Raw genomic sequence first — 57109 nt, forward strand, 5'->3', positions numbered from 1 at the left:
GCGTCCGAGCACGGACACGGGCCGGCTCGTCGGCTCGAATAGCGCAGAATGATCGAAGTGACCACCGCCGATAACCGGATTCTGTCCTACCTCACCGATATGGACGGGGTGCTGGTGCACGAGGACCAACTGGTGCCCGGTGCCGACGAATTCCTCGCCGAACTGCGCGAGAAGGAAATCCCGTTCCTGGTACTGACCAACAATTCGATCCGCACTCCGCGCGACCTGCAGGCCCGCCTGCGGCATACCGGTCTCGACATCCCCGAATCCGCCATCTGGACCTCCGCCCTGGCCACCGCCGCCTTCCTGAACGACCAGCGCCCGAACGGCACCGCCTACGTGGTCGGCGAATCGGGCCTGACCACCGCGCTGCACGAGATCGGATACGTACTCACCGACAGCGACCCCGACTATGTCGTCCTCGGCGAGACCCGCACATATTCGTTCGAAGCGATCACCACCGCGATCCGGCTGGTCGAGCGGGGCGCGCGTTTCATCGCCACCAACCCGGACGCCACCGGACCCTCCCGTGAGGGCGTACTACCCGCCACCGGCTCCGTGGCGGCCCTCATCACCCGCGCCACCGGCCGCGACCCCTACTACATCGGCAAACCCAATCCGCTGATGATGCGTTCGGCGCTGCGGCGTATCGGCGCGCATTCGCAGACCAGCGTGATGATCGGCGACCGGATGGACACCGACGTCATCTCCGGCATGGAGGCGGGTATGCGCACCATCCTGGTCACCTCGGGCATCTCCACCAGGGCTTCGGTCGAGCACTACCCGTATCGCCCGACCATGGTCGTCGACTCCGTCGCGGACCTGGTCGGGCGTACTTCGAGACCGTTCGACGTGTGATCTCTATCAGCCGAGCGCCTGGTCGAGGTCCGCGAGCAGGTCTTCCACGTCCTCCAGGCCCACCGAGATCCGCACGACACCGTCGGACAATCCGATTCCGGCCCGCCCTTCCGGTCCCATGGCCCGGTGCGTGGTGGTCGCCGGGTGGGTTACAAGGGTTTTGGCGTCGCCCAGATTGTTGGAGATATCGACGATCCGCAGCCGGTTGAGCACCTCGAACGCGCGTTTCTTCGCCTCGTGCTCGGGCGCGGCCACCTCGAAGGTCACCACCGTCCCGCCGCCGCTCATCTGCGCGGTCGCCAGATCGTATTGCGGATGCGTCTCCAGGAAGGGATAACGCACCCAGCTCACCCGGGGATGCCCCTCCAGGTACCGCGCGATCCGCAGGGCCGAGGCCGTGGAGTGGTGTACCCGCAGCGGCATGGTCTCCAGGCCTTTGAGCAGGGTCCAGGCGTTGAACGGGCTCAACGCGGGACCGGTGTGCCGCATGAGGTTTTTCACCGGACCCTCGATGTAGTCCGCGGAGCCCAGGATGGCGCCGCCGAGCACTCGGCCCTGGCCGTCGATGTGCTTGGTGCCGGAGTACACCACCACGTCGGCGCCGAGTTCGAATCCGCGCTGCAGCAACGAGGTGGCGAACACATTGTCCAGCACCACCTTCGCGCCCGCGACATGCGCCATTTCGGATACCCGCCGCACGTCGACCAGGGTCTGCATCGGGTTGGCGGGGGTTTCGAAGAACACCGCGGTGGTGGGCACCGACAGCGCCCGCTCCCACTGGTCGAGGTCCTCGCCGTCGACGAAGACCGTCTCCACGCCCCAGCGCGGCAGGATCTCGTTGCACACCACGAAACAGGAGCCGAACAGGCTGCGCGCGGCGACCAGCCGGTCGCCCGCGCCCAACAGCGCGCCCAGGGCGGTGAATACGGCCGCCATACCGCTGGCGGTGGCGAAACACGCCTCGGCGCCGTCGATGAGCCGCATCCGCTCCTGGAAGGTGGCCACGGTGGGATTGCCGTAACGAGAGTAGACGAAATGGGGGATCTCCCCGGTGAACGCCGCCTCGGCCGCTTCCGCGCTGGAGTAGACGAACCCGGAGGTCAGGTACAGCGCCTCGGTGGTTTCCTCGAATCCGGACCGCTGCAATCCGCCGCGGACGCCGAGGGTGGCGGGGCCGACGCCCTCCGGCAGCGCACGCTCGAACGCTCCGCCGCCGATCATGACTGCCGCCAGGGCAATCCGAGGGCCCGCCAGCCGGCGTGACCGCGATGCCCGTGTTCGTCGAGTGGTCCTTCGAAACCATCGCTCACGTTGTAGGCGGGTTCGATGCCCGCGCGCGTGGCGGCCGCGGCGGCATGCGCGGAGCGCTGGCCGGAACGACAGAGGAAGAGTACGGGCGTGTCCGGTTTGCGGCCGTCGAGCGCTTCGCCCAACTGGTCCAGGAATCGGGAATTCGGGGCTCCGGTGCCGTCGACCCATTCGACCAGCACCGTCGGCCGGTCGAGTGCGCTGGTGTCGGGAATTCCGACGAACCGCCACTCCGCCTCGGTCCGTACATCCACCAGCACGGCGTCGGGATTGTCACGCAATATCTCCCATGCCCGCCGCGGGTCGATATCGCCTGCGTAACTCATTGATGGCACCTCCCTGCGAACCCGCACTTGCGTGCGTCGGGTTCTGACGCACGCCGGGTCGTCACCCGGAGCACCCCACCGCGGAGGAGGGTTGCCGGCCGGCTAGCCGGGGCTTGACGCTGGCACTCATGACCCTGCGATGAGATTGCCCGGACCGGGGTTGCCGTGTCAAACCACCGATAACGGGGTCTGGCCAGGAGCGAATCAGCTGGTTACAGACCCGCCTGTGGTCATCGGAGCGGACCGGACGCCAGGTGTCGGTCACCGCCCGACCGTCTACCGTGCCGGTGACCTCGACCGTGGCCTCGTCCCCGGAAACCCGCAATTCATCGAGTTCGTCGACGGTGACGGTCTTTCCGGATTCGCCTTCCCCGAGCCGACCGGCCGGCGGGGGACGGGACGGGTAGGAATCCGGGCACACCGCGTCCTCGGGTGGGACGAGGCCGGAGCGGCCGCTCATATCGGCGAATTCGTACACGGCGGCGGCGACCCGATCGGTCTCTGTGACATTTTTCTCAACGGGTGCCGTGACGGCGGCGATCACGGTGACACCCGTCACCAGGGCCGCGATAACCGCTGCCAGTACGAACGGCGTCGTCGACCGCGGCGGATCTCGGCCTCGCGTTCGGTGGGTCCGGCCGGGTCAGCGGGTTCGCCGGACGGTTTCGCGGGCTGCGCATCGTTCATGACGACGATGATCCCCGGTGCCCACGGCGGGCGGGCCCGCCACCCCGATAGAATCGGAGCTGATCGCGGCCCTGCTCCGAAGCAGAACGCCGTGATGGCACGGGAGTGCGGCGCCGCCATACCGATGCCCGGCCGTAGTGGCCGCGCCCGCGTGGCACCGCGACGGTGCGTATCAGCCGCGCGTCAACTTAGCCTAAGCTAATAAAGACAGCTCGAGCTGAGTCAGACCCATAGATTCTTTCGACCGACAAGGGTGCGCGTAACAGATGACCGAACAGATTGAGGCGACCCGCCCGCTCCGGATCGCGATCGTGGGTGCCGGCCCCGCCGGGATCTACGCCGCCGACGCATTGATGAAATCCGATGCCGAGGTGAGCATTGATCTGTTCGAGCGGATGCCCGCCCCGTTCGGACTGATCCGCTACGGTGTCGCCCCCGACCACCCCCGCATCAAGGGCATCGTCACCGCCCTGCACAAGGTGCTGGACAAACCGCAGGTGCGACTGCTGGGCAATATCGACTACGGCACCGACATCACCCTCGAGGATCTGCGCCGCTTCTACGACGCGGTGATCTTCTCCACCGGCGCCAACGCCGACCGGGCGCTGCCCATCCCCGGCATCGACCTGGACGGCTCCTACGGTGCGGCCGATTTCGTGTCCTGGTACGACGGGCACCCGGATGTGCCGCGCAGCTGGCCGCTGGAGGCGGAGAAGGTCGCCGTCCTCGGCGTCGGCAATGTCGCCCTCGACGTGGCGCGAGTGCTGGCCAAGACCGGCGACGAGCTGTTGCCCACCGAGATCCCGCCGAACGTGTATTCCGGGTTGAAGGCCAACAAGGCCGTCGAGGTGCACGTGTTCGGTCGTCGTGGCCCGGCCCAGGCCAAGTTCACCCCGCTGGAGCTGCGCGAATTGGATCATTCGCCGACCATCGAGGTGATCGTCGATCCCGAAGACATCGACTACGACGCCGGCTCGGAGGCGGCGCGGCGGCATTCCAAGCAGGTCGATATGGTCGCCAACACCCTCGAACAGTGGGCGATCCGTGATCAGGGCAACCGGCCGCACAAGCTGTTTTTGCACTTCTTCGAATCCCCCGCCGAGATCCTGGGCGCCGACGGCAAGGTCGTGGGACTGCGCACCGAACGCACCCAACTGGACGGCACCGGCAACGTCAAGGGCACCGGGGAGTTCAAGGACTGGGATGTGCAGGCGGTCTACCGGGCCGTGGGCTACCTGTCACAGAACATCTCCGAACTGCCCTTCGACGACCAGGCCGGCACCGTGCCCAACGAGGCCGGCCGCGTCCTGGCCGACGAGGACGCCGACGGCGCGGCCCGCTATCTGCCCGCCACCTACGTCACCGGCTGGATCAAACGCGGCCCGGTCGGCCTGATCGGGCATACCAAGGGCGACGCCAACGAGACGGTGGCCTGCCTGCTCGACGACAGCTCCGGCTTCGCTCCCGCCGCCAGCCCCGATCCGGAATCGGTCGTGGAGTTCCTGGAGGGCAAGGGCATCCCCTACACCACCTGGCAGGGCTGGTACCGCCTCGACGCCCACGAGCGTGCCCTCGGCGAGCCGGAGGGCCGCGAACGGGTCAAGGTGGTCGAGCGTGAGGACATGCTGCGTGCCAGCGAGCCGCACAAGGTCTAGGTATCTCCGCGGCGACCACTCGGTTATGCGCGAATCCGCGGACGAACCGACCCGCACCGCCGCCAAGTGGCGCAATCCGACACAGGCGGGGCCCGCCCCGGGTCCGGACCGACCGGAGCGAATTCGCGTCAGCGGATTCGCGGAGGGAGGGAAGACCCGGGGTCACGAGGGTCCCGACAGCGCCACCTCTGGTGGCGCCATCAAATACTGAGGCATTCTGTATCCGTGTTCGACGCCCATGTGCACATCATCGATCCGCGGTTCCCGCTGATCGAGAACGAGGGCTACCTACCGAAGCCGTACACCATCGCGAACTACCGGCAGCGCATGTCCCGTTTCGAGTTGAGCGGCGGCGCCGTGGTCAGCGCGTCCTTCCAGGACAACGACCAGAGCTACCTGCGTGCCGCGCTCGCCGAATTGGGCCCCGGCTGGGTGGGGGTGACCCGGCTCGACCTGGACGCCACGGACGAGGAGATCCTCGACCTGCACCGGGCCGGGGTACGCGCGGTACGTTTCAATCTCAAGCGCGCCGCCGCCGATATCGCGTCCATGACCCGGCAGGCACTGCGCGCCTATGACCTGGCGGGCTGGCATGTGGAGATCTATGTCGACGGGCAGATGCTCGCCTCCCTGCAACCGGTGATCATGAAACTGCCCAAGGTGTCGGTCGACCATCTCGGCATGTCGGACGAGGGCCTGCCATATCTTCTCGATCTGGTGGACCGCGGTGCGCGGGTGAAGGCGACCGGGTTCGGTCGGGTCGAGATGGACGTCGCCACCACACTGAGCCGCATCCACGCGGTGAACCCGGAGGCCCTCATGTTCGGCACCGACCTCCCCGGCACCCGCGCCCACCGACCGTTCCGCGACGGAGACGTGGAGTTGATCTGCGATGTCGTGGGCAGCGATATGCACGCCGTCCTGGAGGACAACGCCCGCGCCTTCTACGGTCTGCCCGCGATCGAGCGGCCCATCGACGACCCGAACCCGACACTGCCGCTGCTGCTCCCGCCGATCCCGGAGGCGGGTCCGGGTCCGAATGACGGCGACACCCGTCCCTTACCGATCGTGGAATAGCGGCCTCCGGATACCACCGTCGGCTTGAACGCCGGGCAGCCTATGCCGCGATCGCCCCGGCCACCCACACGCCACTGGCCAACAACGCCCCCAGCAGTTCGACCAGCATGGACAGCCCCACGCCCTTGATGGCGTGCTTGCTCGACTCCCACGCTTGTCGCTGCCCGGGCAGCCGCTGCCACTCCGAAAGATGAACCCCCACCACGAATCCCACGAACAGGCCGACGACCGGGATCAGGAAGAACCCGACTATTCCGGCGATACCGCCGAGCAGCAGCGTCCGGTTCGGCACCCCCGCCTCTTTCAACTTCCGCCCCGGCCAGGCGTACTTCACCACCCCCGAAACGATCAGCAGCACGGTGCCGATCGCGAATACCGTCCACGCCACGGCCCCACCGGTGAGGAATGCCCATACCGCGATGGCCCCGAAGACCAGGATCACGCCCGGCAGCACCGGGACGACGATCCCGACCAGACCGACCAGGATCACCAGGCCGACGACGACTTCACCCCATATGCTCACGATTCCTCCACAGTCGACGCTGCCCGAATTCTTCCGTATGCGGACGAGCGAGGGTGAATGTTTCGGCCTGGACCCTAGACCGCCAGTATGGCGACCTCGTACTTCTGGCAGTGGGGGTCTCGGGTGACCAGTGTGAGGTCTTCTCGCTGGGCCTGTGCCACCAGCATGCGGTCGAAGGGATCGCGGTGTATCGGTGGAAGGCGCCCGGCGGTTATCGCATGGTCGTGATTGACGGGCAGTGCGATAAACCCACTGTCTCGGATACGTTCGGGCAGATCATCGGGCCCGATCAGTTTTCCCGTGGCCTGTTTGATGGCCACTTCCCACAGCGTCACGGCGCTCACATACACATCAGGATCGTGATCGAGCCGGTCTTTGAGATCTTCCGGCAGCGTGGAGTCGTCGTTCAACCACCACAGCACCACGTGGGTGTCCAGCAGAAGACTCATGACAACAGACCGAAGTCCGCGGCAATCGCGGCATTGGTTTCCGCGGAGTCCCAGTTGGGGCCGAGTGTGAGCTTGCCGCGCAATGATCCGCGGCCGGTACGGCCGGCCCTGCGGACGAGCGGCACAACTTTGGCGACCGGGTGCCCGGCCCGACTGATGACGATCTCTTCGCCGTGCTCGACTCGCTCGATGATCCGCGACAGGTTGGTCTTGGCCTCATGAATGTTGAACTGCTCGGCCGCACTGCCTGACATGCCACCTCCTTAGCTAAGAGGTTAGTCCACCTCCCGACCGGGGTCAACGCGATCACGAAGCACCAAGGCCGGTATCAAACCCCGTTCACCTCCTCGTGCTGCGTGGCTGTGATGCACTGTCGTGGCGACCTCGGTCGGGTGGACCACCGGCCCGGCCTCGTCCTCGACTCCGGAACCGACACGGCATCACGGACGGGCCGACCCGCAGTGGCGGATCTCCACCCGGTCGGAAACCGTTTCACCGAATCCGCCGCCCTCCACTATCGAGACGCCCATATCGGGATCGCTATCTCAGCACTCACGACCCAGACGCAGCCGAGCCACCACGGCACGGTGATCGGAACCCGGTAGGTCCACCGTCTCCGCCGCGACCGCGCAGGCCCCGGCGGTGAGGATGTGGTCGATGCCGACCAAGGGCGCCGGCCACTTGTCGGTCGGGTAGGTGATCAAGTGTCCGGCACCCGCCTGTTCGGCCGCGTCGCCGAAGCGCCCGGACACCAGGGCCCGGAACTGCGAATGATCGTAGGTGGCATTGAAATCGCCGCCGACGATCACCGGTCGATCCGACGGCGCTCGGTCGAGGATGTCGTGCAGACGGGACAACTCGTCGGCCCAGACCTGGGCGTGGACGATCGGCGGGACCGGATGGAAGGCGTACACCGCGACCGGTCCGATGCTCGGAACATCGGCCGCCGCCGAAATCTGGTTGAACATGAAGCCGTCGTACTCGACGGTGTCGGATAGCGGGTAACTACTCCAGATCCCCGTGCCGCTCGCGGCGTTTCCAGGGCGCAGATATCGGTGCGGCAACACCCGGTCGAGCCCCGCTCGGCCGAGATCCTCGACCGCCGCCGGGGTGAGCTCGTTGACGGTGAGCACAGCGATATTCCGCGCACGTACTTCGTCGACGAGCGACGCGGGATCGGCTCCGTCGAACAGCAGATTGGCCTGCATCGCCATCACCGCGTGCCCGTCGTCACCGACCATGCGGCCGACGTAGAGCGGGGCCTGGGTCCAGAACGCGGCCGCGAAGACAGCGATCGCCATGCCCGCACCGATCCAACGCCGCAGGACGGCGAAGATCGCCGCCCCCGCGAGCGCGGAACTCATCAGGTACGGAGCGACCGACACGGCCGAGACCACGAGGGGGAACAACCACGGGACCACCGTGGGGAGCCACCGCGGACTGAAGTGCAGGACGACCCCTGCGACTCCGACCAGTGTGGCGATCCACGCAAGCTTGGCGACCACCTCTGGCCGGTTCACTGCCCACTTCACATCCGACAGCCAAACACGAGTCGCGCGCCGATCGTGGAGCCGAGGTTCCCGCCGGTGGACAGGGAAGTCGCGTCGAGAGGTTCACCCTCACCACCGGGCTCGCGAGGAGCTCCCGAGCCGGCGCGGGCGAGAGTGCCGCGCCCCCGCCGCACGGCCGACTCCGCCTGATCGACCGAACGCCCGAGGGAATACCGCGATCAGAACAGGGTCGGCTCGCCGAAACCTGAGGTGCGTTCGATGACCAGCAACCGGAGTTTGGTGTCGATGCCGCCCGGCGCCGAGAAGCCGTGCAGGGCGTGATCGGCGGACAGCACCCGGTGGCACGGGATGATGAGCGGGATCGGGTTGCGGCCCAGCGCCTGACCGACCGCCTGGGCCGCGCCCGGCGCGCCGGCCCGTTCGGCGACGGCACCGTAGCCGAGGGTGTGGCCGGGGTCGATGGCGCGCGTGACGGCGTACACCGCGCGGTGGAATTCGGGCACACCCGTTATATCCACCGGGATCCAGCGCAGATCGTCCAGGTCGCCGTCCAGGTGGGCGCGGATACCCGCGATCGCCTCCGCTCGCGGCCCGGCCTCGGGTTCCGGCCGCAGCCGGGTGCTGTCCTGGCCCGGAGGTGCGCCCGGGCCGTTCTCGGGGAGGCGGAACCGCACGACGATATCATCGCGCCACGCTATGGCGCAGCGGCCGATAGCGGTGTCGAACAGCGTCGTATCGATGGGAGCGCCCACACTACCCGGCATACCGACAGTCTGCCGCCGGCCACCGACAATCCGAGCGGGAGTCCTCCGACCCTCGCGGACGCCATGGCTATTGTCATACTGTCAATATGTTCGCAGGTGCTGCGGGCAGACACAGGATCGACGACGAACCGAGGTAAGGCGTGAGCACACCATCCACCGCCACCGAGCAGGGCCCGCTCGCGGGCATTCGGGTTATCGAACTGGCCGGGATCGGGCCGGGGCCGCACGCCGCGCTGCTGCTCGCCGACCTCGGCGCCGATGTCGTCCGCATCCAGCGGGCCGGGCAGCTGCCCGGCGGTTTCGACCGGCCCCAGCTGCGCGGGCGCACAATCGTCGAGGCCAACCTGAAGGACCCGGCCGATGTAGAGAAGGTGCTCGGTCTGGTGGAGAAGGCCGACGTGCTCATCGAGGGCTTTCGGCCCGGCGTCACCGAGCGTATGGGCCTCGGCCCCGAGGTCGCGCTGGAACGCAACCCGCGTCTGGTCTACGGGCGGATGACCGGTTGGGGTCAGCACGGCCCGCTGGCCGATCGCGCCGGCCACGACATCAACTACATCAGCATCACCGGTGTCCTGCACGCCATCGGCCGTAGGGGCGAACGTCCGGTGCCACCGCTGAACATGGTCGGTGATTTCGGCGGCGGTTCGATGTTCCTGGTATTCGGTATCCTCGCCGCCCTGGTCGAACGGCAGACCTCCGGTAAGGGTCAGATCATCGACTCCGCCATGGTGGACGGCGCGCTCGCCCTCTCGCACATGATCTGGGGTATGCGCGGTATGGGCACCTGGTCGGAGGAGCGCGGGGTGAACCTCCTCGACACCGGCATGTCCTTCTACGACACCTACGAGACCGCCGATGGCAGGTACATGGCCGTGGGCGCCATCGAACCGCAGTTCTACGCCCAGCTGCTCGCCGGGCTGGACATCGATCCCGAGGGCCTGCCCCACCAGCTCGATCCCGCCGGTCAGGACAGCCTGAAGAAGCTGTTCGCCGAGAAGTTCCGCAGTAGGACCCGGGACGAGTGGACCGAGATCTTCGCCGGCACGGACGCCTGCGTGAGCCCGGTGCTGACCTTCGAGGAAGCCACCCACAACGAGCACATCGCCGCCCGCGGCTCACTGCTCGAACTGGAGGACATCACCCAGCACGCCCCGGCACCCCGGTTCTCCCGTACCCCGAACGGCGCACCCACACCGCCCCCGACGGAAGCAACCCCGATCGAGAACATCTGGGCGGACTGAGGCACGGGGTCGACTTCGCTCCGCGGGGCAGGGCCGACCCCCTCCCTTCCGAGCGCTACGTATGGCCGTGCGACAAGGCATGCTTCCTGTCACGAAGCGCAGCACCATCGAATTGTCGGAAGACAGGCTCCGTTACACCGTCCGTACGACCGGGGCGGGTTTGCTGCCCAGGGCATCGATCAGTTTGCGAATATCGTTCGGATCCGAGGTCCGGATGAGGGCACCGAGACCTGCCGCCATGACAACGACAGTGGCATCCACCATGTCCGCGGTCCCGGCTTTACCGCACAGGATTCCTGCGGCTTCGGCGACCTCGAGGCCAACCGGCTCGACCTGGCATCCGGTGAGGAACCGACCGAGCCGAACCTGCCGACCAGGGCTCAGTAGCACGTAAGCGGCTGTAGAGGCTCGGCGGCGTGGGGGCCGAGAGTCGCGTAGGCGGAGGCGATGGCGGTGGCCGCGCGGCGGAGGTCGGCCTCGGGGTGGGTGTAAGGAATACGGAGGAACCGTTCGAAGGAACCCTGGACGCCGAAACGCGGGCCGGCGGCCAGGAGTACGCCGTGATTGGGGGCCGTGGCGGCCAGGGACGTGGAAACCGGCGCGGGAAGTTGGACCCATACCGACATACCGCCCACCCCGGGGCCGACGCGCCAGTCGGGGAGCTCGGTGGCCAGCGCGTCGAGCAAGGCGGCGCGTTGGGCGCCCAACTGTTCGCGGCGGCGGGCGAGGATGGAATCCGCGTGCTCGAACAGGTGGGTGGCGGCCAGCTGATCCATGAGCGGGGTGCCCAGGTCGACGGTGGAGCGAATACCGAGAAGCCGGGTGATCAGCGACCGGCCGGCGCGTATCCAACCCACCCGCAGGCCTCCCCAGAAGGATTTGGAGGCCGAACCGATGGTGATCACCTCGCTGCCCTGGGCGAAAGACGCCACGGGTGGCGGCGGGGGGGCGTCGGTGAGGGTCAGATCCGCCATGGATTCGTCGACGATGACCGTCATGCGGGTCTCGCGGGCGATGGCGACCAACTCGGCGCGGTCGGCGGCCCCCATGAGCAAGCCGGTGGGGTTGTTGTGGTCGGGTACCAGGTAGGCCAGGGTGGCCGCGGTCTGTCGTGCGGCGCTGCGGATACCGTCGAGGTCCCAGCCGGCGTCGGGAAATTCCGGACGCAGCGGCACCGGGATCGGGCGGGCGCCCACATCGCGGATGGCCTCGATGGCATTGGGATAGGTGGGATGGTCGATCAGCACCCGGGACATCGGTGGGGCCAGGGCGTTGAGCAGCAGACGCAGACCGTGCTGGGCGCCGAGGGTGACCAGGAGTTGGTCCGGTTCGGTGGGAAGTCCGCGGCGGGTGTAGCGGCGGGCGAGGGCCTCGCGGAGGGCGAGTACACCGACAGGGTCCATACCGTGACTCCCCAGGTAGGACCGAAGTCCTTGGAGCGCATATGAATACGCGTCCGACATCTCCGGGGGCGCGGCCATGGCGGCATAGGTGAGGTCCACGGCCGGCTGCTCCGGTTCGCCCATGCCCACCAAGAGGCTTCGGGTGGCCTTACGACCGTCGTGCTGAACCGTTGGGGGCAGGGCGACCGTACTGCGCGAGCCCTGGCGGGTGATGAGATAGCCGTGTTCCCGCAGCAGCGCGTAGCAGGTCGTCACGGTCGTGCGACTCACGCCGAGGACGGTGGCCAGCTCGCGTTCGCTCGGCAGCGCCACCCCCAGGGGTGCGCGGCCGTCGTGAATCAGCAGCCGGATACCTTCGGCCAGGGCCAGGTAGGCGGGGCGGCCGGTCTTGCGTGCGGCGCCATTGCCCGCCGGATCGTCGATATGCCGCCAGCGCCCTAGGTCGCGGGCCAGTCCGGTTGCGCTGATCGCTCGCAGTGCCATAAGTCCAGTATTGGGTCAGTGGCTATTCAAGAACAAGTCCAGTTGTCGCATGCTGAGTCCATGAACCTTCTCGTGACCCTGATCGTCCTGGCCGTGTTCACCACTTTCGCGTACCGATACCTGCGGGAATCACGGATTCCCGAGCTCATCGAACACTATCGGCCCCGCGGTCCGATCGCGGATCTCCCCGAATCGCCCCACGGGGACGTCCGCTGGTACCTCGATCCGAGCGCGGCGAAGGGACAGGCCGAGTCGCGGCGAAGCGACGGGGCCGAGGGGCCCGTGTACGCGGAGCCACAGCGAAGGGTGAATTGATACCAGTCCAGTTTTTCCATCTGGACTGGTTGATAGTCCCGCCCGCTCACTCCAACGGGTGTTTCCGGTAGAAATCGCACATCTCGCCGGAGAGATACCCGTCGCGGCAGGCGAAGTAGGTCTGGATACACGAATTGGTATCGCAGCCGAGTTCGACGAGCTCGTCCCGGATACGGCGATCGCGCTGCTGCGGGCTCTCGGTGGGCGACGGGGCCCCGGTGACCGAGGCGGACACCACCGGTTCGGGCCGGTCCGGCACACCGCAGCCGGCAAGCACGGCCGAGAGGGCCAGCAGCGCGGCGGAAAGAGCCGGCAGTACCGCGGTACGACGGAATGGGTGGAGCATGGTCACCTCCTGCACCAGGTGTTCGACACCGGGCGGCCAGCGTATCCGATACCGCGCGCGACGGCAGGCCCGCGGTCCTCGCGGCAGCCATCCGCCCGGTGCAGGGCCTGGATTCGCCGCGCAGCAGGGCCGCCAGGGACTCACGGTCGGTGACATCCAGTTTGGGGCAGACCCGGTAGAGGTGTCCTTCCACCGCCGAGTACAGCCGACCACGCAACCGGCGCGCGGTGTACCCCCCGACCATATGCGCGAAAACACCCAGCGGAATACCGCGTGCCGGTTCGGTGCCGGCGACCCAACGGATATTGCCGCCGACGGCGGTCGCCGTCTGCCGCGCCAAGGTGGTCTTGCCCACGCAGGCCTCGCCGGTAAGGACCGCGCCTACCTGGTCGGTGCCGATGAGCGCCGTACGGATAGCCTCGAACTCGCTCGCGCGTCGGATCATCGGCCGGTTCCGAGCCGTGCTCTTACTTTAAATGGCCGTATTCCTCAGGGGGAACGGCGAATATAGAACGGAACGGTTCCCGACGTGCGTGATTCCGTCGCCGGATCCGGGAAAGTTCGAACCGGTTCAGGCGAGAACGTCGTGCCGGACGATGGTCTGATCACGTCCCGGACCGACACCGATACAGGAGATCCGGGCGCCCGAAAGCTCCTCCAACCGATGCACATACGCCTGCGCGTTCGCCGGCAGGTCCGCGAAGCTGCGCGCCCCGGAAATATCCTCCCACCAGCCGGGCATCTCCTCGAAAATCGGCTTGGCGTGATGGAATTCGGTCTGTGTGGTCGGCATGTGCTCGACCCGCCGTCCGTCGATCTCGTAGGCCACACAGATCGGCACCCGGTCCAGACTCGACAGCACATCGAGTTTGGTGAGGAAGTAGTCGGTGATCCCATTGACCCGGGTGGCGTAGCGGGCGATCACCGCGTCGAACCAGCCGCACCGTCGGGCGCGCCCGGTGGTGACACCCACCTCCCCACCGGTCTTGGCCAGGTAGGCGCCGTGCTCGTCGAACAGTTCGGTGGGGAACGGTCCCGAGCCCACGCGGGTGGTGTAGCACTTGAGGATGCCCAGGACCGTATTGATCCGGTTGGGACCGATACCCGCGCCGACCGCGGCGCCGCCGGAGGTCGGGTTCGAGGAGGTCACATACGGGTAGGTGCCGTGATCCACATCGAGCAGGGTGCCCTGTGAACCCTCCAGCAGTACGGTCTCCCCGCGTTCCAGCGCCTCGTTCAGCCGCAGCCGGGTATCGGCGATCCGGTGCGCGAACTTCTCGGCCTGACCGAGGACCTCGTCGACGACCTGCTGTGGATCCAGCGCCCGCCGATTGTAGATCTTCACCAGCACCTGGTTCTTGAACTCCAGGGCGGCCTCCACCTTCTGGGTGAGGATCTTCTCGTCCAACACATCGGCGGCCCGCACCCCGACCCGGGCGACCTTGTCCTGATAACAGGGTCCGATCCCGCGCCCCGTGGTGCCGATCTTCTTGTTGCCCAGAAAGCGTTCGGTCACCTTATCGATGGCCACGTGATACGGCATGATCAGATGCGCGTCGGCCGACAGCAGCAGCCGCGAGGTGTCGACACCGCGTTCGTCCAACCCGGCCAACTCCGTGAGCAGTACGCCCGGATCGACCACGACACCGTTGCCGATGACATTGGTGACGCCCGGGGTGAGTATGCCGGAGGGGATGAGGTGCAGCGCGAAGTTCTCGCCATTGGGCAGCACCACCGTGTGGCCGGCATTGTTACCGCCCTGGTACCGCACCACCCACTGGACGCGGCCACCGAGCAGGTCGGTCGCTTTGCCCTTGCCCTCGTCGCCCCACTGGGCGCCGATGAGGACGATTGCCGGCATGGTCGTGTCTCCTACGGTTCGACGCGCAACACATCCTGTGCTGCAGCTACCTGCCGTAACGGGGAGGAAGCCGGAAGCACAGTCTAGCCGACCCCCCGAACCGGACCCGGCCACGGTGTTCCGGTGAGCCCACTGCGGGAGATACCCCGGGATGCCCTTTAGACTGAAGGCCCACGGGCTAGGAGGGTGTGCGGCAGGTTGAGTAACCACGTTCTCCGCTGTGCCGATGTCCCGGTGCCCATCGCCCTCGCCGCACAGTCGGCCAGCCAGACGGGCGCGATTCCGGATACCGACCAGATCGACGAACTGCTGCCGGTACTGTCCGCCGACAGCCTGCCCCGGCTGATCGTATTGGGCTCCGATGCCGCGCTGGCGACCGTGCTGACCCATCTGATGCGCACCGAACGACTGCACGTCGAGGTCGGTTATGTGCCGCTGGAGAAGACCTACGCGTCGCGGGCGTATCAGCTCGCCACCGGTAACGCCGCGGCCAAACAGGCACTGCAGGGCAAGGCCGAGAAGGCACCGCTGATCCGCGACGACACCGGGCGGGTGCTGGTGGGCCGGGCCAAGATCACCGGACCCGACGGCGACCGCCTGGAAGGCGAGGCGTATGTGGACGATACGCGGCTGTTCTCCGGTCGGGTCCCCACCATGCTGGTCTCCCCGTCCCTGGAACAGCCGGGGGTGCGGGCGGCCGTACCCCGGCGGTTCCGCCGGCGGCGGTGGGTCTCCGGTCGGGCCGCGCAGCTGGGCACCCCCAGCGCGCTGGTCACCCGGGACGGGATCGCCGACGAGCGGCCGGTGCCGCGGTCGAGTTTCTACCGGCACCACGAACCCTGGCTGCTGGTCCGATGAGTTTCCCGGGGTCGGCGCTACGTCGGGGCGCGGTGCGGCCGAGCCCGGTGTTTCTGCTGGTGCTCGCCGTGACGATCGCGGGCGGGGTGTTGGCCTGGGACGCCGAGTTCGATTCGATACGGGCCAAGGCCGCGGTATTCGTCCTGGTGGTCGCCGGCTGGATCGTCACCCTGTGCCTGCACGAGTTCGCGCACGCCTATACGGCGTGGCGGGCCGGGGACCGCGAGGTGGAGCTGCGCGGATACCTGACGTTGAATCCGCTGAAGTACAGCCACCCGCTGCTGTCGATCGTCCTGCCGATGATGTTCATCGCCCTCGGCGGAATCGGGTTGCCGGGTGGCGCGGTGTACGTGCACGCACATCAGGTGCCGGCCCGGACGCAGCGGCTGATCAGCGGGGCGGGTCCGGCGGTGAACGCGGTCTGCGCGGTGGCGCTGCTGGTGGTGGTGCGGCTGTTCGGCAGTGCCGGTGAACATCCGGTGTTCTGGTTCGGCCTGAGCTTTCTGGCGTTCCTGCAGATCACCGCGACACTGCTGAATCTGTTGCCGATTCCCGGGCTGGACGGATACGGGATCGTGGAACCGTCGCTGAGCTACCGGACCAGGCGCGCACTGGAGCAGTTCAAACCGTTCGGCATGCTGATCCTGTTCGCCCTGTTGTTCACCCCGGCGATCAACCAGGTGTTCTTCGACGCCGTCTACGCGCTGTACGAGGTGTCCGGGGTGCCGTCGAACTGGTCGCGTTACGGCAGCTACCTGACCCGGTTCTGGACCTGACGCCGCGGCGTCGCCATATCGGCCGGGACGGGCGAATGCGCGGTGTACGGGCGAAGTATCCGACCGAAACCACCCCTCGCCGGCTCCGGTCGCGGTGTCACGGTAGAGGCGACAGGAGTGGGCCACCCGAGTAGTCGACTACCCGGAGATCACCGATTCGACGTACTCACTCCGTGTCGGGAGCCACGCGGTTCCCGGCGGTACATCACTTCTGCGGTGTGACAAAAGGATTGGGGACCGTCGGCGGCAACAGCGCGATCGCCGAGATCCGCTGCACCCCGCAGACCTGCATGAGATCCACCAGTGTGGAGCGGAGCTGGGCGAACACCACATGCGCGGAAAGCCCGGCACCGTCCACCAGTTCCGGCCGTGCCTGCTTCGCCACCGAACGCAGTACCCGCGCGGCCTCGGCGCGGTCGGGTTGTTCGCCGGGGTCGGCGAGCACCATCTTGCGGACCACGCCCACAGCCTGGGACAGCTGCTGCACCTCCTCGATCAGCCGCGGATCGAGGATTTCGTCGTCACGTACCAAGGTGAGCGAACGCCGCAGCAACACCCTGGTATTGCGGACGGCGTTGTCGAGCGGGTCCGCGGCCGAACGCAGAGTCTCGAGACGGCCCCGGGAATTCCAGTACAGCGGTGCGATCCGGCTGATCTCCCGGCCGCCCTCCAGGGTTTTACGCAGGGATTCCAGCTGCGACTGGGTGCCGCGGACGGCGGTCAGGGCCTGGTGGATCTTGCCCGGATCCTGTTCGAGCAGGCCGTCGGCGCAGTCGGTGAGCGCCGTGGCCATGGTGTGGAGGACGGCACCGGCCTGGTCGCGGGCGCGCCGCACCGGATGCAACGGGATTGCGGCGACGACCACCACCCCCACCAGCCCGCCGACCAAGGCATCGATCATGCGGCTGAAGCTGCCACCCACCCCCGGCGGCATGAGCGTGGCCACCAGGACGGCCGAGCCGGCGGCCTGCATGGTGATGACGCTGCCCCCGTCCAGGAACACCGCCAGCGCCGTGGCCACCGCGACGACCAACGCGATCTGCCAGGTGCCGGTCCCGGCGTAAGTGATGAACACATCACCGATACCGATACCGACCGCGACACCGACCACCAACTCCACCGACCGCCGCAACCGCGCGCCGAAAGAGACCCCGATCGAGACCACCGCGGCGGTGGGCGCGAAGAACGGCAGCTCGTGACCGACGACATGGCGGGCCAGGAACCAGGCCAATGCGGCGGCGATCGAACACTGCAGAATCGGCAGCGCCGACAGCCGCAAACGGGCCCAGGAGCGCCGCAACCGAGCGGCGCCCCCGATCCCGGTGAATGCTGTACGAGAATTCGGAGCGGTCAAGTGAAACGTATATCGGGTCAGTCCAGGCCGAGCTCGCTCGCGGCTCGGGGATCGCAGTCTTCCAGCAGATCCAGACAGCGAGCATATTCGTCGGATTCGCCGATGGTTCGGGCGGCCTTGGCCAGTGCCGCGACACTGCGCAGGAAGCCGCGGTTGGGCTCGTGGCTCCACGGCACCGGACCGAACCCTTTCCAGCCGTTACGACGCAGCAGGTCGAGGCCGCGGTGGTAACCGGTGCGGGCGAAGGCGTAGGCAGCGACGCTATCGGAATTGACGGGTTCGTCCGCCTGCTCCGCCCGGGCGAGAGCGTCCTCGGCCAGCTGCGCCCAGGCGATCGAAGCCGCCGGATGGGCGGCCGCGACCCGCACCGGATCGGTGCCGCTGCGCAGCGCTTCTTCCGCGTCCTGGATTTCTGGCAGGAGTACCGGCTGGGGGCCGAGCAGGTCACCGAACGAGGTCATGCGGTTCATTGTGCACCGCCGACCGGAATGCTCGATAGGCTGGCTTGTCTACGTCATCCGTGAACTGCCGAGCGAGGGGTTGTGGTGTCCCACCCGAACGACGACAAGAACCCGAAACGCGCCTCGAACGATCGAGAACCGTCCGCGCCCGACGACCAGCGCAGGGCCCCGTCCGCCGAACAGGGAACAGCCATCGACACTCCCGAACCCGCTTCCGGAAAGCCGGACGCGGACACATCCGATTCGGGGCGCGTGGGCGAGGGCGCCGCGGCCGACACCTCGACACCGTCCGAGGACGGTACGGCGAACGAAGCCGAGACCGCGCGGGCCCGGGAGCCGAAGCCGAACGGCGCCGCCGACGCGGACCCGAACGGTGGCCCGGACGAGGACCGCAACGGCGAAGGGGGACACGCGGACGACTCGCCGACATCCGAGGCCGGACTCTCCGATCCCGGCGCCGAAGGCGACCCGGATGCCACGGAGCGGGGTGGCGATGCGAAAGGTGCGGAGGCCACCCCCCGGACCGGGACACCGACACCGGATTCCGAACAGCGCGGCGGATCGGAGGACACCGCCGAGAGCGATGGTTCCGGCCTCGGCACCTCCCCCGGCACCGAGAAGGGTGACCCCGGCGACACGGTTGCCGACGGGGATTCGGAGACCGAGGTCGCAGCCGCGTCGGGCGCGTCCGATACCGAGACGGGCGAGGACGAATCCGAGTCCCCGAAGACGGAAGAGAAGCCCGTCGGCGCGGAGACGGAATCCGTCCATGTGGACGAACGGGCCGACACCGCCGCGTCGGCCGAGGCCGTCCCGCTGGACGGGGAGACCACCTCGGCCACGGAGACGAGCACCGAGGCACCGGAGAACATCTCCACACCGGAGGCTGCCGCGGCCGCCGAGGTCGACACGGACGCGAAGACCTCCGGTGCGCCGGAAGCGGACGAGGACGTGTCCGGCATGTCGGAGCCGAGCGGGAAAACACCCGCCCCGTCCGAGTCGAGCGAGAAGACATCCACCGCGCCCCAACCGGACGAGAAGACACCCGCCGCACCCCAACCGAGCGGGGAGACACCCGCCGCGTCCGAACCGGATGACAGGACGACGCCCACCGTGTCCGAACCGGAGGAGGAGACGCTCGTCGCGTCGAAACCGGAGGACGCGCCTACCGTCGCACCGCCCGGGCAGGCACCCGACAACGCACCCACCGAACGTGTTGACATGGCCGATCTGAAGAAGGCCGTCAATCGGCAACCCGGCGAGCGGGGTACAGCCGGCGACACCGACAAGGCCCGACCTTCCGATACCGCCACCGGCTCCGGGAAGTCCGCTGCCGCCGGGCCGGACGCGAAGACGGAACGTATCTCCCTCGCGCAGCGGCCGAACGCCCCCGCCTCCCCACTGTCGGGACAGAAACCCGAGAACGCGCCCACCGAGCGCATCAACATGGCCGACCTGAAGAAGGCCGCGCCGAAGCGAGGTGGGCATCGGCCGGCCGATACGTCCGGGCGAGGCGGCACCGGGCCGGATGCGAAGACCCAGAAGATTCCCGCCCCGCGGAAATCGGACGACCCACCGACCACCGCCATGCCCGCGCAGAAACCCGAGAACGCGCCCACCGAGCGCATCAACATGGCCGACCTGAAGAAGGCCGCGAACCCTGGTGAGAAGGCGCCGGGCGGCACCGACCGGGTCGATGCGGGTACCCGTCGGCCACTGGCCAAGCCGCCGAGCACTCCCCGCTCCACGGCGGGACCGAGACAGCCCGGCCCCCAGGGGCCGTCGGGTCCGGATCAGCGCGGACCGCGCCCGGGTGGCGGACAGCCGCCGGCGCGTCATCCCGCTCCCCCGCGGCCCGTGGGTGGGGCGCCCTCGCCTGCCGATACGAAACCGACCGTGGCCGATCAGCGTGTCGGCACCCCGGGGCTCGCCCCACCGCAGCGCGTCCAGCCGGACGCCGCGGCGGCACCGCCGGCGCCGGGGCGGCCCAAGCGGTGGCTGCTCGCGGTCGCCGCGGCCGCTGCGCTGGTCCTCGTCCTGATCGTGGTGGCCGTCATGGTGGGATCCGAGGACGATTCCCCGCAGGCGCAGATCCGTGCGGTGATCGGTGACTACACCCGCGCGCTCACCAACGGCGACCTGGCGGCATTGCAGTCGGCCACCTGCGGCGAGCTGCACGACTACTACCAGGGCATGTCCGCCGAACAGTTCGACGGTGTGCACCGGCAGGCGAAGGACGAGGGCACCCTGCCGGTGGTGACCGGTGTCGACGCCATCCAGATCACCGGGGATACGGCTCTGGCCCAGGCCACCGTGAAGGGCGAGAACAACCAGGAGAACTCTGCACGCACCTTCGACCTACAGCGGACCGAGGACGGCTGGAAGGTGTGCGAACCGACCAGCGGTACCCCGTGACGAACGGCGCTCCTCGTACCGGCATCAAGTGGAGTGACATCGCACACCTGGTCACCGGTCCGGGAGGGCAGTACGATTGCGGCTGATCATGGGCTCCGAACAAGCAACTCCATCGCCGGCCGACGAGACGGCAGTGCAGTCGGCGACGCTGCCCGGACGCCGGTTCCGGGTTCGTGACCATTACGAGGTCGGCCGCGAGAAGATCCGTGAATTCGCTCGGGCGGTGCGCAACGATCACCCCGTGCACCGATACGAGGACGCCGCGCACCGGCTCGGCTATCCGGGTCTCATCGCCCCGCCGACCTTCGCCGCGGTGATCGGGATGACCGGCACCCGCTCGCTGCTGGACACCGTGCTCACCGAATACGACCTGGCCCAGATGGTGCAGACCGATCAGGTCTTCCATGCGCATCGGCCGATCGTGGCGGGTGATTCGATCGTCAGCGAGATCGCGATCGAGTCCATTCGCCGATTCGGCGAAGGCGATTTCATCCATGCCCCGTTCATCCTGCGCAATCAGCGCGGCGAGGTGGCCGTGACCGGTTCGACGACCCTGGTGGCCCGTCGAAACGCGCGGATCGATCCGGAGCTGGCGGCCACCATCGAGAACGTCTCGATGCCGGGCCGCCCCGCCGACGAGCGAGTCCGGCTCGACGAACTCGACCTTTTGGAGGAACTGGCCCCACTGCCGGCCGGGACACCGCCGCCGGTACCCCCGCGCCCGCCCGTGCAGACCGTTCCCGTGTTCGACTCGCTGGCGGTCGGTGATCGGCTTCCTGTGCATACGGTGCGGCTTACCCGCGGGGATCTGGTGAACTACGCGGGTGTCTCCGGCGATACCAACCCGATCCACTTCAGCGATCATGTGGCTCGGCCGGCCGGATTGCCGGGAGTCGTCGCGCACGGGCTGCTGACCATGGGTTTGGTCGCGGGCAGGCTCACCGACTGGCTGGGTAACCCCACCGCGATCGAGAAGTTCAGTGTGCGGTTCGCGGGCTTCGTCCCGGTTCCCGCCAACGAGGCGGGCATCATCGAATTGTCCGGACGGATCAAGTCACTCGATCCCGACCACCGAATGGCGACGATCCTACTGGACGGCAGGTCCGCCGGTCGCAAATTGTTCGGCCGCGCCATCGCGGAGGTGCGGCTGAGCTGAGCCGCGGCACCGTCCGGCTACTCCAGTTCGGCGTGCATCAGGTAGACGTTGTAGTCGCTCCAAGTGCTGATCGTGAAGTACAGATCCGCATCCGAGGACCAGGGGTGGATGAAACCGCCGTACAGTTCCGGGTAGTCGAGCACGCTCACTGTCGGCGTCCCTGGGGACCACACCCCTTGCGGAGTATCCGATTCACGCAGCACGATCGCGGCCTTGGCGGTATCGAGATAGCTCATCTGCCACACTCCACGACTCGTGTCGTAGCGGACCGAGAGCTCGCCCACGGGTCCGTCGACGATCGGTGTCGCGGTGGCGGCGCCCCCGACCGGGGTCCACGCGCCGTCACGCCAGTACTGGTAGGCCGTGGTGTTGAGGATTTCGTCCCTGGCCACCCGGGCCAGCCCGACCGAACCCAGTCGGGTATTGGGGGTCCCGAACATGTACACGTGGTCGCCGTGCGGAACCATGGCGCTGACCTGGAAATTCGCCAGCCCGAAAATATTCTCCCAGCGGACGTGCGGATCCTTGACCCAGGTCTGTCCACCGTCGTCGGAATAGGCGATACCTCCGTAGTTGGTGTAGAAGGTGCCCGGGATGCTCTGCCAGGTGCGGATCGACATATAGCTCAGGTACTGCCGGCCGCCGAGCGCGAAGCCCGAAGTGGGGATGGTGGTGATCTCGATATTGTCGAGTTTGCGGCTCGCCAGTATCTCGGCGGCGTGGCAGCGACCGTCGGTGACCATCCGGTCGTAGCTCATTCCGTCGGCGAGCTCTCGGTCGGTGCTGAAGGCGAGCACGTTGCTGCGCCAGTCACCGCCCATACCGCCCGGCGGATGGAAACCGCGGCCGATGGTATCGCCGAAGACGGTGGCGATCTCGCCCGGTGCGCTTTCCCACATGATGCCCAGATCGGTGCCGTGCACCTGCCAGCGTTTATCGGTGCGGTTCACCGAATGCGCCCCCGTCTGTTTGGCGACCTCTCGGACCGCGCCGACCCGGGGCGCGGGACGCTGCGGCGCAACCGGAGCCGCTTCGACATCGGGGGTGAGGCGCGGCGGCGGGGGCGGTACCGTGCCGGGATCCGGCCCCGGCCCCGGCAGTGCGAAGTAGAAAGGCTTGGGCTTCAACAGGATTTCGGGAATACCGAGGCGGTTGGCCAGGCTCGGCGCAGGGGCCGTCTCGGCGGTGAGGTCCGGACAGGGATCGGTGCACGGATCGGCCGGCAGGGTCATCGTCGTGCGCACCGGTTCCGGTTCGGGCGGTTCGGGCGGGACAACGGTGACAACGGGATACGAGACCGGCATCTCGAGAGTTTTCGGAACCAGCGATTCATGCACCGGTTTCGGGTCGGTCGCGCACGCTCCACTGCCCGCGACCCCGGTCGGCACCACCGACGGAACCGCACCGGCCCACGGCGGCGCCGCATGGTGAAACCCGCCGGCTCCCAACACCACCGCGCCCAGCGCGGCCAGCACCCGCCTCACCGTCATTGCTCCCCTCGGTATTTCGAAATACCCGGTACAGCCCTGTACGGCGTGGGTACACGCCAGGACAGACCATACCCGAGACGAATACCGCGAGCGGGCCTTCTCATCGCGTGCCGTCCGCGAGGATTGAAGTCGACACCAGCTCTTCTCCAGGGGACTCACAGCCCAAGTAATCGCCCATGCCAGGCGTACGTCGCCAACAGCCGGTGCATCGGTTGGGACGCACCGGTCGTCTGGTCTGCTGATCAGCTCACCGGGTGCTGTTCGCCGGCGAAGTACGCGGCCATCATCTCGTTCTCCTCGAACCCCAGCGTTGTCTCCGCGCATTCGGTCTGGCTGAACCACTTCAGTTTTTGTCCCTCGGTGAGGGTGGTCTGGTCCAGGTCGAGATCGCGGTGGGCGGTGAAGGTGTGTTCGAGTAGGCCCCAGGGCCGCCTGCGCGTGCAGTGGTGGGTGACCTCTGCCGGATCCAGGACAACCCCAATCTCTTCCTTGATCTCGCGAATAACGCACTCGAGCGGGGTTTCCCCTGGCTCGCGGTAGCCGCCGAGCAACGCCCACATGCCGGGGCACGGGATGTCGGGCTTGTCGTCCCGCAGAAAGAACAACACCTCGTTGTTGGAGTTGCGGAGGATGATGTTGGAACCTTCAGGCATGTGGCTACTCCTCATGATCGGCGGATGCGGCATCGACAGCGGGTCGTGAAGGGAGAGCGGGCAGGTCGGCGGCGCAGCGGAATCCGAGGTCGTATGCTTCGTAATCGGGTACGCCGCATATCCGTTCACTGGTCCGGGTCTGCAAGCGCATCATTTTCCAGGACCCGCCGCGGGCAACGATATAACCCAAGCGTGCCGCGGTTTCGAACCCGGCGGCGTAGCTATGCGGCCCGTACGGACGGTAGTGACTCGAGGTCCACTCGGTGACGTTGCCTGTCATGTCGTGGCATCCGAACGGAGAGACGGACTCGGGGAACCGGCAGACCGGGGTAGTCGCTGGTGCGGGGCCGTGCTCGCGCCAGTGCTTCGCGTACCAGTCCTTCCAGTCCGCGAGTGACCGTAGCTCACACCTGGCCCAGTGCTCGGCGGTATTGGCCGCCGTCACCGACCAGGTTGAGCCCCACGGCCATGCGCGCCACTGCGGGCCGTGGGCTGCATACTCCCATTCGGTCTCGGTGGGCAGGCGTTTGCCCGCCCACCGGGCATACGCGATGGCGTCGGCGTGGTCTACGTGCACCACCGGGTGATCGGGGCGGTCGCGGACCGCCTCGATATCGGGGTGCGGGTGCAGCCACGAAATCCCCGGGATCTCCCTCCAGTAGTCCGGGCCGTACACCAGGCCGGCGCCGCGCTGCTGTGCGGCGGTAACCCATCCGGTGTCGTCGACGAACTCGGCGAACTGGGCGTTGGTGACCGGATGTCGGTCGAGCCGGCAACACGCTCGCCATCCAGGGCGACGATGGCGTAGCGGGGGAATGGGCGAGGCCCGCAATGCTGTGCTCATCTGGTCTGCCGATGCGGTGATCACCGTCGGCGGCTCATGGGGAACGCTCTCCGAACTGGCGCTCGCCAACAGACGCGGCGGCGTGCCCGTGACCTCCATCGGTGGATGGCGCGCTACCGACGTCGATGGCAGCGAAGTCGGTGCGGCCATACGCACCGAAACCCCGGAAGAAGCCGTCACCCGCGCATTGGCGCTCGCTGACCGCGGCTGAACGGTATTCCAGAAGTTCGAGAGTGTCGGTCCCCTGCGTCCGGCTGTGTCCATCGGGCGTACGCCCGGCTGTGCCGATTGGAATCTGTGGCGCGGCTTCAGCGCGCGGCCCGGAATTCCAGTACCGTCGAGCCGATCCGGATCGAATCGCCATCGACGAGGGCGACGGGCTCGTCGATCGGCCGCTCATTGACATAGACCCCGTTGGCCGAATGCAGATCCTTGATCAGCAGACCGACCCGCCCTGGGATGATCTGCGCGTGATATCGGCTGGCCTTGGGGTCCTCGAGCACCAGATCGTTATCGGTCATCCGGCCGATCCGAAGCCCGGTGGGCGCGACCACGACCACCCGGCCGTCCGGTAGCCGCAGTTGGCCGCTGCGCACCATACGCGGTTCCTCGGTGACGGTTTCGTCCATCGCCGCGGCGACCCGCCCGACACGCTTCAGTTCGACGGTATCGATCGGCTCCTGTCGCAGGACCCGCCGTTCCAACTCGATGAGGTCCGGACCCGGATCGATACCGAGTTGGTCGGCCAGGACCGTACGCACCCGACGACAGGCGTCGAGGGCGTCGGCCTGCCGCCCGGACAGGTACAGCGCGGTGATGAGCTGCCCCCACAGCGGCTCCCGCAGGGGGTGCTCGGTGGTCATCGCGACCAGCTCACCGATTACCGACGACGCTCGGCCGCAGGCGATTTCGGCGTCGATCCGCGCGGACGCGGCGAGCAGCCGCTCTTCGTCCATGGCAATGGCGAAACTGTCCGCGAATCCGAACCCGACGAGATCGGCCAGTGCCCGACCGTCCCATTCGCGTAACGCGGTGGCGAACAGCCGCGCGGCGAAGACATGATCACCCGCCTCGGCCGCTCGGACACCCGCGTCCCGGGCGGCCGCGAACCGGCCCAGGTCGCAGGCATCATCGTCGATCTCCAGCCGATAACCCGCCGACTCGGTGCGCAACACCGCCGCCGCGTCCACGCCCGCGTTGCGCAGCGCCTTGCGGATGTTCGAGATGAACACCTGCAGGCTGGCGGCGTAGGAATCGGGCGGGTCCTCGTTCCAGACCATATCGGCCAAGGCGACCGACGACACGGCACGTCGCCGATTCACCGCCAGTGCCGCCACCAAGGCCCGTGGCTTCGGCCCGCCGACCGCTATCGGCTCACCGTCGACGAACAGCCGGACGGGCCCGAGCACACGCACCTCGAGACGCATTCACGTACCGCGGATCGAAGGCTGCCGGTCAGGCGCTGATCGAGCGACCCGCGGACCTCAGGTCGTTACAGGCCTCCACGACCCGCTCGGCCATCGACAGTTCGGCCTTCTTCAGGTAGCTGCGCGGATCGTAGGCCTTCTTGTTGCCGACCTCGCCATCCACCTTCAGCACACCGTCGTAGTTGGTGAACATATGGGCGGCGACCGGCCGGGTGAACGCGTACTGGGTGTCGGTGTCGACGTTCATCTTCACCACGCCGTAGCGCAGCGAGTCGTCGATCTCCGACTTCAGCGAGCCCGATCCGCCGTGGAAGACGAAATCGAACGGCTGCGCATCGGCGGCCAGGCCGAGCTTGGCGGCCGCCACCCGCTGGCCCTCGGCCAGCACCTCGGGCCGCAGCACCACATTGCCGGGCTTGTACACGCCGTGCACATTGCCGAAGGTGGCGGCGAGCAGATACTTGCCGTTCTCCCCGGCGCCGAGGGCGTCGATGGTCTTCTCGAAGTCCGCGGGGGAGGTGTAGAGCTTCTCGTTGATCTCCGCCTCGACACCGTCCTCCTCACCGCCGACGACGCCGATCTCGACCTCGAGGATGATGTTGGCCGCCTTGCTGAGCTTCAGCAGCTCTTGGGCGATCTGTAGGTTCTCGTCGATCGGGATCGCCGAGCCGTCCCACATATGTGACTGGAACAACGGGTTCTTACCGGCGTTGACCCGCTCCTGGGAGAGGACCAGCAGCGGCCGCACGAAACCGTCCAGCTTGTCCTTGGGGCAGTGGTCGGTGTGCAGCGCGATGGTGACGTCGTATTTGGCGGCCACCACATGCGCGAACTCGGCCAGCGCCACCGCACCGGTCACCATATCCTTGACGCCCTGACCGGAACCGAACTCCGAGCCGCCGGTCGAGAACTGGATGATGCCATCGCTGCCCGCGTCGGCGAAGCCTTTGATGGCCGCGTTGATCGTCTCCGACGAAGTGCAGTTGATGGCCGGGTAGGCGAAGGAGTTCGCCTTGGCCCGACCGAGCATCTCGGCGTAGACCTCCGGAGTCGCGATCGGCACTGTGAAGACCTCCGTGTAGTGCTGCAGACAAATGTCCGTTTCCGCCCATACCCTAAGGCAGGCCCATTCCCTCCGGTACCAGGGGCGTCGGCCGCGTCGTCCGGTAGCCCCCGGCGGGGGACGAATCCGGCGACGCGCCGGGCCGAGTGGACGATGAACCGGTACTGTGGGCCGGGTGATTGCGCTGGCAGCCTCCGACGCGGTGACGAGCAATCTGGCTCTGACCGAACTGCTCGACCCTATGCACCTGCTCACCGAGACCTGGCTGAAGAGTGCCGTGCTCCCGGCCATTCTGGTGATCGTCTTCATCGAGACCGGTCTGCTGTTCCCCCTCCTTCCCGGCGATTCACTGCTGTTCACCGGCGGTCTGCTGGCGGCACAGCCGAGCCCCCCCACATCGGTCTGGGTGCTGGTGCCCGCGGTCGCCGCCGTGGCGTTCGCCGGTGACCAGTGCGCCTACTGGATCGGACGGTCGATCGGTCCACGGCTGTTCCACAAGGAGGACACCCGTTTCTTCAAGAAGCGCTACATCACCGAGACCCACGAATTCTTCGAAAAGCACGGGCCGAAGGCCATCGTCCTGGCCCGGTTCGTGCCGGTCGCCCGCACCTTCATGCCGGTGCTGGCGGGCGTCTCGCAGATGAGCTACCGCCGGTACATCGCCTTCGACATCGTCGGCGCGGTGCTGTGGGGTGGCGGGGTGACCGTGCTCGGATACTTCCTGGGCAATGTCGCGTTCATCCGCGATCATGTCGAAGCGATCTTCCTGCTCATCGTGTTCATCTCGATCCTGCCGGGGATCAGCGCTATCGCGCGCAAACTGTTGGACCGGGATGCCCCGGCCGGGTCCACCGACGAATCCGACGTCGACCAAGACCTGATCACGACCGCCGAACTGCCGGCGGTGGGTGACGCGAGGGAACCGCTGCCCAACACCCGGCCCTTGCCGGCGGTGAACGCCGAGAGGGCAGGGATGACCACTGCGAGCGAGACCCCTATCCGGTAGTGGTGGCGTCGACGACATCCTCGCTCCACTGCATGGCAAGTTCCGAGATTCGGGCCATGGGGAGCTTCGAACCGCTTATCTCCGCCGGGCCCGCGCTTGTCTGGACGGTGGTGCTGACCTTCGTCTTCCTCGAGTGCGCGTTCATCATCGGGCTGTTTCTGCCCGGGGACTCGATGCTGCTCACCGCGGGAGTCGTAATGGCCTCGCACAGCACCGGCGAAACCCAGGTATGGCTGCTGTCGGTGGGGGCCATGGCCGCGGCCATCGTGGGCAATCAGGTCGGTTATGCCGTGGGTCAGCGCACCGGCCATCATCTGGTCGCCCGCCGTAACGGGCGCATCGTCAATACCCGAAACCTGGCCCGGGTGACCGAGTTGCTGCAACGGCACGGTTTCGTCGCCGTTTTGATCGCCCGCTGGATTCCGTGGGTGCGGACGCTGTGCCCCATGGTGGCGGGAGCGGCCGGTATGGACCATCGCCGGTACACCGTGGCCAGTACCCTCGGGGCGATTATCTGGGCACCGGTCCTCCTGCTGATCGGGTACTACGCGGGCAGCTTCATCCAGCGCGTGTCGTGGCTGATGCCGGTGGTGATCGGGCTGCTGATACTCGGACTGGTTATCGGCACGGTGATCGGGGTCCTGCGGTATCGGCAGGAGATGTCGCAGCCGGCCGAGGACTTCGACCTCGACTCGGCCCAGCCGGCCGAGAGCTGACGGCCGGCGAGGGTTACAGCCCCGCCGCACCGACCAGGTGGGCGGCCTCCATGAGCATCCACCCCGACAGCTGCACCGACAGGTCGCGAGCCGGCATCCAGGAGGAGGTGACCGAACCGCCCGGGGACAGCTCGCCCGCTCTCGCGCTTCCGGCGGGCAGTTCGGCCGGGCGGGACCAGTCGTGGCCGAACAGCGGCTCGCCGTCCACCTCCAGGCGGTTCGCCCAGGCGGCGGCCGCCGATTCCAGGACGATCCGTGCCGCGATCCGCCGATCGCCCACCTGGTCGTGGCCGTCCCCCGGGAGCATGAGCGCGACCTGCGCGAGATACCGGATCAGAATCCCGTTGAACAGGCCACCGTCTCCGCCGCTGCCGCCGTGCACGACGCCGTCGGTGGTCAGGTTCTCCTCCACCGCGTGAAGTAATCGATGCACCCGGTCGCGGTGCCCGGGTTCGGCGGTACGGGCCGCGAGCTCGGTTTCCAGGCCCAGCACCACACCCTGGCAGTAGGTGTAGATCGGGCGTTCGGTCTCTCCGGAGGGCAGGTGGATACCGTCGAAGATCAGACCGGTGTCGGGGTCGCGCAGCGTCGCATCGATCCAGTCGGCCATCTCGACGGCCCGCTCGTAGCGGCCGAGCCGGGCCAGCGCGATACCGGCGGGGCCGTTGGCGGGCGCATTGTAGAAGTCCACGCCGACGCGCCACGGGATACCGCCGCCCTGCTCCGGGGCCCAGGCGTCGTACAGTTCGCGCTCCAGCGGGGCCAGTCCACCGCGCGCCTCGTCGATCCCCTGGGTGCGCCGAGCGCGTTCCAGGGCCAGGACCAGCCAGGCCATGTCGTCGTAGTACCGATTGGTCCAACCGGTGATGTTGCGAATGCGATGGGCACGGATGACGGTGGCGATGCGCCGGCGTCGCGCCGGCGTCGACGCTCGGTTCGCGGCGTCGACGGCGCAGTCGATCAGATGCGCCTGCCACCAGTAGTGCCAGGTCAGGAAGAATCGTTCCCGCCGGGTCGGCGGCCAACCCACCACCGCCAGCGCGGTGCCGGGGAGACACCACAGAGTCCGCAGGTGCCGCGACAGTACCGCTGCTTCGGCTATATCGGCGCGTTCGGACCACACCGCGGAGGTCGTGCCCGACCGTTTCGGTTGCTGCGGCACGGAAACGGGCCGCGGTACGTCGAGATCGTCGCTCCGCGAGGTCATAGGGCCATGGTGCCAGGAAGGTCCGGTTTCATGCTGTTCGATTGTTATGAAGTCGACGCGGAATCGTTCGCTTGCCGGCCATCGTGTCGCCGTCTGTTCGGAATCGGTACCGGCCACACGCGCGGAAACGGAACGGCAGCGCGTCAATAGGGGTTAACGCAAAGAGCGCCCACTCCGGCGCCCGGCCCGCCGAGCCGACCCGTTCGGCGGCCGTTCACCACGCGGTGGTCAGGTCGGCATGCTGGCGAATCCAGGTATGCATGGCAATCCCCGCGGCCACCCCGGCATTGATACTGCGAGTGGACCCGAACTGAGCGATGGACACCGTGAGCACGGCCGCCTCCCGGGCGGCCGTCGTGACACCCGGGCCCTCCTGCCCGAAGAGCAGCAGACAGCTGCGGGGCAGCCGAACGGTTTCCAAGGGGATTGAGCCGGGGACATTGTCCACCGCGACCACCGTCAGGTCCCGCGCCCGGACGAATTCGAGCAGGGCCTCGATATCGGGATGATGGACGATGTGCTGATATCGGTCGGTCACCATGGCACCGCGGCGGTTCCAGCGGCGCCGGCCGACGATATGTACCGCGGCCGCGGCGAAGGCGTTCGCCGTGCGCACCACGGCGCCGATATTGGCATCGTGACCGAAGTTCTCGATGGCGATATGGAAAGGATGCCGGCGCCGGTCGATATCCGCGACGATCGCCTCGCGAGTCCAGTAGCGGTAGGCGTCCACCACATTGCGGCGGTCGCCCTCGGCGAGCAGTACCGGGTCCAGCCGGTCGTCATCCGGCGGCGCGGTGCCGTACTCCTGCGCCCACGGCCCCACCCCGCGGGGGTGCTCGCCCCATTCGGTGGGGCCGGGCCCGGGTTCGGCGGGGTCGTCCGGCTCCGACCGGTGTTCCGCGGCGGCGGGCGGCCCCGCCTCCGCCGGTACTGATGTGGTCACTCCGACGATGCTAAGGCGTGTTCCCCACACACCCGGCGGCGGATAGCCCTTCTACCGGGCCGGTTCACCATCGGGAGTCGACGGTGGTGCCCGAGGTTCCGATGGCGGCGAAGAGAGCCACGAGCCAGACGATCACGCCGATAACGGCCAGCACGATGAAGACCGTGCCGATGATCCCGCAGACATACCCCGCCATGACCGAGTTACGCCCACCGACCGTGCCGCCGGAGGCGTCGATCTCGTTGAGCGCCCGCTTGCCCATCACCCACGCAAACGGCGCGACGAGCTGGCAGAACACAACCCCGAGCAGGCCGAGAATCAGGACGGTGGTGGCCTGCGGATGGTCCGGCGGCGGCGGACCGTAGGCCGGGTAACCGTATCGAGGTGGCGGGTAATCCATTCGACGATAGTAATCAGCGCGGTACGACCACCCGACCGTTGTCGCGGGCATGCACGGCAGGATCGGCGAGCAGGTACTGCGCCGCGCCGTAGGTGCCCAGGATGACGGCTTCGGCCACCCGTCGGGCCCGGGTTCCCCGGACGTACAGCCGGCGCAGCACGATCAATCCGTCGGACACCGTGAACAGCAGCGAACCCAGCCCCACCCGACTACGCGGATCGGCGTTCGGCACATTCACCCCGGCGACCCGACGCGCGCCGGGGGCCAGGTCGGGATCGCCGGCCAGCACACCCGCCGTTCCCAGCATGGCACCGTAGGCGGTGAGCGGCGCGGCGAGGGCGGGGGCCTCGGCGCGCAGCAGCGCACCCGCGCCGAGCCAGGCCAGTACCCGGGGGAAAGCGACCGCCGGCCGAGGTCGGCCGCCGTGCCGGGCCCACAGAGCGGCGTATCCTGCCTGCATCACCGCGAACGACGACGCGCCCGCGACCAGCCGGCGGTCGTCGTCCGGCTCGATCAGCAGCACATCGCCTACGGTGGCGGCGCCGAGCAAACCCAGCAGCAGTGTCCGGTCGCTGGTCCCGAGCTCGACACCAGCGGTGGCGATATCGGCCGCCAGCAGCGGCATCATCAGCGGTTTGGACACCCATTGGAGCCGGTCGCGACCGGTGAGCGCGGCGAGCACGGTCACCGTGGTGGCCGCCAGGAAACCGAGCCGGAACGGGCGCATATCAGAAACTCGGCTCGGCGGGCACGGGCGGTAACGTCACCACCTGGCCTGCGTAACTCAGGCCCGCGCCGAAACCGAGCAGCAGCGCCAACTGCCCGCCCTTGGCCTTACCGGTGACCAGCATCTCCTCCATGGCCAGCGGAATCGACGCGGCGGAGGTATTGCCGGTGTTCTCGATATCGTTCGCCATCGGGATCTCGTCGGCCAGCCCGAGGTTCTTCTTCATCAGCTCGTTGATCCGGGCATTGGCCTGGTGCGGGACAAAGACCTCGATATCGTCCTTGGAGACCCCGGAGACCTCGAGTGTGCTCGACAACGCCCGGGGCAGCGTGACCGCCGCCCACCGGAAAACGCGGGGGCCCTCCATACGCAGTGCCATCCGGCCCACCGGTTCCACCGCGGGATCGGTGCCCTGGAGAGCCTGGGCCCGGTGCATGTACTCGAGGAAGTCGACGTCCTGCGCGATGGCCTCGGCGTTCTCGCCGTCACTGCCCCAGACCGTCGGGGAGATACCGTTCTCCTCGCTGGGTCCGACCACGACCGCGCCCGCACCGTCCCCGAAGATCATGGCGGTTCCGCGGTCGGTGGGGTCGAGACCAACGGTCATGGTCTCTGCGCCGATCACCAGCACATAGTCGGCGGAGCCCGCGCGGATCAGGTCGGCGGCGATACCGAGGCCGTAGCCGAAACCTCCGCATCCGGAGGTGAGATCGAAGGCGGGGATACCGTTCATCCCGAGATCGGAGGCGACGATGGGAGCGCCGTGCGGGGTCAGCTTGAGCCAGCTGGAGGTGCACAGGATCAACATGCCGATCTCGGACCGGTCGATACCGCTGTTGGCCAGGGCACGTTTCCCCGCGGCCGCCGAGATCGACCGCAACGTCTCGTCGCCACTGATCCAGCGCCGGTTGCGGATACCGGTGCGCTCATAGATCCATTGGCCGGTGGAATCGAGAACCTGACACACTTCGTCGTTGCTCACGACGCGCCGTGGCCGGTAGGCCCCGATACCGAGCATTGCGACGTTGTCATGCCCCTTTTTGCCGGCAATGCTCACCATGAGCTCACGACCCTTCACAAACCTAACAAAACAGGCACCAGGCTACCGAGAGCAAAGTCCCGGCAAAACCTCAGCCCAGAGCCAGATCCTTCAATCCGAGGATAGAACGGTATTCCAACCCTTCCGCGGCGATGACCTGGTCGGCGCCTGTTTCCCGATCGACAACCGTCGCCACCCCGACCACCGTCGCGCCCGCGGTCCGCAGCGCGCGCACCGCCGTGAGCGGGGAATTGCCGGTGGTGGTGGTGTCCTCGACGACGAGAACCCGCTTACCCGCCACATCCGGACCTTCGATCTGCCGTTGCATACCGTGCGTCTTGGCGGCTTTACGCACCACGAAGGCATCGATCGGGCGGCCAGGGGCGTGCATCATGGCCAGCGCGACCGGATCGGCGCCCATGGTCAGCCCGCCCACCGCGGCGAAGTCCCAGTCCGCGACCAGATCGCGCAGCAGTTTCCCGATCAGTGGGCCCGCCCGGTGATGCAGGGTCGCGCGGCGCAGGTCGACGTAGTAGTCGGCCTCCTTACCGGACGACAGGGTCACCCTGCCGTGCACCACGGCGAGTTCGCGCACCAGCGCGGCCAAGCTGTCCCGATCGGTTGCTGCCCGGTCGATCATCCGTGTCCTTTCAAGCATGAGCCCGCCTCGCTCGCGCCGGGGTTCCGGCGAAACCTTCGCCGCCCCTACCAGCAGAATACGGTGTACGTCGCGGCGGGCAAGGCCTGGCCCACAGGCGCCGAGCTCGGCGCCCGGTCGATGGAAGCACAGGTAGCTCGGCCACGCGCGGGCGCGGAGGAACTACCTCGGCACCGGTCCCTGGTACGGCCGGAAACCCGGGTGAAAGGGGCCGCCCGGCAGGCGCTGGGCGTCGTCGCGGGGACGGTCGGGTGCGGAGGAGTCGGTGTCGTCGGACGAACCCGTACGGTCTTCACCGGCACGGTCACCGGAAGCGGGATGGTCACTCATCCGCGAGGACGGTCGGTCCTCGGACCGGATGTCGGGAACCAGCGCCAGACTGGGCCGGCGGGACTGCCCGGCGTCACCCGGACCGTCGATGTCATCACCACCGTCCGGGCCGGCCGAATCGCCCTCCCCCCGGAACCGCAGACCCGCGGCGGGGGGCGCGGGACGCTTCTCCCCGCGCCCGTGGTCCTCGTCGGGGTCGCGCCCGGCCTTGTCGTCGCCGCGCCGCGGGGCGGACGCGTCCCGGTCCTCGTCGTATTCGCCGGAGCGGATGCGAGCTCGCGGATGCGGTCGGGCAGGCTCGCGGTCGGCCGGCGGGTCGGCTACGGGCGGCAGTACGTGCAGCAACCCGGACAGCCGCAATACGGCATCGATCCCGGTCTCCCAGTCCTTCGCCGCGGTGCCGACCGGGAGCATGCCCAGCGTCCAGTTGCCCTCGCTCCAGAGCATCTGCACGGTATCGGGCAGCGATTCGATGAACGCCACCATCCGCTGGTCCACGGCATGCCGCGCGATCTCCGGATTGGTGGCGAAGACGACCCGGTCGCCGATGGCGCCGAGCAGTTCCAGATCGGCGTCCTTGGGCGGGGATGCGGTTTTCAACCGCATGTCCACGTCGATATCCGACCCGATCTGCCGGCGCACGGCGACCAGCGTCGCGGAATCCTCCAGGTCCAGCAGGACGAACTTCTCGCCCTTGCGGATACCGGTCACCACGTCGACCGCCGTCAGATAGCCCAACTTGGCCAGCGCTCCACGCCGCCATGTCGAAGCCAGTGCCGGTTCCACCGACACGTAGGTGTATCCCTGAGCCTTCGCCCACACCTGGCGCGCATGACCGGTCCGCTGCCGCTGGCGCCGGTCGAAGTACAGCAGCACAATCGCACCCACCAGGGTGATTGCCGCCAGCCCGAACCACATTGCCGTCATCGTCGCCTAGCCTAACGGTGCAACCGGGCATCGTCCGTCATTAGCCCGCGCATGGCCGGAGCGAATACGGAGGTACGGACACACGGACGCGCGGGAAACATGTCACCGCCCGCCTCCGGGCATGGCGGTGCTGATGATGACCTTCGCCGTGATCGAACCGTCAGGGGCCTTGTCACCCTGGACGAGGATCAGATCTCCCTCGGGGAGGTCGCCGACCGTGGTGCCCGACAGCGAAATCACCTGGGTGTCGGAGGCGGTGTGCACGATGACATCCGACCCGCCGATCGAGCTGATGGTCAGTGTGACGCCGTCGTTCGCGGTGATGGTGCCCATCGTGGTGCCGGAGGGGACAGGGTCGTCGAGGCCGGGCATGCCCGGAATACTCGGCAACGTCGGCGGCCGCCCGCTCGGCTCGAGTGAACCGGTCGGCGCCCGCCGGCCGGGTACGGTACTGATTCCCCTGTCGCTCGCCGACGTGGACGAATCGCCGCCGCCGAACAACAGGCCCGCGGCCACCCCGGCCAGTCCGACCAGCACCACAACCGCGAGTCCGATCCCGATCCACAGTCCGGTCCGGCGTTCGGGCGGTCGGGGCGGTTCCCCCGGCGGCTGCCCCGGCGTTTGTCCGGCCGACCAGGTGCCGTCGGGATAGCCGGTCGGATACGACGGCTGTCCGTGGACGCCGTAGGTGTCCCATCGGCTGTCGTAGGTCGGCAACTCCCGGGTCGGGTTCGGCCCCTGCGCCCAGGCGTCGTAGGGGCCGTTACCGGGATAGGCCGTGGTCGGTTCCCCGTACGCCGCCGTGTAATCCTCGGTGCGCAGCGACTCGGTGCCCGATTTCCCCGGCCGACCCAGGTGTTCGGTCGGGGTCTCGTCCGGCCGGGCCCAGGGATCGTTCGGGTTGGTCATATCTCCCACAGTAGGTCGTCGCCGGGCACGGAGTGCGGAACTCGGCTACTCCGTGCCCGGTCGGCGACGCCCCGGCGAGACTCCGCGCGTCGGGAATTCAGCTCCCGACCTTCAGGCCGTCCCCGTCGGGAGTGACGGTGACCTTCACGGTGTCGCCGTCGGTGATCTTGCCCGCCAGCAACTCCTTGGCGAGCGTATCGCCGATGGCCTGCTGGATCAGCCGGCGCAGCGGACGGGCACCGTAAACCGGGTCGTAGCCGCGCACCGCCAGCCAGAACCGGGCCGACGCGCTGACGTCCAGCTGCAGTCGGCGCTGCGCCAGCCGCTTCTGCAACTGGTCCAGCTGGATATCGACGATCTGCTCGAGCTGATCCTCGTCGAGAGCGTGGAACATGACCACATCGTCGAGGCGGTTCAGGAACTCCGGTTTGAAAGCCGCCCGCACCGCGTTCATCACGAACTCGTCGTCACCACCCGAACCCAGATTCGACGTGAGGATGAGGATGGTGTTGCGGAAGTCGACCGTGCGGCCCTGGCCGTCGGTGAGCCGGCCCTCGTCGAGGACGGCGAGCAGGATGTCGAACACATCCGGGTGCGCCTTCTCGATCTCGTCGAACAGCACCACCGTGTACGGCCTGCGCCGGACCGCCTCGGTGAGCTGGCCGCCCTGGTCGTAGCCGATGTATCCGGGCGGGGCGCCGACCAGCCGGGCCACGGAGTGCTTCTCGCTGTACTCGCTCATATCGATGCGCACCATGGCGCGTTCGTCGTCGAACAGGAAGTCCGCGAGCGCCTTGGCCAGCTCGGTCTTACCGACGCCGGTGGGGCCGACGAACATGAACGAGCCGGTCGGCCGGTTGGGGTCGGCGACCCCGGCGCGCGCTCGGCGAACCGCGTCCGCTACCGCCTGCACGGCCGCGGTCTGGCCGACCACCCGCCGTCCGAGTTCGGCTTCCATCCGCAGCAGCTTCTGCGTCTCGCCCTCCAGCAGGCGGCCCACCGGGATACCGGTCCACGCCGAGATCACTTCGGCGATATCGTCGGGGCCGACCTCCTCCTTGAGCATCACCTCACCGTCCGCGGCCGCACCGGACACCCGTTCGGCCTCGGTGAGCTGTTTCTCCAGGGCCGGGATACGACCGTAGCGCAGTTCGGCCGCCTTGCCCAGGTCGCCGTCGCGTTCGGCCCGCTCCGATTCACCGCGCAGCGATTCCAGCTCCTCTTTGAGAGCCCGGACCTGATCGATGGCCTTCTTCTCGTTCTGCCAGCGGGTCGTCAGCTGGTTCAGCTTCTCCCGGTCGTCGGCCAGTTCGGCGCGCAGTTTGGCCAGGCGCTGTTTGGACGCCTCATCGGTTTCCTTGCTCAGCGCCACCTCTTCGATCTCGAGCCGGCGCACCGCCCGCTCCACCTCGTCGATCTCGACGGGACGGGAATCGATCTCCATGCGCAGCCGTGAGGCGGACTCGTCGACCAGGTCGATCGCCTTGTCCGGCAGGAACCGGGAGGTGATGTAGCGGTCGCTCAGGCTCGCCGCGGCGACCAGGGCGGAGTCGGTGATGCGTACACCGTGGTGCACCTCGTAGCGTTCCTTGATCCCGCGCAGGATGCCGATGGTGTCCTCCACCGACGGTTCCCCCACCAGCACCTGCTGGAAGCGGCGTTCCAGGGCGGCGTCCTTCTCGATGTGCTTGCGATATTCCTCGAGCGTGGTGGCGCCGACCAGGCGCAGTTCACCGCGGGCCAGCATGGGCTTGATCATGTTGCCCGCGTCCATGGCGGACTCGCCGGTCGCGCCGGCGCCGACGATGGTGTGCAGTTCGTCGATAAACGTGATGATCTGGCCCGCACCGGCTTTGATCTCCTCCAGCACGGCCTTGAGCCGTTCCTCGAACTCACCGCGATATTTCGCGCCGGCGACCATGGCACCCAGGTCGAGGGTGATCACGGTTTTACCGCGCAGCGATTCGGGGACGTCGCCGGCGACGATGCGCTGGGCGAGGCCCTCCACGATGGCGGTCTTGCCGACGCCGGGTTCGCCGATGAGCACCGGGTTGTTCTTGGTGCGCCGGGACAGCACTTGCACCACCCGGCGGATCTCGGTGTCGCGTCCGATCACCGGATCCAGTTTCCCGGCGCGCGCGGCGGCGGTGAGATCGGTGGAGTACTTCTCCAGCGCTTGGTAGCTGCCCTCCGGGTCCGGGTTGGTGACCCGGGCGCTTCCACGTACCACGGTGAACGCCTCGCGCAGCGCCGCGGCCGTGGCACCGTACTGCGTGAGCAGTTTGGCCACGTCCGTATCGCCGTCGGCCAGCCCGACCATGACGTGTTCGGTCGAGACGTATTCGTCGCCGAGCTCGGTGGCCAGCTGCTGGCCCGCGGTGAGCGCGGCGAGCGCTTCCCGGCCGAGCTGCGGGGTAGTGGTGGCACCGGTGGCCCGAGGCAGCCGGTCGACGAGCTCCTGCGCCTCCCGCCGTATGGCGGCCGGATCGGTTCCGACGGCCTTCAGCAGCGGGCCGGCGATACCGTCGGTCTGGTCCAGCAATGCCACCAGCAGATGCGCCGGACGGATCTCCGGGTTACCCGCGGTCGAGGCGGCCTGGAGGGCGGCGGTGAGCGCCGCCTGGGTTTTGGTGGTGGGATTGAAGGAGTCCACGAAGCACCTTCCTGCTAGTCGATGTCGGTTTGGCACGGTGTCGGCTGTGCGACCGATTGCACAGGGGTGTCTCGTGCCGTTCTCATCTGTCCAACGTTCGAAAGGTTGAGTCTGTTCCGCTCAAGTTTGCCATTCGCGCCCCATCCCGCACACCGCGGCCCCCGAATGGACGTCGTCTCCGCTACGGTGACCGGATTCCACCACACCGACCGGCCACCACCTATACCCTCGATGGGGCCGATCCAAACCCAACACCTGCACATATCACGATTTTCGGCAATACTTGTCAGCGGAGGACGACCGGTAACGGATACGCCCTTCGGGCAGATTTGAGGGAAAGGAAGCTCCACGCCGTGGATGCGCGTTCGGCAGCGCTGGTCCGCGCCAATTTCCAGTCGGTACTCGATGCACCGAATGGACCCGAGCGGTTGGTCAGTGCGTTTTATGGCTATCTGTTCGCCGAGAATCCCCGACTACGGGAACTGTTCCCGCCTGCCATGGATATGCAGCCCAAACGGGTCGTCACCGCGATCCAGTACATGCTCGATCACCTCGAAGACTGGGACCGGGCCCAGAAATTCCTCGAGCAACTGGCCCGTGACCACCGCAAATTCGGCGTCGAGGCATCGCACTACGATATGGCCGGCCGGGCGCTCTACGCCGCCTTCCACGCCTACAACGGGGCCGCCTGGACCCATGAACTCGCCGAGGGCTGGCGCGATATCTGCCTGCTGATCTCCGCCGCCATGGCCATCGGCGCCAATTCCGACGACTCCCCGCCCTACTGGGAGGCGACCGTGGTCGGCCACCGGCACGTGCTGGAGGACCTGGCCATCGTCCGCCTGCAGTCCGACGAGCCGATCCCGTACCTGGCCGGACAGTACGTGCCGGTCAGCGTGCCACAGCGGCCGAAGATGTGGCGATACCTGTCCCCGGCCATCCCCTCCAACCCCTACGGCGAGATCGAGTTCCATGTGCGCAAGATCCGCGGCGGATGGGTGAGTCCGGCCATCGTCAACGAGAGCAAGGTCGGCGACCGCTGGCTGATCGGTGGACCGCTCGGTGGGCTCCAGGTGGACCACGAAAGCGGGCGCGACGTTCTGATGATCGGCTCGGGCACCGGCATCGCGCCGCTGCGTGCGCAACTGATCGAGATGGGCCGGCGCGGTATCAATCCCCGGGTGCATTTCTTCATCGGGGGCGTCTACCCCTGCGACCTGTATGACGTGGAGAACATGTGGCAGCTCTCGCAGAGCAACCCCTGGCTCACCGTCGTCCCGGTCTGCGAGCACAAGACCAACCCGTGGTGGTATCCGCATCCGACCACAGACGCTCCCTACGGCATGCACCGACGGCTGGTCGGTAATCTCGGTGCGGTCGTGGCCAGTTTCGGCGCCTGGGAGGATCGGCAGATCCAGATCGCCGGCTCGCCGAAGATGATCGCCGACACCCGGCGCGCCCTCCTCGCGGTCGGCACCCCGGAATCGATCATCAGCGCCGATCCGGTCTGACGGGCGCGGTCACACGTCGATCCACGCCCGGCCGGAAGGCCGAAAACCGCGGCCGACCCTAGGAATCCGACCCTGTGAGAGAGGTATGAGCATCGACCCGCACACCTTCGGCGACGGAGCGCCGCCGCAGGAATGGACTTCGACCGTCGTGGGGCATCACCGATTGCGACACGATCTCGCGGTGATTCGATTGATCGGCGAATTCGTCCCCTTCACCGCGGGACAGTCCGTCGAGGTACGGGTGCCGCAGCTCCCGGGGCTGCGTCGCCGGTTCTCCCCGGCCCTACCGCCCTCGCTGGACGGAAAGCTGGAATTCCATGTGCGGACGGTACCGGGCGGCTGGTGCAGCAGCTCCATCGTCGCCGATACCTCGCCGGGAGATGAATGGATCATCAGCGCCCCGGCCGGCATGTTCACCGTCGACCCCGAGGGCGAGGAAGTGGTGATGATCGCGGGCGGTACCGGTCTGGCGCCGATGCGTTCGCAGATCCTGGAACTGGCCCGCCACGAATCCCCGCCGAAAACCTATCTGTTCGTCGGCGGTTCCTCACCGCGAGACCTGTACGCCGGCGATATGCTCACCATCCTGACCGCCGAATTACCCTGGCTCACCGTGGTTCCGGTGGTGGAGGACCTCGAGGACCCGGGCCGGCCCGACGAATGGTATGAGCGCTCCCGAGTGGATATCGGCTTCGACACCGACGATCTGCTCCAGGGCACGCTGGCGGAGGTGGTCGGCTCTTACGGCGCGTTCGACCGGCACCAGGTACTGGTCTGCGGCTCCCCGGCCATGACCCGGGCAACCGTCGAAAGACTGCTCGACACCGGCACCCCACCCGAACGCATCCAATTCGAAGGCGGCTGAGCACGGCGCCGGAGAAGCAGCGCAGCACGACCACGCAGGCACCGCTCGGCCGCCCGGCCAATACCGCGGCCGAGCGTCGGTGCCGGAGGACGCAGCGTGCCGAGCACGCGCGGCTAGTTCCGCCGATTCCGCGGCCGCCACACCACGAGTGCGGTACTGCGCTGGGGCACCGGCGTGAGATCGGGACGGTAGGCCGCCGCCCGTACCCGCTCCAGCTCGGAGGTCAGCTCGGACACCTGCCGTTGCAGTTCCTCCACCTGATTGGTGAGCTCGATGATGCGCTTGATCCCGGCCAGGTTGACGCCCTCGTCCTGGGACAGCCGCTGCACCTCGCGCAGCAACTCCACATCCCGCGTCGAGTAGCGGCGGCCCCCGCCCGACGTGCGTTGCGGGGTAACCAGTCCCAGCCGGTCATAGGTGCGCAGGGTCTGCGCGTGCATACCGGCGAGCTGCGCCGCCACCGAGATCATGAAGTACTCGGTGCGCGACGCACCGCCGGACGCCTGCTTCGGATCGTTGGACATCACGCACCTGCCCATCCTGCTCGTGGATCGAAGCCGCTGGCCTTCTCCGCCTCCTGGTAGGCACGCAGTGCCGCGGTGGCCTCGTCGTCCAGTTTCTGTGGCACGGCGACTTTCACGGTGACGAGCAGATCACCGGCCCCACCACCACGTTTGGACACCCCACGCCCGCGCACCCGCAGGATGCGGCCATCCGCGGTTCCCGGAGGCACCTTCACCCCGACCCGGCCCTGCAGCGTCGGCACCGATACGGTCGTACCGAGCACCAGCTCACTGTAACTGACCGGTAACACCAAGGTCAGGTCATCGCCGGCACGGCCGAAAACCTTGTCCTGGCCGACGTGCACGGTGACATAGAGGTCCCCCGAGGGGGCACCCCGTAGTCCCGCCTCGCCCTGACCGGCCAATCGGATCCGCTGCCCGTCCGCGACTCCCGGCGGAATCCGGACGGTGATGGTGCGGGTGCGGTTCTGGGTACCGCTGCCGTGGCAGTCCACGCACGGGTTATCGATGATCGACCCGGTGCCGCGGCATTCGTCGCACGGTTCGCTGAAACCGAACGCGCCCTGGTTCCGGCTCACCACACCGGCACCGTTGCACACGGGGCAGACCCGAGGACTGGTCCCCGGCTTGGCGCCACTGCCGTGACAGGTGGTGCACGGCGACGGACTGGTCAGTCGCAGCGGTACCGTCGCTCCTTGGGCGGCCTCTCGGAAACCGAGTGTGGTCTCGGTTTCCACATCGGCCCCGCGCCGGGGACGGTGCGAGGTCCGGGTGGAACCGCGGTTGAACAAACCGCCGAACAGATCACCGAGACCGCCGTCGCCGCCGCTCGCCGCGCCGAAGATATCGCCGAGATCGAACCCCTGCGAGAATCCGCCACCCGCACCGGGAGTGAATCCGCCGCGGCCGTACCCGCCGGCCGTGAACAGCCGGCGGGTCTCGTCGTACTCCTTGCGCTTGGCCGGGTCGGACAGCACGGCGTGCGCCTCGCTGACGGCCTTGAACCGCTCCTCGGCCTTGGCGTCACCGGGATTGGCGTCCGGGTGCAGATCACGGGCGAGTTTGCGGTACGCCTTCTTGATCTCGTCCGTCGAGGCGCTGGAGGAAACGCCCAGCTCCTTGTAGAAGTCCTTTTCGATCCACTCCCGTTGGCTCACCGGGCATCTCCTCCTTTCGCTGTCTCCGATATGCGAAGCCCGCGGGCGCCTTCGGGCGCCATCGGGCTAACGGCCGTCCGCGCCGGCATCGGTATCCGATGCCACGGAATCGGTCGCCGTATCCACCTGTCCGGGGCCTTCGGCGGTCGCTTCCGGGGCGCTCACACCGCCGGAAGCGTCAGCGTTCCCGGCGCCGTCCGACGGGCCATCGGTCACTCCGACCATCGCGTGCCGCAACACCCGGTCGCCGAAGCGGTAGCCCTTGCGCATGACGACACCGATCACCGATTCGTGCCCGGAGCCCTCGTGCTGTACCGCCTCGTGCAGGGTGGGATCGAACGGCTCGCCCTCGATACCGAATTCCTCCAAACCCTGTTTACGCAGGGCATCGGTGAGTTTGTCGGCCACCGAACGCAGTGGACCGGATTCCAGGTCGCCGTGCGCCCTGGCACGATCCAGGTCGTCGAGTACACCGAGCAGTTCGGTGACCACGGCGGCCTTGGCGGTATCGATCGCGGTTTTGCGATCGCGTTCCACCCGACGTCGGTAATTGGCGTATTCCGCGGTCAGCCGCTGCAGGTCGGCGGTGCGCTCGGCCAGTGCGGTGGTCGGATCGCCCGTGGCGGCACCGGTTTCGGTTTCCCCGGTGCCGGCCGGCGCGGCGCCGTTCTCGGCCGCCGCGTCCGGTCCCGATCCGTCGACAGCGGTGCTGTCGGCCCCGAACGGAGCGGCACCGTTGTCCGCCCCGCCCGACTGCCGGACCTCACCCGTTTCGGGATCGACCTTGCGCTTGTCGACGAAGCCGATCGGCTCCTCAGGCCTTTCTGGATTGCCGGCGTTCGCGTTCGTCACTTCTTCTCCGTGTCAACCGGTTCGTCCACAACTTCGGCGTCGACCACTTGGTCGTCATCGGCGTTCGCGCTCGTCCCGTTGCCGGAGGCCGCCGCGTCCGCCGCCGACGCCTCGTATATCGCCTGGCCCAGGGCCTGCGATTCGGTGGCCAGCTTCTCCATGGCCGCCTTCACCGCGGCGACGTCGGTACCCTCGAGGGCCTCCTTGGCCTCGGCGACGGCCGCCTCGACCTTGGACTTGACGTCCGCCGGCACCTTGTCCTCGTTCTCCTTGATGAACTTCTCGGTCTGGTGCACCAGCGATTCGGCCTGGTTGCGGGTCTCCGCCTCCTCACGCCGCGCCTTGTCTTCGGCCGCGTGCTGTTCGGCGTCCTTGACCATCCGGTCGATCTCTTCCTTGGACAGGCCGGAGCCATCCTGGATCTTGATCGTGTTCTCCTTGCCGGTGCCCTTGTCCTTCGCGGTCACGTGCACGATACCGTTGGCGTCGATATCGAAGGTGACCTCGATCTGCGGCACACCCCGCGGAGCCGGTGGGATACCGGTCAGCTCGAACGAGCCGAGCAGCTTGTTGTGCGAGGCGATTTCGCGCTCGCCCTGGAAGACCTGGATCTGCACCGACGGCTGGTTGTCGTCGGCGGTGGTGAAGGTCTCCGAACGCTTGGTGGGGATGGTGGTGTTGCGTTCGATGAGCCTGGTCATCACGCCGCCCTTGGTCTCGATACCCAGCGACAGCGGGGTCACGTCGAGCAGCAGGACGTCCTTGACCTCGCCCTTGAGCACACCGGCCTGCAGCGCGGCCCCGACGGCGACGACCTCGTCCGGGTTGACGCCCTTGTTCGGCTCCTTGCCGCCGGTCAGTTCGCGCACCAGATCGGTCACCGCGGGCATACGGGTCGACCCGCCGACCAGCACCACGTGGTCGATATCGGAGACCTTGATGCCGGCGTCCTTGACGACCTGCTGGAACGGCGCACGGGTACGGTCGAGCAGATCCGAGGTGATCTTCTGGAACTCGGCGCGAGAGAGCTGCTCGTCGAGGAACAGCGGGTTCTTCTCCGCGTCGACGGTGATGTAGGGCAGGTTGATCGAGGTGCTCTGCGAGGAGCTCAGCTCGATCTTGGCCTTCTCGGCCGCCTCACGCAGCCGCTGCATCGCCATCTTGTCCTTGGTGAGGTCGATGCCGGTGCTGCCCTTGAACTTGTCCACCAGCCAGTTCACGATGCGCTGGTCCCAGTCGTCACCACCGAGGTGGTTGTCACCGGAGGTGGCGCGAACCTCGACGACGCCCTCGCCGATTTCCAGCAGTGAGACGTCGAAGGTGCCGCCACCGAGGTCGAAGACCAGGATGGTCTGCTCCTTGTCGCCCTTGTCCAGACCGTAGGCCAGGGCGGCCGCGGTCGGCTCGTTGACGATGCGCAGCACGTTCATACCGGCGATCTGGCCGGCTTCCTTGGTGGCCTGGCGCTGGGCGTCCTCGAAGTAGGCGGGAACGGTGATGACCGCGTCGGTGATCTCCTCACCGAGGTAGGCCTCGGCGTCGCGCTTCAGCTTCATCAGCGTGCGCGCGCTGATCTCCTGCGGGGTGTACTTCTTGTCGTCGATCTCCACCGCCCAATCGGTGCCGATGTGGCGCTTGACCGAGCGGATGGTGCGGTCGACATTGGTGACCGCCTGGTTCTTGGCCGGCTGGCCGACCAGTACCTCGCCGTTCTTGGCGAACGCGACAACAGAGGGAGTGGTACGCGATCCCTCGGAGTTGGCGACGACGACCGGCTCACCACCTTCGAGAACGGCGACGACCGAGTTCGTGGTCCCGAGGTCGATTCCGACCGCACGAGCCATTGGGGTTCCTCCTCATTTCGACTGCATGTGTGATGTCAGGGCCGGTGGGCCCGCTGCGCCCTCGGGCGCCGGACCAGGCCCCTGACACTGCACGGAGCACGGTCCCAGCAACACTGAGCGTGGTCGACTCAATCCTGCATACGACCCCGGGGGGAGTCAAGTCAAACTTGAGTCCAAGTCGCTCAATGTTGTCGATCGACCCAACCAAGAGCGATGCCGATCTATTCCCGGCCCGCCTCCCGACCGGGCCCTATCGCGACCGAACCCGTGTCCGCCGTTGTTCCCACCGCCGTCGGCACCCGCCGCCGACTCGGCAGCACGACCTCACCCCCTCCGGTAACACCACGCGGACAACGGCCGAAAGAACCGGTAATCGGTCTCCGACCGGGAGCACGTCGGAACGGGCGGTGGAAGCACGGTGGGCCCACACGAGGCCCTGCTCCGAAGCCCCACGGACCCAGCACAGTCGCGAACGGGGTTACCAGATGCCACGAACACAGCGCCCGACGCCGACGCGGACACCGCATCCGACGCGCCGGAACCCCGAGCTGCCGTTCGGACCCGACGGCGTCGCCTTCGGCTCCCTGGCCGGGACCCACGACATCTTCCTGGAACTGGACTCGCCCGCTCACCACCCTGTCGTATGCCTCGTCCGCGGACGCTCGGGTACCGGCAAGACCGCCCTGCTCACCGCCATCCGCCGCCGACTCGCCGCCCGCGGTATCCGAACCCTCGACCATCCGGAGGCGCTGACCGCGGCACCGACCGGGCAGCAGGCCCTCATCGTCGACGATGCGCACCTGTTGGCGCCGCACCACTTGGTCCGACTACACGCTGCGACCGAAGCGCACGACCTCCCGGTGGTCGCCGCGGCCCAGCCCCGACCACACCATCCCGGCCTACGCGAACTGGCCGCGACGGTGGACCGGCACGGTCGGATCGTGGAACTGCGACCCCTGAGTCCGTCCGATATGACACCGTTCGCCCGGGAGCTCGGCCTACTGGTACCGGCCTGGGTGGCCGACCGGATCCACCGGCGGACCGGTGGTATCCGCGGCGGTGTGATCGTCGCCCTGCGGGCGGCCTGCGCGGCCCGCCGCGACGATATGGTGGGCGCCGTCGACGCGGCGGTGTACGGCTGGATGCGGACACAACTGGCGGCGCTGGACCCGACGCTGTTGGGCACCCTTGCCGTGGTCGCCACCGGCGCCGGTTTCGATCCCGACGACCTGGGCGAGGTGTTCGGTGTCGAATCCCGCGCCGCCCAGGAACTCATCGACCGGGCCCGGGCCACCGCCCTGGTGACCGATGCCGACCTGCTGCTCGCCGACGCCGTCGCCCCGCTACGGGAAACGCTCGGCGAACAACGGTTCCTCGCAGTCCTGCACCGGTTGTTCACCACCCGGCTGGAGTCGGGCCGGCTGGGTACGCACACCGCCTTGACTCTGGCCGAATCCGGGGTACGGGACAGTCGGCTCGCCGAACTACTCGCCACCGCCGCCGAACGAGCGGGCACCGAAGCCGCCCGCTATGCCGCGGCCGCCGTCGCCGGCGGCGCCGACACCGATCTCGTCACACATTGCGCCGGCGGCGGCCACACCGCACCATCCGACGAGCCGCCCGGTCTCGGCGATCCCGAACGGCCTCGAGCGAAACCGGAGGCCGAACCGAGCACACGGTTGACCGAACGGGAATACGAGATCGGCGAATTGGTGCTGCTCGGACTCACCTATCGGGAAATAGGGGCACGGCTCTACATCTCGGCCAAAACCGTGGAACATCACGTCGCGCGTATCCGGCGTCGGATCGGCGCCGGTTCGCGCTCGGAGTTATTGTCAATGCTCCGCGCCATGGGACAAGGGATGCCACCTGCCTGAACCATGGCGTCCCGGAGCGCCGTAGATCGACAAGCGAGGAACGACGATGGCCACAGGGGTGGGCCTGCACATCGCCGAGGACGGATGCACCGCGGCAATCGCGCGCGACGACGGCGAGCCGTATTTCGTTTTCCGCGAACCGGTCCTGCACATGTCCGACGAGGGCGACGCCGCACTGGGCGGCGAGGCACCCCCGGGGCATAACCACACCATCACCGGTTTCGTGGGCGCGGTGGGCAATCCCGCGGGTATCACGGTCGACGACGGCGCGGCCTACCGCGCCGAAGACCTACTCGCCACCGCCCTGTTCTGCCTGATCAATCTGTCGGCCGAATACCTCAGCGGCCCTGCGGAATTCTTCGCCACCCACCCCGCACGGTGGCCGGAACAGCAGGTGCGGGCCCTGCGCGAAGCGCTGGACTATCTGGGCCTGCGGTCGGTGGCACTCGTCGGCGAGAACGAGATCCCTGCCGTGACCACGAACGATTCCGCCGCCGGCAGGGGCCGGGGATACGCGGAGGGTGCCGCTCGCGCCGCGCTGGCCGCGGTCCTGGAGACGCCGGCGGGAACGACACCACCGGATCCGACCACGGCCGAGAACGCCACCCTCGACACCGTCATCATGCCGGCCATCCCGGACCCCACCGCTCTGGCACAGGCATATTCGGCGCTCCAGCCGACCGTCGATCCCGCTTCCACCGCGCTGGACACCGATGTCTCGGACACCGCGCCGCCGGCCACGGTCGGCACCGCCGCGCTCGGTACGGGCACCTCGGCGGCGACCGCCGCCGCCCCCGTTTCCACCCGATCCGAGGCTTCCCGGCGCATGGGCGGCCGTGCCGTGCCGATCGCCATCGCCGCGGCACTGCTCGGCCTGCTGGTGGGCGCTGTCGGCGTGGCCGCGGTTCTGCGGGGTACGGCGGACCCCGACCAGGCGACGGAGGACGACCCGTCCCTGTCGTCGACCGTCACCCCCGCGGCTCCACCGGTGCCACCGATCACCTCCGAGCCACCGGCCCCGGTGGAGTTGGAGCCCACGGCGATACCGGAAACCACCGTGGATCCGGAACCCTCGGCGACACCGGAACCCACCGACCTGCCACCCTCGTCCACCGAGCCCTCGGCCACCATCACCCCCACCGGTCGCCCCCTCGATCCGAGCACTTCCGATAGTCCCACCACCACGGATGTGACAAGCACCACATCCGAGCCCAGCGAGACGACGACCTCGCCGCTCGACTATCTACCCATCCCGCTACCGGTGCCATCGATCGATTTCCCGGGAACGGGGTCACAAGATGAGACCAAACCGCGGTTCGTACCCTAAAGTGTTCCGCTGACCGGTCTTGTTATCTCGGTCATAGCTCGGCCACAGCTGTGCGTCACGGGTCGCCCGTGACCACGGACGACCCGGCACACCCGTGCCCATGAAGGGACTCCATGCGCAAGTCGGTGGCGCGTCGCGCCGCGGTCAAGGCTGCCGTTCTCGCCTCGACCGTCCTCTTGGCCCCCGTGTTCAATTCGGCACCCGCGGTGGCGGAGCCGGCACCGCAGCAGCCGGCGCCGACCGACCTGCCCGCCGAGTTGGTCGAGGCCATATCCCGCGATCTACAGATGACTCCGGCCGAGTATCTGGACCGCGCCGCCCGCGCCCAGCAGCTGAGAAGCTACGCCTCCGACTTCCGCGCCCAACACCCGGAAGCCTTCGCCGGCGCCTGGATGACGGCAGAGGGCAAATCCGTTATCGCGGTCACCTCCGACGAGGCGGCCCGGATCGCGGCGGCCGACGGATATCAGACCCGCTTGTCCCCGATCAACGCCAACGGCCTGGAATCGTCGCTGGCACAGCTCAACCAGTGGATCACCGGGCTGCCGCGGGATATCGCGCAGGCCATCAACTCGGTCGCCATCGACTTCCTCAACAGCCAGATCGTGCTCAATGTGGCGAACACTCCGATCGGCCACGCGCTGAACCTGCCAACCCTGATCGCCAATGTGAAGGTCGTGCTGTCGCCCGACGGCGGAGGCCCGGTCGAGAACCGCCCGATGGGCGGTGACACCTATATCAGCGCCGCCACTTCGCTCAGCGATGCCTCGCTGCGCTCGGTCGACGTCTGCTCCTTCGGTTTCAACAGCACCGACGCGGCGGGTAACGCCCTCAATATCAGCGCCGGACACTGCAATCCCAATCTCGACAAGAGCGACCAGCGCGCCGCGGTCTACCTGCCCAATACGCGCGATATCCCGGCCAGCCCCGAACTCGGCACCTTCGTCCGGTCGAAACTGGGCGGCGAGAGCGCGCTGGACTACTCGGTGATCCAACTGAACGACCGGGCGGTGCGGGCCGGAATGGACCGGCCCCTGGTGCGCGGCGCCAACGGCACCACCCTCACCATCACCGGGACGGCCGATCCGGTGATCGGGGCGCCGATCTGCAAATCGGGGCAGTCGTCCACCTTCACCTGTGGTTTCGTCATCGCCGACCGGGTGGAGACCCAGCTGTTCACCGCCGAAGGCGAACCCAAGGTGGTCCGTGGCTTCGCCAGCAGCGCGTGCACTCTCGGCGGGGACAGCGGCGGCGCAATCGTTACCGGAACGTTGGCACTCGGCATCACCAGCGGCTCCAATGCCGCCGACGCGCCCGATTGCGCCGAAGCCAATATCGCCATGGTCCAGTACGGCGGCACCGCCACCCTGGGCATTCCCATCCGCGCCATCCTCGCCGACGCCGGAAACGGCCTCACCGTACGAACCCGGCCGAATGCCGGCTGAGCCCGATATAGTCTCTCCATGCTCCTGCCACGCATAGGTAAATCCCGGGCTCGAACGACCCGGACCAGCACGGGAATCCGCTCCGCCGCAGTCGCCGCGTCGGCCGCATTCCTGCTGTTCGGACCCACCACCGCGGTGACGGTGGCCGAACCCGATCTCGGTCTGCCCGCCGAACTCGTCGCCGCGGTGCAGCGCGATCTGCGAATTTCTCCGCAGGAGTATCTGCGGCGCGCGGATCTGGCCCAGCAGATCGCCGCGTTCGGTACCACCGCGCAGCGACAGTTCCCGCAAGTTTTCGCCGGTACTTGGCTCGACGAGGCGGGTAAGGGCATTGTGGCCCTTGCCCCCGGCCCCGGGGCCGACGAGGCTCGGGCCGCCGCGGAGGCCGGCGGATTCACCGTCCGCAACGTGGCCAAGAGCGAATCCACGCTGCGCGGCGAGAAGAGCGCGTTCGAGCGGTGGCTGGATGGACAGCCCGAGGCGGTGTCGGCGCTGGTGCGCGGTGTCGTGATCGATCCCGTGAACAACAGCATCGCGGTGCGGGTGGACAAGCCAGGCCTGCCGATGCCGAACTTCATCGATCCGTCCCGGGTCATCGTGATGGCTCCCCCGGTCGCGGGCGAGAGGCTCCCCACGGCCGAGAACATCGCCGAGAATCAGGGCGGTGGCGCCCTGGCGGGCGGCGACGGATACGCCTCGATCGCCGGGGATATGTCGCTGCGCTGCTCGTTCGGTTTCAACGGCGTCGACCGCAACGGCAACACCGTCAACATCACCGCCGGACACTGCAACCCCGATGTGGGCACCGCCGGCACCGCGGGCGCCGCGAGCATCCACGAACTGCTGCCCGGCGACAACCTCGGCGCACGCCTCGGCACCTTCCAGAAGTCGGTACTCGGCAACCAGGACTACTCGATCATCCGCGTCGCCGATGCCGCCGTGAATCGCTTCAACAACAATGCCGTCCGGGTGCCCGGGGCCGCGCCGGTCACGATCGACGGCGTGGCCACCCCTGTGGTCGGCGCGCCGGTCTGCAAGTCCGGTTCGCGCACCGGCTTCAGCTGCGGCGTGGTCAACGCAGTCGACCAGACCGTCCAGGTCGGCGATCGTCAGCTCACCCAGAGTTTCTCGGCCAATATCTGCGCCCTGCCGGGCGACAGCGGCGGTCCGATCGTCACCGGACGGCAGGCGTTGGGTATCTCCAGCGCTTCCTCGGTGGCCGACTACCCCATCTGCGAGATCCCACAGCTGCTGGGTCTGCTCACCGGTAACGCTCCGCAGCTGTTCGCGCAGCCGGTGAGCGTGGTGCTGTCCGATAATCCCGGCCTGCGGGTCCGGACCGGCTAGCGGTACAGGTACGTACGGCAACGAGCAACGAGAGGCCCGACAGCGTTCACGCTGTCGGGCCTCTCGCCGTATATGGGATATGGGTGGGGATTGTCCACGCCCGGGGGAGTGTGGGCGCTGCGGAGTCCCGGGCACCGCCTGTCACGGTCCTGCATGCTCGCCTACAGAGAGAGCTGTTCCCATCGCCTGCAAACACTCTCTGTCCGAACATGTATGCCGCGCCGACTACGGACCGGTCGTACTCCACAAGACCCGACCGGCGGCGTTCAACGGCCATACGCCCCGAACTCATTACTGTGGGACCGGCAGCTCCCGGAGGAGAGCCGGAGCGGGACCGCCGACCCGACACACAGCCACCCGGACCCGGAACGCGGATCGGCCCGCCCCAGGAAAAGGGACGGGCCGATCGAAATACGTGAAGGCAGAGGTGGATTACTTCGGCTTACCGTCGTTGGCCCACTTGCTGGTGCCCGGAGCCGCCTGCATGGTGTTGAGCAGTTCCATACCGGCGATGGCCAGCGTAGGACCACCGACGGCGACGGTACCGAGAATGCCGCCGATACCGGCGCCCGCGATGGCAGCCGGAATACAACCGACACCCAGCAGCGGCAGGCCGAGAATGCAGCCGATGAGGCCGCCCGCGACGACACCCACCGCGGTGCCGAGGAAGCCGCCCACCGAGGTGGCGAGGCCGAACTGGGTGCCGAACTCCTGCATCGCCCTCTGGTTCTCACTGGGCGAGGCGATCGGCTTGGCGGTCAGGCTCACGGTGTTGACCGGCTGGGCCACCGGAACGCCGGTCTGCTGGGGGGTCAGCTCGAGAACCTTGTCGTCGTTCTTCAGGACGGGCGTGACCGGAACACTGATATCACCGACCTTGAAGTCCACCGGCCAGGACATGACGACATTGCCGTGGGGATCCTTGACCTCGACGAATTTCTCCTTGGGGGCCTCGCTGATCGGTTGCCCCTCGGGCGTTTCCGCCGATTGCTCGGTGATCGCGAAGGTACCGCCCTGCAGGGTCGTGACAACCGTCTTGCCCACCATTTGCACGGCGTAGTTGATGTGCTCCGCCGGGGTCGGGGCCGGATCGGCATGAGCGGTGCCGACGCCCAGCGTCAGCGCCGCGGCGACCATCGCGGCACCCACGGCGGATTTGCGCAATTTCATTCGGTGTCCAATCCATCAATGTCAGGCGCCACGACGCACGCGAGCCCACGCATACGGTCCCCACGAGACCCGAAATCCTCCCCGAGCGTTGTGAAGTCGCGGCGCGACCGATAGGTCGAAGGGATATTAACCGAGATACGGTTTGAATGCCTAAAGATTGTTTCCCCACCGTGAGAAATAGGGCAAGGAGGCGGCAAAAAGCTACTGAGCATGCCCTTAACTCGGGGCCGAGTCGGAGCGCACTTTACGGTGCTGATCAGCCCGATTACATTCAGGCCCATAAACCGAAAACATGAGATATATCACAGCGACATCGGCGGCACACCAGGGCGGATATTCCACCGACAAACCGCAGATCGTACAGTGGACACCAATAGTTACTGACGGGTAACTTACTGGCAGTTAGGATACGAGCCGGGCGAGGCGCATACCATCTCGCGCCTCGTGTTGCCTCGAAAGAAAGGTCGCGACATGAATGCCCTGACAGTGACGCTGGGCACGCTGGGGACGTTGCTCAGCTTGCTGTGTTGGGCGTCGTTCTTCGGCGGCGTCCGCAACCTTGTTCGCGCGATCATGGTCGGCCAGCCCGCACCGGACCGCTGGCACCCGTTCTTCCCGCGGTTCAAGCAGATGCTCATCGAGTTCCTCGCGCATACGCGGATGAACAAATTCCGCACGGTGGGCTGGGCGCACTGGCTGGTGATGATCGGCTTCCTCGGCGGCATCACCCTCTTCCTCGAGGCATACGGCCAAACCTTCGATCCGGCATTCCACTGGCCACTCATCGGCGATCTGGCGGTATACCACCTCTGGGACGAACTCCTCGGTATCGGCACCGTGGTGGGTATCGTCACACTGATCGTCATCCGGCAGCTGAACCACCCGAGGGTGCCCGAACGGCTGTCCCGCTTCGCCGGCTCGAAGTTCGGCGCGGCCTACACCATCGAGGCCATCGTGCTGCTCGAGGGCCTGGGCATGATCTTCGTCAAGGCGGGCAAGATCGCGACCTACGGGCACGCGAACGCCGCCACCGACTTCTTCACCATGCAGGTCGCCAAGCTGCTGCCCGCCAGTCCGACGCTGATCTCGCTCTTCGCGTTGGTCAAGCTGATGTCCGGCAGCCTGTTCCTGTACGTCGTCGGCCGCAACCTCGACTGGGGTGTGGCCTGGCACCGGTTCTCGGCGTTCTTCAACATCTACTTCAAGCGCGAGGACGACGGCGGCGTGGCACTGGGCGCTGCCAGGCCGATGATGTCGAAGGGCCGCGCCCTGGACATGGAGAACGTGGACCCCGACACCGACACCCTGGGTGCCGGCCGGATCGAGGACTTCACCTGGAAGGGCTGGCTGGACTTCACCACCTGCACCGAATGCGGGCGCTGCCAGTCCCAGTGCCCGGCCTGGAACACCGGTAAGCCGCTGTCACCGAAACTGCTCATCACATCGCTGCGCGACCACGCCACTGCCAAGGCGCCGTATCTGCTGGCCGGTGGCCGCAAGGATATGGGCGGCGACGAGATCGGTCTGGTCGGCGCCGACGGCAAGCCGGACGAGGCGAAGCTGGCCAAGGTCTCCGAGGCCGCCCGCGCCGAGGCCGAGCGCCCGCTCGTGGGCGACGCCGAGGTCAACGGGATCATCGATCCCGAGGTGCTGTGGAGCTGCACCACCTGCGGCGCCTGCGTGGAGCAGTGCCCGGTGGATATCGAGCACGTCGACCACATCATCGATATGCGCCGCTACCAGGTGCTGATCGAATCGGAGTTCCCGTCCGAGCTCGCCGGCCTGTTCAAGAACCTGGAGAACAAGGGCAATCCGTGGGGCCAGAACGCCAAGGACCGGCTCAACTGGATCAACGAACTCGACTTCGACATCCCGGTCTTCGGCAAGGACGCCGACAGCTTCGACGGATACGAGTACCTGTTCTGGGTCGGCTGCGCCGGCGCCTACGAGGACCGGGCCAAGAAGACCACCAAGGCAGTCGCCGAGCTGCTGGCCACCGCGGGCGTGAAATTCATGGTGCTGGGTCAGGAGGAGGCCTGCACCGGTGACCCGGCGCGCCGCGCGGGTAACGAGTTCCTGTTCCAGCAGCTGGCCATGCAGAACATCGAAGCGCTGAACTCGGTGTTCGAGGGCGTGGAGGATCGCAAGAAGAAAATCGTCGTCACCTGCGCGCACTGCTTCAATGCGCTGAGCAACGAGTACCCGCAGGTCGGCGGCACCTACGAGGTTGTCCACCACACCCAGCTGCTGAACCGGCTGGTGCGCGCCAAGCAACTGGTGCCGGTATCGCCGGTCGCACAGAACGTCACCTACCACGATCCCTGCTATCTGGGCCGGCACAACAAGGTCTACAACGCTCCGCGTGAGCTGATGGCCGCCTCCGGCTCGAAGCTGGTGGAGATGCCGCGTCACGGTGAACGGTCCATGTGCTGCGGTGCCGGTGGTGCCCGGATGTGGATGGAAGAGCAGCTGGGCAAGCGCATCAATATCGACCGGGTGGACGAGGCGCTGACCACTTCCCCGGCGAAGATCGCCACCGGCTGCCCGTTCTGCCGTGTCATGCTCACCGACGGTGTGACCGCCCGTCAGGAGAGCGGCCAGGGCGAGGGTGTCGAGGTCATCGACGTCGCCCAGCTCATGCTGGACGCCATCGATCGGGTCGAACCGGCCCAGCTGACCGAGAACCTGACCGTCGTCCAGAAACCGAAGGCCCCCGCCGAGGAACCCGAACCGGAACCGGTGGCCGAGCCCGAACCGGTCGCCGAAGCCGCGGCCCCGGCGGCCGAGAAGGCCGCCCCGAAGGGCGGCGGCCTGGCCATGAAGGGCCCGGCCAAGGCACCGGGTAAAGGCCTCGGGATGAAAGGCGGTGCCAAGGCACCCGGCGCCAAGGCACTCGCGGCCGACGCGGAAACGGAGGCTCCCGCCGTGCCTGCCAAGGGTCTGGCCATGAAGGGCGGCGGTAAGGCACCCGGCGGTAAGGGCCTGGCCATGAAGGGCGCCGCCAAGGCACCCGGCGCGAAGGCTGCCGCCGAAGCGGCGCCGAAGGCCGAACCGAAGCAGGAAACCGCCGAGGCCGAGACCACCTCCGCCCCCGCCGAGACCAAGCCCACGGTTCCCGCCAAGGGCCTGGCCATGAAATCGGGCTTCAAACGACCCGGAGCGAAGGCTCCGGGCGCCAAGGTCGCGGCGGCGTCTGCCCCTGCCGAATCCGCGCCCGTGGAATCACCGGCCGAACCCGCCGCAGAATCCGCGGCTCCGGTCGCCGAGGCGCCCGACGGCCCGACCGAGACCAAGCCCACGGTTCCCGCCAAGGGCCTGGCCATGAAGTCCGGCTTCAAACGACCCGGCGCCAAGGCCCCCGGGGCCACCGGGACGACCTCTGCGCAGCCGAAACCGGAGCAGACCGCGCCCGAGGCGGACGCGGCTGGCACCGCCGACGAAACCGAGACACCGTCGACCGAGCCCACCGGCGAGCAGCCCGCGAACGGTACCTCCGGAAACGGCACCGCGGCCACGCCGCAGGCCAAACCGGGTGCGCTCGGCTTCAGGACCGGAGCCAAGGCTCCCGGCCGCAAGAGCTGACGAGCAGCCGGACGAGCACAACAGCGGTGGCCCGGGTATGTCCGACCTGGGCCACCGCTGTATTCGGGATACTCCGGATCAGCGGAGCTTGGCGCCGTAGACATGCTCGACCGTCATTCTCATGAGCACCCGGCGGTCGGACACCATGACAGACCGGTATTCGCTCCAGTCCGGATGCTCCCCGGCGGCCTTGCGGTAGTAGTCGACCAATGCCTCGACCTCGGGCCCGTGCGGGTCGGTCCCCGGGCCCGTCAGCGTCACGGTGCCTTCGGCGGTGGCCCATGCCCACCCGTCGGAGCTGGTCACCTCCAGCGCCGCCCGCGGGTCACGGCGCAGGTTCACGGTCTTGGCCCGTCCTTCCGTCATCGACACGTAGACGATGTCTGCTTCACGGTCGTAGTAGGGGGTCACCGGCGAAAGTTGAGGTAACCCGTTCGATTTGATCGTGGCGAGAACGCCCAGCCGACTTTCCGCGAGCAAGTGGCGCGGATCGAACTCAGTGGTGGTCATATCCACATCCAAGTCGGGTTCGGTGGTGGCTATTCCGTCCATCGCGAGCCCGGCCGGACTATTCCGATCCTCCGTTCGTGGCCGCGGCCGATACCTCGCGGCTGCATTGGACGCTCGATGATGTGGTGGGCCGCGGGCGGTGGGTGTTCACCGGAGGTACCGAGAAACTGCCCCACTTCACAGACACGGTCGCCGACGCGGTCATCGCCGTGCTCTCGCCCAACGAGTAGCGGTGGCATCAGGGCGTGTGCCTCACACCGGATACCGGGCCGGCGG

At 67.6% G+C, this 57109-nt stretch carries 53 protein-coding genes, 2 pseudogenes and 1 riboswitch; of the genes and pseudogenes, 20 read left to right on the forward strand and 35 right to left on the reverse strand.

Going from position 1 to position 57109, the window contains the following annotated elements:
- Window positions 1–99 precede the first annotated feature (99 nt).
- Entirely contained in the window at window positions 100–858 is a 759-nt protein-coding gene (locus ON20_RS23980) for an HAD-IIA family hydrolase (RefSeq protein WP_245547455.1), read from the forward strand.
- A gap of 6 nt (window positions 859–864) precedes the next feature.
- Here the strand turns inward: ON20_RS23980 and ON20_RS23985 are convergent, their stop codons facing one another.
- From ON20_RS23985 to ON20_RS39965, 4 genes and pseudogenes are all read right to left on the reverse strand, one after another.
- The gene (locus tag ON20_RS23985; RefSeq protein ID WP_040838752.1) at window positions 865–2079 is read right to left on the reverse strand and encodes an O-succinylhomoserine sulfhydrylase; all 1215 of its coding nucleotides are present in this window, start codon (window positions 2077–2079) and stop codon (window positions 865–867) included.
- Window positions 2076–2492, reverse strand: coding sequence for a rhodanese-like domain-containing protein (locus ON20_RS23990; protein ID WP_040838754.1), 417 nt, complete (start codon window positions 2490–2492; stop codon window positions 2076–2078). The genes ON20_RS23985 and ON20_RS23990 overlap by 4 nt, the downstream gene beginning before the upstream one ends.
- Before the next feature lie 18 nt (window positions 2493–2510).
- Window positions 2511–2626: riboswitch (SAM riboswitch) on the reverse strand.
- A 137-nt stretch (window positions 2627–2763) separates the two neighbouring features.
- A pseudogene (locus ON20_RS41075) lies at window positions 2764–3051 on the reverse strand (hypothetical protein); the annotation flags it as partial.
- On the reverse strand, window positions 3048–3179 hold the full coding sequence (locus ON20_RS39965) for a hypothetical protein (RefSeq protein WP_281032898.1): 132 nt from the start codon (window positions 3177–3179) through the stop codon (window positions 3048–3050). The gene ON20_RS39965 and the pseudogene ON20_RS41075, both read right to left, overlap by 4 nt.
- Before the next feature lie 266 nt (window positions 3180–3445).
- On the opposite strand from ON20_RS39965, the gene ON20_RS24000 reads away from it, so the two are divergent.
- Window positions 3446–4834, forward strand: coding sequence for an FAD-dependent oxidoreductase (locus ON20_RS24000; RefSeq protein ID WP_040838756.1), 1389 nt, complete (start codon window positions 3446–3448; stop codon window positions 4832–4834).
- Window positions 4835–5059: 225 nt separating this feature from the next.
- Window positions 5060–5911, forward strand: coding sequence for an amidohydrolase family protein (locus ON20_RS24010; protein ID WP_040838758.1), 852 nt, complete (start codon window positions 5060–5062; stop codon window positions 5909–5911).
- A gap of 40 nt (window positions 5912–5951) precedes the next feature.
- Here the strand turns inward: ON20_RS24010 and ON20_RS24015 are convergent, their stop codons facing one another.
- The 5 genes from ON20_RS24015 to ON20_RS24035 all read right to left on the reverse strand — a co-directional run bounded on the left by ON20_RS24015 (window position 5952) and on the right by ON20_RS24035 (window position 9158).
- Complete coding sequence (locus ON20_RS24015; RefSeq protein ID WP_040838759.1) at window positions 5952–6434, reverse strand: DUF456 domain-containing protein; 483 nt, start codon at window positions 6432–6434, stop codon at window positions 5952–5954.
- A 74-nt stretch (window positions 6435–6508) separates the two neighbouring features.
- Window positions 6509–6883 carry a type II toxin-antitoxin system VapC family toxin gene (locus tag ON20_RS24020; RefSeq protein WP_040838761.1) on the reverse strand — a complete coding sequence of 125 codons (375 nt, stop codon included), beginning with the start codon at window positions 6881–6883 and terminating at the stop codon, window positions 6509–6511.
- Window positions 6880–7137: a type II toxin-antitoxin system Phd/YefM family antitoxin gene (locus ON20_RS24025; protein WP_040838762.1), complete on the reverse strand. Its 258-nt coding sequence runs from the start codon at window positions 7135–7137 to the stop codon at window positions 6880–6882. Before ON20_RS24025 ends, ON20_RS24020 begins: the two co-directional genes overlap by 4 nt.
- A 291-nt stretch (window positions 7138–7428) precedes the next feature.
- Window positions 7429–8415 carry an endonuclease/exonuclease/phosphatase family protein gene (locus ON20_RS24030; protein WP_245547435.1) on the reverse strand — a complete coding sequence of 329 codons (987 nt, stop codon included), beginning with the start codon at window positions 8413–8415 and terminating at the stop codon, window positions 7429–7431.
- 197 nt (window positions 8416–8612) lie between these two features.
- Window positions 8613–9158, reverse strand: a complete 546-nt coding sequence (locus ON20_RS24035; protein ID WP_051163184.1) for a methylated-DNA--[protein]-cysteine S-methyltransferase — start codon at window positions 9156–9158, stop codon at window positions 8613–8615.
- A 140-nt stretch (window positions 9159–9298) separates the two neighbouring features.
- Here ON20_RS24035 and ON20_RS24040 point away from each other — a divergent pair, with 140 nt between their 5' ends.
- Entirely contained in the window at window positions 9299–10399 is a 1101-nt protein-coding gene (locus ON20_RS24040) for a CaiB/BaiF CoA transferase family protein (RefSeq protein ID WP_040838766.1), read from the forward strand.
- A 132-nt stretch (window positions 10400–10531) separates the two neighbouring features.
- Here ON20_RS24040 and ON20_RS24045 read toward each other — a convergent pair whose 3' ends face one another.
- Both ON20_RS24045 and yczR read right to left on the reverse strand, forming a co-directional pair.
- Window positions 10532–10789 (reverse strand): hypothetical protein, encoded by a 258-nt coding sequence (locus ON20_RS24045; protein ID WP_218002599.1) that lies wholly within the window; start codon window positions 10787–10789, stop codon window positions 10532–10534.
- Window positions 10780–12285 (reverse strand): MocR-like transcription factor YczR, encoded by a 1506-nt coding sequence (gene yczR, locus ON20_RS24050; protein WP_040838767.1) that lies wholly within the window; start codon window positions 12283–12285, stop codon window positions 10780–10782. Before yczR ends, ON20_RS24045 begins: the two co-directional genes overlap by 10 nt.
- A gap of 60 nt (window positions 12286–12345) precedes the next feature.
- Here yczR and ON20_RS24055 point away from each other — a divergent pair, with 60 nt between their 5' ends.
- The gene (locus ON20_RS24055; RefSeq protein ID WP_040838768.1) at window positions 12346–12600 is read left to right on the forward strand and encodes a hypothetical protein; all 255 of its coding nucleotides are present in this window, start codon (window positions 12346–12348) and stop codon (window positions 12598–12600) included.
- A gap of 46 nt (window positions 12601–12646) precedes the next feature.
- Here ON20_RS24055 and ON20_RS24060 read toward each other — a convergent pair whose 3' ends face one another.
- Window positions 12647–12946 carry a hypothetical protein gene (locus ON20_RS24060; RefSeq protein WP_157228968.1) on the reverse strand — a complete coding sequence of 100 codons (300 nt, stop codon included), beginning with the start codon at window positions 12944–12946 and terminating at the stop codon, window positions 12647–12649.
- A gap of 571 nt (window positions 12947–13517) precedes the next feature.
- Complete coding sequence (locus ON20_RS24065) at window positions 13518–14807, reverse strand: adenylosuccinate synthase (RefSeq protein ID WP_040838771.1); 1290 nt, start codon at window positions 14805–14807, stop codon at window positions 13518–13520.
- Window positions 14808–15005: 198 nt separating this feature from the next.
- Between ON20_RS24065 and ON20_RS24070 the strand changes: the two genes are divergently transcribed.
- Together ON20_RS24070 and ON20_RS24075 are read left to right on the forward strand one after the other, a co-directional pair.
- Window positions 15006–15665 (forward strand): hypothetical protein, encoded by a 660-nt coding sequence (locus tag ON20_RS24070; RefSeq protein WP_040838773.1) that lies wholly within the window; start codon window positions 15006–15008, stop codon window positions 15663–15665.
- Window positions 15662–16441, forward strand: a complete 780-nt coding sequence (locus tag ON20_RS24075) for a site-2 protease family protein (protein ID WP_040838775.1) — start codon at window positions 15662–15664, stop codon at window positions 16439–16441. Before ON20_RS24070 ends, ON20_RS24075 begins: the two co-directional genes overlap by 4 nt.
- A 205-nt stretch (window positions 16442–16646) precedes the next feature.
- Here ON20_RS24075 and ON20_RS24080 read toward each other — a convergent pair whose 3' ends face one another.
- The gene (locus ON20_RS24080) at window positions 16647–17795 is read right to left on the reverse strand and encodes an FUSC family protein (protein WP_174361927.1); all 1149 of its coding nucleotides are present in this window, start codon (window positions 17793–17795) and stop codon (window positions 16647–16649) included.
- 17 nt (window positions 17796–17812) lie between these two features.
- Entirely contained in the window at window positions 17813–18256 is a 444-nt protein-coding gene (locus ON20_RS24085) for a DUF3151 domain-containing protein (protein ID WP_040838973.1), read from the reverse strand.
- Window positions 18257–18340: 84 nt separating this feature from the next.
- Between ON20_RS24085 and ON20_RS39180 the strand changes: the two genes are divergently transcribed.
- Window positions 18341–20671, forward strand: coding sequence for an Rv0361 family membrane protein (locus ON20_RS39180; RefSeq protein ID WP_245547437.1), 2331 nt, complete (start codon window positions 18341–18343; stop codon window positions 20669–20671).
- Between the two features lie 88 nt (window positions 20672–20759).
- Window positions 20760–21827: a fused (3R)-hydroxyacyl-ACP dehydratase subunits HadA/HadB gene (locus tag ON20_RS24095; protein WP_040838978.1), complete on the forward strand. Its 1068-nt coding sequence runs from the start codon at window positions 20760–20762 to the stop codon at window positions 21825–21827.
- A 17-nt stretch (window positions 21828–21844) separates the two neighbouring features.
- Here ON20_RS24095 and ON20_RS24100 read toward each other — a convergent pair whose 3' ends face one another.
- The 3 genes from ON20_RS24100 to ON20_RS24110 form a co-directional block, all read right to left on the reverse strand.
- The gene (locus ON20_RS24100) at window positions 21845–23317 is read right to left on the reverse strand and encodes a glycoside hydrolase family 183 protein (RefSeq protein ID WP_040838778.1); all 1473 of its coding nucleotides are present in this window, start codon (window positions 23315–23317) and stop codon (window positions 21845–21847) included.
- Window positions 23318–23559: 242 nt separating this feature from the next.
- Complete coding sequence (locus ON20_RS24105; protein ID WP_051163188.1) at window positions 23560–23970, reverse strand: NUDIX hydrolase; 411 nt, start codon at window positions 23968–23970, stop codon at window positions 23560–23562.
- Between the two features lie 4 nt (window positions 23971–23974).
- A complete protein-coding gene (locus tag ON20_RS24110; protein WP_083865172.1) occupies window positions 23975–24814 on the reverse strand; it encodes a formylglycine-generating enzyme family protein in 840 nt (279 codons plus the stop codon).
- On the opposite strand from ON20_RS24110, the gene ON20_RS24115 reads away from it, so the two are divergent.
- Window positions 24786–25025, forward strand: a complete 240-nt coding sequence (locus tag ON20_RS24115; protein ID WP_040838780.1) for an SLOG cluster 4 domain-containing protein — start codon at window positions 24786–24788, stop codon at window positions 25023–25025. The genes ON20_RS24110 and ON20_RS24115 overlap by 29 nt on opposite strands.
- Before the next feature lie 97 nt (window positions 25026–25122).
- Here ON20_RS24115 and ON20_RS24120 read toward each other — a convergent pair whose 3' ends face one another.
- Complete coding sequence (locus ON20_RS24120) at window positions 25123–26241, reverse strand: BTAD domain-containing putative transcriptional regulator (protein ID WP_040838781.1); 1119 nt, start codon at window positions 26239–26241, stop codon at window positions 25123–25125.
- Between the two features lie 28 nt (window positions 26242–26269).
- Entirely contained in the window at window positions 26270–27613 is a 1344-nt protein-coding gene (fbaA, locus tag ON20_RS24125; protein WP_306306873.1) for a class II fructose-bisphosphate aldolase, read from the reverse strand.
- Between fbaA and ON20_RS24130 the strand changes: the two genes are divergently transcribed.
- Entirely contained in the window at window positions 27546–28310 is a 765-nt protein-coding gene (locus tag ON20_RS24130; RefSeq protein WP_083865192.1) for a VTT domain-containing protein, read from the forward strand. The genes fbaA and ON20_RS24130 overlap by 68 nt on opposite strands.
- Window positions 28311–28342: 32 nt before the next feature.
- A complete protein-coding gene (locus tag ON20_RS24135) occupies window positions 28343–29026 on the forward strand; it encodes a DedA family protein (protein ID WP_051163192.1) in 684 nt (227 codons plus the stop codon).
- Window positions 29027–29039: 13 nt separating this feature from the next.
- Here ON20_RS24135 and ON20_RS24140 read toward each other — a convergent pair whose 3' ends face one another.
- The 9 genes from ON20_RS24140 to clpB all read right to left on the reverse strand — a co-directional run bounded on the left by ON20_RS24140 (window position 29040) and on the right by clpB (window position 38822).
- A complete protein-coding gene (locus ON20_RS24140) occupies window positions 29040–30233 on the reverse strand; it encodes a glycoside hydrolase family 76 protein (RefSeq protein ID WP_083865173.1) in 1194 nt (397 codons plus the stop codon).
- 214 nt (window positions 30234–30447) lie between these two features.
- Window positions 30448–31059: a TrmH family RNA methyltransferase gene (locus tag ON20_RS24145; RefSeq protein WP_051163228.1), complete on the reverse strand. Its 612-nt coding sequence runs from the start codon at window positions 31057–31059 to the stop codon at window positions 30448–30450.
- A 184-nt stretch (window positions 31060–31243) separates the two neighbouring features.
- Window positions 31244–31579, reverse strand: coding sequence for a DUF4190 domain-containing protein (locus ON20_RS24150; RefSeq protein WP_040838784.1), 336 nt, complete (start codon window positions 31577–31579; stop codon window positions 31244–31246).
- A 13-nt stretch (window positions 31580–31592) separates the two neighbouring features.
- Window positions 31593–32306 (reverse strand): lysoplasmalogenase, encoded by a 714-nt coding sequence (locus tag ON20_RS24155; RefSeq protein WP_040838786.1) that lies wholly within the window; start codon window positions 32304–32306, stop codon window positions 31593–31595.
- A gap of 1 nt (window position 32307) precedes the next feature.
- Complete coding sequence (locus ON20_RS24160; protein WP_040838987.1) at window positions 32308–33366, reverse strand: beta-ketoacyl-ACP synthase 3; 1059 nt, start codon at window positions 33364–33366, stop codon at window positions 32308–32310.
- A gap of 70 nt (window positions 33367–33436) precedes the next feature.
- Window positions 33437–33985 (reverse strand): orotate phosphoribosyltransferase, encoded by a 549-nt coding sequence (pyrE, locus tag ON20_RS24165; protein WP_040838788.1) that lies wholly within the window; start codon window positions 33983–33985, stop codon window positions 33437–33439.
- 180 nt (window positions 33986–34165) lie between these two features.
- Window positions 34166–35260: a TtfA family protein gene (locus ON20_RS24170; RefSeq protein WP_245547439.1), complete on the reverse strand. Its 1095-nt coding sequence runs from the start codon at window positions 35258–35260 to the stop codon at window positions 34166–34168.
- A gap of 102 nt (window positions 35261–35362) precedes the next feature.
- Complete coding sequence (locus ON20_RS24175; protein ID WP_040838791.1) at window positions 35363–36169, reverse strand: hypothetical protein; 807 nt, start codon at window positions 36167–36169, stop codon at window positions 35363–35365.
- 97 nt (window positions 36170–36266) lie between these two features.
- A complete protein-coding gene (clpB, locus tag ON20_RS24180) occupies window positions 36267–38822 on the reverse strand; it encodes an ATP-dependent chaperone ClpB (protein WP_040838793.1) in 2556 nt (851 codons plus the stop codon).
- Between the two features lie 353 nt (window positions 38823–39175).
- Here clpB and ON20_RS24185 point away from each other — a divergent pair, with 353 nt between their 5' ends.
- Window positions 39176–40333 carry an FAD-binding oxidoreductase gene (locus ON20_RS24185; protein ID WP_040838794.1) on the forward strand — a complete coding sequence of 386 codons (1158 nt, stop codon included), beginning with the start codon at window positions 39176–39178 and terminating at the stop codon, window positions 40331–40333.
- Window positions 40334–40418: 85 nt separating this feature from the next.
- The gene (locus ON20_RS24190) at window positions 40419–41198 is read left to right on the forward strand and encodes an FAD-binding oxidoreductase (protein WP_051163194.1); all 780 of its coding nucleotides are present in this window, start codon (window positions 40419–40421) and stop codon (window positions 41196–41198) included.
- 113 nt (window positions 41199–41311) lie between these two features.
- Here the strand turns inward: ON20_RS24190 and ON20_RS24195 are convergent, their stop codons facing one another.
- The 4 genes from ON20_RS24195 to dnaK form a co-directional block, all read right to left on the reverse strand.
- The gene (locus tag ON20_RS24195; RefSeq protein ID WP_040838795.1) at window positions 41312–41722 is read right to left on the reverse strand and encodes a heat shock protein transcriptional repressor HspR; all 411 of its coding nucleotides are present in this window, start codon (window positions 41720–41722) and stop codon (window positions 41312–41314) included.
- Window positions 41722–42879, reverse strand: coding sequence for a molecular chaperone DnaJ (gene dnaJ, locus ON20_RS24200; RefSeq protein WP_040838797.1), 1158 nt, complete (start codon window positions 42877–42879; stop codon window positions 41722–41724). The genes ON20_RS24195 and dnaJ overlap by 1 nt, the downstream gene beginning before the upstream one ends.
- Before the next feature lie 66 nt (window positions 42880–42945).
- Window positions 42946–43731: a nucleotide exchange factor GrpE gene (grpE, locus tag ON20_RS24205; RefSeq protein WP_083865175.1), complete on the reverse strand. Its 786-nt coding sequence runs from the start codon at window positions 43729–43731 to the stop codon at window positions 42946–42948.
- Entirely contained in the window at window positions 43728–45575 is a 1848-nt protein-coding gene (gene dnaK / locus ON20_RS24210) for a molecular chaperone DnaK (RefSeq protein WP_040838800.1), read from the reverse strand. Before dnaK ends, grpE begins: the two co-directional genes overlap by 4 nt.
- 1679 nt (window positions 45576–47254) lie before the next feature.
- Here dnaK and ON20_RS41080 point away from each other — a divergent pair.
- The 4 genes and pseudogenes from ON20_RS41080 to ON20_RS24230 form a co-directional block, all read left to right on the forward strand.
- Window positions 47255–47452 (forward strand): annotated as a pseudogene (locus tag ON20_RS41080) (response regulator transcription factor); the annotation flags it as partial.
- A 46-nt stretch (window positions 47453–47498) separates the two neighbouring features.
- A complete protein-coding gene (locus ON20_RS24220; RefSeq protein WP_051163198.1) occupies window positions 47499–48779 on the forward strand; it encodes a hypothetical protein in 1281 nt (426 codons plus the stop codon).
- A 113-nt stretch (window positions 48780–48892) separates the two neighbouring features.
- Window positions 48893–50224, forward strand: coding sequence for a S1 family peptidase (locus ON20_RS24225; protein WP_083865176.1), 1332 nt, complete (start codon window positions 48893–48895; stop codon window positions 50222–50224).
- Between the two features lie 18 nt (window positions 50225–50242).
- Window positions 50243–51571 carry a S1 family peptidase gene (locus ON20_RS24230; RefSeq protein WP_083865177.1) on the forward strand — a complete coding sequence of 443 codons (1329 nt, stop codon included), beginning with the start codon at window positions 50243–50245 and terminating at the stop codon, window positions 51569–51571.
- A gap of 432 nt (window positions 51572–52003) precedes the next feature.
- Here ON20_RS24230 and ON20_RS24235 read toward each other — a convergent pair whose 3' ends face one another.
- On the reverse strand, window positions 52004–52741 hold the full coding sequence (locus tag ON20_RS24235; protein ID WP_040838803.1) for a DUF8020 domain-containing protein: 738 nt from the start codon (window positions 52739–52741) through the stop codon (window positions 52004–52006).
- 471 nt (window positions 52742–53212) lie between these two features.
- Between ON20_RS24235 and ON20_RS24240 the strand changes: the two genes are divergently transcribed.
- The gene (locus tag ON20_RS24240; RefSeq protein ID WP_040838804.1) at window positions 53213–56323 is read left to right on the forward strand and encodes a heterodisulfide reductase-related iron-sulfur binding cluster; all 3111 of its coding nucleotides are present in this window, start codon (window positions 53213–53215) and stop codon (window positions 56321–56323) included.
- A gap of 78 nt (window positions 56324–56401) precedes the next feature.
- On the opposite strand, the gene ON20_RS24245 is transcribed toward ON20_RS24240, so the two are convergent.
- Window positions 56402–56833, reverse strand: a complete 432-nt coding sequence (locus tag ON20_RS24245) for a PPOX class F420-dependent oxidoreductase (RefSeq protein ID WP_040839002.1) — start codon at window positions 56831–56833, stop codon at window positions 56402–56404.
- A 77-nt stretch (window positions 56834–56910) separates the two neighbouring features.
- Between ON20_RS24245 and ON20_RS36715 the strand changes: the two genes are divergently transcribed.
- Entirely contained in the window at window positions 56911–57063 is a 153-nt protein-coding gene (locus tag ON20_RS36715) for a hypothetical protein (protein ID WP_157228969.1), read from the forward strand.
- Window positions 57064–57109: the final 46 nt, after the last annotated feature.

The sequence above is a fragment of the Nocardia brevicatena NBRC 12119 genome (assembly GCF_000308495.1).
Classification (GTDB): domain Bacteria; phylum Actinomycetota; class Actinomycetes; order Mycobacteriales; family Mycobacteriaceae; genus Nocardia; species Nocardia brevicatena.

Coding starts and splice junctions, on each gene's coding strand:
- ON20_RS24055 (WP_040838768.1), top strand. CDS start 12,346: ATGAACCTTCTCGTGACCCTGATCGTCCTGGCCGTGTTCACCACTTTC.
- ON20_RS24240 (WP_040838804.1), top strand. CDS start 53,213: ATGAATGCCCTGACAGTGACGCTGGGCACGCTGGGGACGTTGCTCAGC.
- ON20_RS24115 (WP_040838780.1), top strand. CDS start 24,786: ATGGGCGAGGCCCGCAATGCTGTGCTCATCTGGTCTGCCGATGCGGTG.
- ON20_RS24035 (WP_051163184.1), bottom strand. CDS start 9,158: ATGCCGGGTAGTGTGGGCGCTCCCATCGATACGACGCTGTTCGACACC.
- ON20_RS24105 (WP_051163188.1), bottom strand. CDS start 23,970: ATGCCTGAAGGTTCCAACATCATCCTCCGCAACTCCAACAACGAGGTG.
- ON20_RS24225 (WP_083865176.1), top strand. CDS start 48,893: ATGCGCAAGTCGGTGGCGCGTCGCGCCGCGGTCAAGGCTGCCGTTCTC.
- ON20_RS23985 (WP_040838752.1), bottom strand. CDS start 2,079: ATGATCGGCGGCGGAGCGTTCGAGCGTGCGCTGCCGGAGGGCGTCGGC.
- ON20_RS24100 (WP_040838778.1), bottom strand. CDS start 23,317: ATGACGGTGAGGCGGGTGCTGGCCGCGCTGGGCGCGGTGGTGTTGGGA.
- fbaA (WP_306306873.1), bottom strand. CDS start 27,613: ATGAAGACGATCACCAGAATGGCCGGGAGCACGGCACTCTTCAGCCAG.
- ON20_RS24245 (WP_040839002.1), bottom strand. CDS start 56,833: ATGACCACCACTGAGTTCGATCCGCGCCACTTGCTCGCGGAAAGTCGG.
- dnaK (WP_040838800.1), bottom strand. CDS start 45,575: ATGGCTCGTGCGGTCGGAATCGACCTCGGGACCACGAACTCGGTCGTC.
- ON20_RS24000 (WP_040838756.1), top strand. CDS start 3,446: ATGACCGAACAGATTGAGGCGACCCGCCCGCTCCGGATCGCGATCGTG.
- ON20_RS24025 (WP_040838762.1), bottom strand. CDS start 7,137: ATGTCAGGCAGTGCGGCCGAGCAGTTCAACATTCATGAGGCCAAGACC.
- ON20_RS24155 (WP_040838786.1), bottom strand. CDS start 32,306: ATGCGCCCGTTCCGGCTCGGTTTCCTGGCGGCCACCACGGTGACCGTG.
- ON20_RS24095 (WP_040838978.1), top strand. CDS start 20,760: ATGGGCTCCGAACAAGCAACTCCATCGCCGGCCGACGAGACGGCAGTG.
- ON20_RS23980 (WP_245547455.1), top strand. CDS start 100: ATGGACGGGGTGCTGGTGCACGAGGACCAACTGGTGCCCGGTGCCGAC.
- ON20_RS24110 (WP_083865172.1), bottom strand. CDS start 24,814: ATGAGCACAGCATTGCGGGCCTCGCCCATTCCCCCGCTACGCCATCGT.
- ON20_RS24170 (WP_245547439.1), bottom strand. CDS start 35,260: ATGACGGCAATGTGGTTCGGGCTGGCGGCAATCACCCTGGTGGGTGCG.
- yczR (WP_040838767.1), bottom strand. CDS start 12,285: ATGGCACTGCGAGCGATCAGCGCAACCGGACTGGCCCGCGACCTAGGG.
- ON20_RS24065 (WP_040838771.1), bottom strand. CDS start 14,807: ATGCCGGCAATCGTCCTCATCGGCGCCCAGTGGGGCGACGAGGGCAAG.
- ON20_RS24235 (WP_040838803.1), bottom strand. CDS start 52,741: ATGAAATTGCGCAAATCCGCCGTGGGTGCCGCGATGGTCGCCGCGGCG.
- ON20_RS24220 (WP_051163198.1), top strand. CDS start 47,499: ATGGCCACAGGGGTGGGCCTGCACATCGCCGAGGACGGATGCACCGCG.
- ON20_RS24175 (WP_040838791.1), bottom strand. CDS start 36,169: ATGACCAACCCGAACGATCCCTGGGCCCGGCCGGACGAGACCCCGACC.
- ON20_RS24120 (WP_040838781.1), bottom strand. CDS start 26,241: ATGCGTCTCGAGGTGCGTGTGCTCGGGCCCGTCCGGCTGTTCGTCGAC.
- ON20_RS39965 (WP_281032898.1), bottom strand. CDS start 3,179: ATGAACGATGCGCAGCCCGCGAAACCGTCCGGCGAACCCGCTGACCCG.
- ON20_RS24190 (WP_051163194.1), top strand. CDS start 40,419: ATGAGCATCGACCCGCACACCTTCGGCGACGGAGCGCCGCCGCAGGAA.
- ON20_RS24130 (WP_083865192.1), top strand. CDS start 27,546: ATGCACCTGCTCACCGAGACCTGGCTGAAGAGTGCCGTGCTCCCGGCC.
- ON20_RS24075 (WP_040838775.1), top strand. CDS start 15,662: ATGAGTTTCCCGGGGTCGGCGCTACGTCGGGGCGCGGTGCGGCCGAGC.
- ON20_RS24060 (WP_157228968.1), bottom strand. CDS start 12,946: ATGCTCCACCCATTCCGTCGTACCGCGGTACTGCCGGCTCTTTCCGCC.
- ON20_RS24020 (WP_040838761.1), bottom strand. CDS start 6,883: ATGAGTCTTCTGCTGGACACCCACGTGGTGCTGTGGTGGTTGAACGAC.
- ON20_RS24160 (WP_040838987.1), bottom strand. CDS start 33,366: ATGGTGAGCATTGCCGGCAAAAAGGGGCATGACAACGTCGCAATGCTC.
- ON20_RS24135 (WP_051163192.1), top strand. CDS start 28,343: ATGGCAAGTTCCGAGATTCGGGCCATGGGGAGCTTCGAACCGCTTATC.
- ON20_RS24150 (WP_040838784.1), bottom strand. CDS start 31,579: ATGGATTACCCGCCACCTCGATACGGTTACCCGGCCTACGGTCCGCCG.
- ON20_RS24085 (WP_040838973.1), bottom strand. CDS start 18,256: ATGACCTCGTTCGGTGACCTGCTCGGCCCCCAGCCGGTACTCCTGCCA.
- ON20_RS24140 (WP_083865173.1), bottom strand. CDS start 30,233: ATGACCTCGCGGAGCGACGATCTCGACGTACCGCGGCCCGTTTCCGTG.
- ON20_RS24230 (WP_083865177.1), top strand. CDS start 50,243: ATGCTCCTGCCACGCATAGGTAAATCCCGGGCTCGAACGACCCGGACC.
- ON20_RS23990 (WP_040838754.1), bottom strand. CDS start 2,492: ATGAGTTACGCAGGCGATATCGACCCGCGGCGGGCATGGGAGATATTG.
- pyrE (WP_040838788.1), bottom strand. CDS start 33,985: ATGATCGACCGGGCAGCAACCGATCGGGACAGCTTGGCCGCGCTGGTG.
- ON20_RS24195 (WP_040838795.1), bottom strand. CDS start 41,722: ATGTCCAACGATCCGAAGCAGGCGTCCGGCGGTGCGTCGCGCACCGAG.